We start from the raw sequence: 40,805 nt of genomic DNA, 5'->3' as shown, positions 1-40,805 counted from the left end.
TTGTCACAACGTGAATCTCTCAGATTTTGGCTAGGCTACATTCCGAATTCATGTTTAATAAATAACATAATAGATATACCCCGCATTCTGTATTCCGGTTAGCTTGTATCGTACTTCCGGATTTTTCTGGTCCATTGCCTGCTACAATAGAAATAAGATCATACTGTACTGTACAGTTTGATAAAATATAAAATGGCTCGCACCATCTGTCAAGGTGAAGCTTTTGCGCTCATTGACCCGTCTTGTACGATATGAAATAATTTGAACAAGTAATACAAAGCATGGAGGAGCGATCTGGACCTATGATAAACCTGTCGCCGCGGGAAGCGGCAAAGCGCAAGCAAATTTTGACGGCTGCCCGCAGCCTCTTCCTAACCCGGGGGTACGCTGGAACGAGCATGGATCTCGTCACCTCGGAAGCCGGCATATCCAAGCAGACGCTGTATCGCTATTACTCGACTAAGGAAGCGCTGTTCTCCGACCTGCTGTGCCAAGTGATCCACGAGCTTACGGAGGAGAAGCAGCCGTCACTAGCGAGCATGCCCCTGCCCGAAAACCGGGAACAGCTCTACGATACTATGCTGATGATGGCCCGAGTCATCGCCGTAAAGCTAAGTGACCCGCTTTATCTATCCATTCTTCGCATCGTTTTTGCGGAATCAGTCCGCTTTCCTGAGCTCGGGGAGCTGCTTCTCGAATCCTTTCCTAAAAGCACCGAAGTATTGACGGATCTGCTGAAGAAGTGCAGGGAAACGGGGTTGGTGAAGCTGGAGGACGGCGATGAGGAAATGTCAATGAGAATGTTCATCGGGCCGCTTATTGGCCACGCCTTCTTCAATGGTCTGATCTGTGGAGCCTCCGCGCCGGAGCCTATGCCCGAGGAAGAACTGAAGCAACTGTGCCGGATATACGTAGAATCGGTTACTTAATGGTGCAGAATGCCAATAAAATAATAAAAAAAGGACCTCCCAAGGATCCGCGTGGAAAACACGCCATCATCCTCAGGAGGTTTATTATTTAGAACATCTCTTGCTTTAAAGTACATTTCCACTTTTAAGCTGTAAATTAACTGCTGCGCGCATTTCATCAATGTCAAAGGGTTTCGTAAAATGCATCAGCGCCCCAAGGTCCGTCGCTTCCTTGATCATGTCAAGCTCACCGTAAGCGGTCATCATGATTACCTTGATCTCTGGATTGACCTCCTTGATATGCTTAAGGATTTCCAAACCGTCCATGCCCGGGATTTTCATGTCGAGAAGCACTAAATCCGGCGAGTCGCTGCGGACGATTTCCAAAGCCATCTTACCGTTGGCTGCCTGAAACGTTTTATACCCTTCGCTGCTAAACACTTCCATCAATAAAATGCGGATACCGTTCTGATCATCGACAATTAATACTTTCTTCTCTTCCACCGAAAAGCCCTCCCACAAGTCCACCATGTAATCCTGGTCATAAGTAAATACTTCGCTCCCGATTTGCAAAACCCTTCTCCACTGGAAAAAAGAGCCTTAAAAAATCAGTTGCCCCAAAATTACAGGTGCTTTGAGATTGGAATTTTCGATAAATCCGTTTAGGACAGGTGAGCGATCGAAGCTTTCACGAACTCGCGGAACAACGGCTGCGGACGGTTCGGACGGGAGGTGAATTCCGGATGGAACTGCACCGCCAGGAACCAAGGATGATCCGGAAGCTCGACGATTTCCACCAATCGGCCGTCCGGCGAAGTCCCGGAAATGCGCAGGCCCACGCGCTCCAATGTCTCACGGTATGCATTGTTGAACTCATACCGGTGGCGATGGCGCTCGTAAATCAGTTCATCGTTATAACATTGCATCGCAAGCGATCCCGGTACCAGCTTACAAGGGTATAACCCAAGTCGCATCGTACCGCCCAGATCTTCGATATCCTTCTGCTCCGGCAACAGATCGATTACCGGATACTCCGTGGAAGGGTTGATCTCCGAGCTGTTCGCGCCTTGAAGTCCGGCCAGCGAACGAGCATATTCGATCACCGCAACCTGCATCCCCAAGCAAATGCCGAAGAACGGAATCCGCTTCTCGCGAGCATATTTGATCGTTGTAATTTTGCCTTCAATACCGCGATCGCCGAAGCCGCCTGGAACCAAAATCCCGCCAACGCCTTGCAGCAGCTCATCCACGTTCTCGTCTGTAACTTCCTCTGCGTTCACCCAGCGGATCTTCACATCGGCATTCGCATCAAAGCCGGCGTGGGATAACGATTCTACTACACTGAGGTAAGCGTCATGCAGCGCCACATATTTCCCGACGATGGCGATTTCCACCGTCTTCTCCAGCTTGTTAATGCGATCCACGAGGCCTTCCCATTCACGCATATCCGGAGCCGGCGTCGTCAGCTTCAGATGGTTGACAACGATCTCGTCCAGCCCTTCATCGAGCAGGTTCAGCGGCACTTCGTACAGCGTATTGGCATCCCGGCACTCCACAACCGCGCTTGGATCCACATCGCAGAACTGTGCAATTTTCGCTTTGATATCGTCCGACAGCTCATGCTCGGTACGGCAGACGATCACGTTCGGTTGAATCCCGATGCTGCGCAGTTCTTTGACGCTGTGCTGAGTCGGCTTGGTTTTCACTTCGCCAGCCGCTTTAATATATGGAATGAGCGTGACGTGAATATACATCACATTCTCCCGTCCGATGTCGCTCTTGATTTGACGAATCGCTTCCAGGAACGGCAAGCTCTCAATGTCACCGACGGTTCCCCCGATCTCGGTGATGACCACGTCAGACCCTGCTTCACGCCCAGCGCGGAAGACACGCTCTTTAATTTCGTTGGTAATATGCGGAATGACCTGAACCGTGCCGCCCAGATACTCGCCGCGACGTTCTTTGCCAATAACGGAGGAATAGATTTTCCCAGTCGTCACATTGCTGTTCTTAGAAAGATTGATATCGATAAAACGTTCATAATGGCCCAGATCCAAGTCAGTCTCAGCGCCATCGTCCGTGACGAACACTTCCCCGTGCTGATACGGGCTCATCGTACCCGGATCGACGTTAATATAAGGATCGAATTTCTGGATCGTTACCTTTAATCCCCTGTTCTTCAACAGCCTTCCCAGCGAAGCCGCCGTAATCCCTTTCCCCAGTGAGGATACGACCCCGCCTGTCACGAAAATGTATTTTGCCACAGCCAAAAACCTCCTAAAGTAGTACGTGTTCACAATCCCATCGGATCCCAGAAATTCAGGTAACTTAGATCATTAGCGTAACCTATTATCCGGTAAAACATAGCCAAAAAGGCATAAAAAAATAAAAAGTGACACCCGAAATGGTCGGGGCACTTTTTAATAAAATTCACATGTTATATAGGTTTGAATCATAAGCCCATGCAATAGTTTACCCGTTACCCTAGTTCGTGTCAAGTCAAGTCAGAGCGCATCTTATGAACAAAATAAGGAATGAAAAAGGACGGCCATCGCCGTCCTTCATAAGCCCTTCAGATATCGCGAGGCTCCTGCCTCAAGGCTAATTAATCCTCGTCGCTATCGTCGAAATCCTCATCGGTGTCCAGATCGTCGTCCTCTTCGCTAAGGTCTTCCTCGTCTTCAAGTTCCTCATCTGGAAGCAACTCTTCGTCGTCCACATCTTCCACGTCGTCATCGTCATCATCTGGGAACAACTCGTCTTCGGAATCCTCGTCGAGTACATCGTAATCCTCTTCGTCATCGGATACGTATGTATCATCCTCTTCCACAAAATCGTCATCTTCCAGATCGTCGTCGTCGTTAATGATGCGCGGACGCTTGGAGCTGCCGACCGGATCTTCCGACCGCTCGATCGGATACCAGCGTTTCAGGCCCCACAGGTTGGTGCCAACGCAGGCAAACCGGCCGTCGATGTTGATCTCCGTATAAAGCTGCGCAATCGCCTCGTTAATTTGCTCCTCGTTCATGCCGCGAAGCTTAGCGACCTCATTCATCAAGTCACGGTAGTAATATGGCGTGTTTGCCGCCTTCAAAATCATAAAGGCCAAATCGACCATAGGAATTTCTTGGACTTTCTCCGGGTCGATTTTCAAATTCAGCGGGGTACTCACGTTACGGACACTTCCTCTCACGCAAAAGTTCACTATAAAGCAATGATGAAACCTTATCGTTAGAGCCGGTTTCTTTCACTAACATATCCATATCACACATTAGTAAAACCTATTTGGCATCAAATTGCAAGTTTTAAAAACACACCAAAGCCCCGCCGCCAAAAGGGAAGGAGCGGAGAACCCCCTAGTCCCCCGCTCCTTGACTGTATCCTTCCCCAAAAGAAGGCCCTGCCCTCTCTTGGGTTGGCGAAAGCCGCAAGGCCTTCCCTTCATCCTATGTCCAGATTTGCACTTTGACACGCCGGATTCGCGCGAAATCCAGCAATCCGGGCCCATTTCCATTAAAACAGGGCCGCTTCCCCATTCAATGAAAAAAGGAACGTCATACTATACTGCAACACGCTTCGTAGGAGGGGCTACTCATACATGGACTACTCCGGATTCCTCAGGTTTTTGAACGATCATGTCGACGCCTCCGGAAAAAGCGGTCGAATCATTATCCGCTTTGCACACCCGGCAGAATTTGCCGAATGCGTCCGCCAATTGCTTAAGCACAAGCGCCAGCATCCCGCACTGCGGCACATCCGCACATCCTCGCTGCTGCAGGCGCTGATCTGTCCCCTCGGTTTACGTGGGGAAGTGGCCCGCTCCCGTTTCGGCCTGTGGGTCGAAGACGACAGCCTTGTCAGCGTCCATAGCCCGGCCCCGACAGGCAAGGGGCAAGCTCCATCCATCCCTTGGGGGGTGCGGCGAATCGGCGCCCCGGAAACCTGGTCCGTGTCCACAGGCTACAGGGTCCGTATCGGCGTGATTGATACGGGAGCCGATTTCAACCATCCGGATCTTCGCCATTCCTTGGCTCGCGGGATTAATCTCTTGAATCGACTCAGCTTACCATACGACGATAACGGACACGGCACGCATATCGCCGGAACCATCGCGGCCTCCGGCGGATCTCAAGGGATGATGGGCGTAGCCCCGCGTTCTTTGATATTTCCGGTGAAGGCGTTTGATCATAATGGCTCCGCCTTCGTTTCTGACATCATTTTGGGCATCGACTGGTGCGTACGCAACCGGATGCACATCGTAAATATGAGCTTTGGTATGAAGAGCAACAGCGCCTCTTTGCAAAATATTATTCGCAAAGCCTATAACGCAGGCATCGTGGTGGTCGCGTCCTCGGGGAACGACAAAAAGGGACGCGGCTGCGATTACCCGGCCCGTTACCCGCAAACGATCTCTGTAGGTGCAACCGGCAAGGACGGCAAAATCGCCTCCTTCAGCAACTACGGTCCAAATATCGATATTTACGCCCCCGGTGAAAAAATCAGCTCCGCCTGGCTGGGCGGAGGTTACCGCGAAATGAGCGGCACCTCCATGGCAACTTCCCATGTGAGCGGTGCCGTAGCCTTGCTGCTGGCCATGAAGCCGGACATGAAGCCAAGCGAGGTCAAGCGCCGGCTGCGTCGTACCGCTAAGCCGCTAGCCAGCACAGCGGCCAGAGCCAAAGGCGGAGGCGCTGGCGAGCTGAGTGCGGTGCGCCTGCTGCGCACCAAATTGGGGCGTAGCAGAAGCTAAAGCCCGCCGCCTGCTGCTTCCCTTTGCGGACTGATCTAATCGCAATGTGCCTGCTCCGTGCTTTGCTGGGATACAGCAGTTCAACACGAAGCAGGCACACTGAATCTTGTATAGGTAGTATAGATCTCTTTCCCGGCTCTTTTTGCACGATTATCCCTTTTGGTAAGTCGTCGTCTAAGGTGGATATCCAAATCAAGCCTTCATCTGGTTCATCGGGATACCTCAGTAATCAAGCACAAGCACAACCTCCTCTGATCAAACGGGATACAAGCCTGATCAAAGGCATAAGCGCTCTAATTCAACGGGATAGCCCCAAAATCGAACGCAACAGCGTCTGATTAGCGGGATAATCATGCAAAGAGACACTCAACTAAAGCAACTCGCGTAACAGCTTCCGCGAATTACATTTTTTCTGGCGCGGATACGCCGATCAGACGAAGCACGTTGGCAAGTACCGTGCGCACCCCGCCGAGCAGCACCAGACGTGCCGCCGTTTGTTCCGCGTCTTCTGTAATGACTCGCTCCGCCCGGTAATAGCTGTGGAACAGCGCTGCCAGTTCATAGACATAGCGGACCAATCGGTGCGGTGCGTAGTTCTCAGCAGCTACGTTAATTTCCTCCGGCAGCTCGCCGAGCTTCCGCAACAGATCGTATTCATGCTCAGCGGTCAGCTTGCTGAGATTCACGTTCTCTGCCGCCGGAATCTGGATACCTTGTTCTTCCGCCTGGCGGAAGATGCTGCAAATCCGGGCATGGGCATATTGCACGTAGTACACCGGGTTTTCATTGGAGGTGGAAATTGCCAGATCCATATCGAAATCCAGATGTGAATCCATGCTGCGCATTGTAAAGAAGTAACGGATCGGGTCTACCCCAACCTCATCCATCAAATCCACCATAGTGACCGCTTTACCGGTCCGTTTGGACATTTTCACCTTCTCGCCGTCCTGGAACAGGCTGACCATTTGTGCAATCAATACGGTCAGTTTCTCCGGATCTTTCCCGATCGCCTGCATGGCGGCCTTCACCCGAGGAATATAACCGTGGTGATCAGCGCCCCAAATATTGATGATCCGATCGAAGCCGCGATCATATTTATTGCGATGGTATGCGATGTCCGGCGTCAAATAGGTGTAGGTCCCGTCATTTTTCACCAATACACGGTCCTTGTCATCTCCGTAAGCCGTCGTTTTCAACCAGGTTGCTCCGTCTTGCTCATACGTCTGCCCCTTTTCACGCAGCTCGGACAGCGATGCTTCAACTTGGCCATCCTGATACAGGGACGTTTCGCTAAACCAGACGTCAAAGCGAACCCGGAACCGTTCCAGGTCGCGCTGGATTTTGGACAGCTCTTTCTCCAGTCCGAATTTACGCAGGAACGCGGTCCGTTCTTCTTCTGGCATTCCCAGCAGCTTGTCCCCCTGTTCGGCAACAAGCTCTTTGGCGAATCCCTTGATGTCTTCGCCATGATATCCGTCTTCCGGCATCTCTACGTCTTGTCCAAGCTCTTGGCGATAGCGAGCCTCAATGGATTTGATCAGATTGACGATCTGGTTCCCGGCGTCATTGATATAGTATTCGCGCGTCACGTCGTAACCGGCGAAATCCAGCACGTTGCACAGCGCATCACCTACAGCTGCGCCCCGGGCATGACCGAGGTGCAAGCTGCCTGTCGGGTTAGCGCTGACGAATTCGACTTGCACCTTTTTCCCATTACCTAATGAAGTGCGGCCATAGTTCTCACCTTCACGGTAGACCTGCAGCAGAATCGGATACAAATAACTCTTGCTTAACGTAAAATTGATAAACCCGGGACCGGCAACCTCTGCCTTCTCGATCCCAGCCTTTCCATAGTCCAGTTGCCCGAGAATTTCTTCCGCGATTTGGCGCGGATTCTTCTTGGCGATTCGCGTCAGTTGCATTGCCGCATTGGTCGCAAAATCCCCGTGTGCCTTGTCCTTCGGCACTTCTAAGACGATCGCCGGGATTTCCTCACGCTGCGCAAGACCAGCGGATACGATCGCATCCAGGATCGCTTCCTTCAGCGCCTGGTTCATTTGTTCCAACGGATTGTGTGGCATTTAAACGTCCTCCTGTATATGTAGACTGAGTTCAAAACGTCCTGATAGTTCTTCAAATACGTACAAATCATACTCCCAGATCACCTGACCAACTGCCCCGTCCCATCGGGATTCCAGCTTCACCGTGTCGGTAGAAAGATTAAACCGAGTAAAGGGTGAGCGGTAAAACCCTGGTGTTCGACTGCCGCTGCGGAAGGTTTGCTCGGCTTCTACGCCTCCGTGGCGGATGATTTTCAGCTCGTTCCTAGATAGTTTGATCATCGTTCGCGTCTTCGCACCATCCGGTCCCGGGTCTGGTTCTTCGTAGCGGATATATAAGGTGTCGCTCCGGCGGATGAGATCTCCCCGCAGGTGCTGCACCGTTTCTTCCGTTCCCTGTCGGCTTGTCAGCACAAGGCTTACCGGCTTGGTTTCCGGCATAGGTCAAAACTCCTTCCGACATCGATCCTTACTGTACTACTATAGCCAGTTCGCCCCGGCAATTCAATACATATACGGTACAACGCCCCCCATAGGCAAAAAAAGGAGCCGTTGCTTCAGCGGCTCCTTCCCTCCCTTCATGACCAGATACGGCCTACAAGGGTTGACTTAATGCGAGGTATTTCACTTTGTCATCCTGGAAATACACATGAAACCGGAAATAATCCCCGACTTTATAGCTCCAGCGGCTATCCAGCTTCAGTGCCTTTGTCCCTAATTTCTCCGTAACGTCAGCCGTGCTGATCCCCGTCTTTACGCCAGCTGCGCACTGGTGAACCGGCCGCGTAAAAACGATCATCCGATTCAGCTCCAGCACCCCGTCTCTAAATAAACGGGCTTCCTTCACCTGACCGGTACCGTCATCATAGTATGGCTTGGCCCAAACGATCTCCTCGGGCGGATATTGGGTTAGCCGCTGCTCCCATCCATCGAAGTCCAGGCCATCCACCTGCGCGGCTTCCCCGTCCAACGGAGCTGCAGGAGCCGTATCCAGGTTCACGGAGGATTCCTTCTCTTGCTCCACCCTTGCTTGCTCCTGCAGGGCATCCAACGAAGCCAGCTCCTCCCGCTCGCGGAACAGACCTTGCATCAACAGCAGCACCCGGTCGTCAGCGTAGTAATAATTCCCTTGGTACTCAAAAGCGTTACTGGTTAAATCATAGGTTAGCTCATAGTGCGTGTTTGCCACCTTAAACTGCAGAACAACCGGCTTCCGGGAAGCCGCCGGTACCGAACCCGCAAGCGCACTTTTCATATCCGTATAACGCAGCGATTCCAACAGGACAAATTGCCGCTGCGCTGGAATGCGGGTATTTTTCCCGTTTCCGCCAACCGTGATCGCAAGAACCTCCTCATCCTTGAAAGGAAGATGGTCTAGCAAATACGGCGACTCGACAGCAAGATCGTTATTCGCAACGTCTGAAGCTTCTCCTGTAACCGTCGTCGGAGCTTGTACCGGCGTTTCAATGGAGTCGCCAGAAGGTGGTGCATCCGGACGGCCGTAAAAGATCCAGCCGACTACCATCACTACAACAATCATCGTAAGGCCCGCAAGCATGCTTCGGGCTGGGTTATTTCTTCTGATAAAAATCCCGCCTTGTCCCATGTGAAAGTGGTGATATAAATCATACTATCACACTTTAGACAGGCCATTTATAGTCCGAACGACGTATTTTACTTCACGAGGTCTTCCACGAATTTGGGCAGCACAAATGCGGCCTTATGAAGACGCGGCGTGTAGTACTTGGTGTCCAGTTCAGGGATGTTCGTCTCGTCCACCTGCAGTGGATCATAAACTTTGCTGCCCATTGTGAACGTCCACAACCCGCTTGGATAAGTTGGGATGTTCGCACCGTAAACGCGAACGATGGGGAAGATCTCTTTCACGTCTTTGTTCACCTTTTGAATCAAATCCGCTTTGAACCAAGGGTTATCAGTCTGGGCAACGAAGATGCCATCGTCTTTTAACGCCTCATAAATCCCTTGATAAAATCCGCGCTCAAATAAAGGCGCCGCCGGCCCCACTGGTTCGGTAGAATCGACCATGATGACGTCGTATTGATTTTTGCTTTCAATAATATGCATATAGCCGTCTGCGACCTGCACGTCCACCCGCGGATTGTCCAGCTCCCCGGCAATCTCCGGCAAGTATTTCTTGGAATATTCAATAACCTTGCCGTCGATCTCGACCAGCACTGCCTGCTCCACTTCGGGATGCTTGATCACCTCGCGAATAACCCCGCCGTCCCCGCCGCCTACAACGAGCACCCGCTTCGGATTCGGATGGGTGAACAGCGCTGGATGCGCCACCATTTCGTGATAAACGAACTCATCTTTGATGGTGGTCATCACCATGCCGTCCAAGACGAGCATCCGGCCAAATTCCTCCGTATCTAACATCGCCAAGTCCTGGAACTCCGTTTTTTCCGTAACCAGCGTTTCGCGTATTTTTGCCGTAATCCCAAACACGGGGGTTTGCTTCTCCGTAAACCATAATTCCATGCGATCACCCTTCTTTCCTTATGATCATAATCGTGCAGGTCAGCCCAAAACATCATTTCCTATATTGTACCAAACGAAAAAATAATAACACATCTCCCAAATTAACGGCGCAAACACAGCTTCTGACGTGAATGATCTCTCCCAAACTTTCCCATACTGAACTTTAGACGTTCGCAGCACGGATTTGCTATAGGATCGGAAAGGAGAGTCCTCTCGTGCAGAAACTCGTTCGCAGTGATCGACATTATCATAAACGTAAACCTCGCCGTCCGTGGCTTTTGCTGTTCAAGCTGATGGTCGGCACGGGGCTCCTTGGTCTATGCGCTGTCGGCCTCCTGCTCCTCTACTTGTCCCAAGCCGAACTGCCCCTCGCCGGATCAGATCGGAACTCGCAGCTGATTAACAGCCGGGGAGAGACGATCGCGGTGTTTTCGGATGGCGGGAAGAACCGGGAAAGCGTGGAGCTGCAAGAGATCTCGCCTTGGCTGATCAAGGCGACGCTGGCGACCGAAGACCGGCAGTTTTACAACCATTTTGGCTTTGATTTGAAAGGGATGGCCCGAGCAACCCTGGTGAATATCAAGGAAATGGGCACCGTCCAAGGAGCGAGCACCTTAACCCAGCAGCTGGCGCGGAATTTGTATCTGTCGCATGAACGGACCTGGTCCCGCAAAATTAAGGAGGCGATGTACACCGCCCAGCTGGAGATGAAGTACTCCAAAGATGATATTTTGCGCATGTACCTTAACGAAATTTATTACGGGCATGGCGCGTACGGAATTGAAGCCGCCGCTCAGATGTATTTCGGAAAACCCGCAAAGGAGTTAAGTCTGGCCGAAAGTGCGATGTTAGCCGGGGTTCCGAAAGGCCCCACTTATTATTCGCCGTTTAATCATATGAAGAACGCCAAAGATCGTCAGCGTACCGTGCTGTCGGCGATGGTCGCCACGGGCGAGATCACGCAGCAGGAAGCCGATGAGGCATATGAGGCGATCCTGAATTTCCAATCGCCGAAGCAGCCAAGTCCCACCGATAAAGCTCCTTATTTCCGCGATTATATTCGCAATGTGGTAGTCGGCGAGCTTGGCTTTGACGAGACGCTGCTTGAGCACGGCGGGCTGAACATCTACACGACACTGGATCCGGATGCGCAGAAAGCAGCGGAAGAAGCGGTAGCTGCGGAGCTGGCAAACTCGCCGGATCTGGAAGCTGCTCTCATTTCCATCGATCCGCGTAACGGCTACATCAAAGCGATGGTTGGCGGTGTCAATTACAAGAAGAGTCAGTATAACCATGTCTTCGCCACAACGCGGCAGCCCGGCTCCAGCTTTAAGCCGATCATGTATCTCACCGCGCTGTCTTCAAGAAAATTAACCAGTGCCAGCAAGTTCAGCAGTCAACCAACGCTGTTCCATTACGACGACAACCGCAAAACCTATAGCCCGAAAAACTTCGGTGACAAATACTTGGGCGACATCGATATGCGACAAGCGATAGCGGCTTCGGACAATATCTATGCGGTCAATACGATTCTCACAGTAGGAGCCGAGCAGGTCATCGAAATGGGGCGAAAAATGGGCATTACCAGCCCGTTGCAAGCCGTTCCTTCGCTGGCGCTGGGGACGTCTCCGGTCAGCCCGTTCGAAATGGCTACGGCGTTTGCGGTGATCAGCAACCAGGGCCGCAGCGTGGAACCCGTGGCGGTGCTAAAAATTACCGATGCCAGCGGGCGCGTGTTATACGAGGCCAAACCGGCCAAAAGCGAACAAGTGGTAGAAGCTTCTGCCGCCTACGTACTGACGCATTTGATGGAGAGCGTATTTGAGACCGGAGGGACGGGCAACCGCGTCTCCAACGAAATCAAACGACCAGTCGCCGGGAAAACCGGAACGACTAGTACGGACGCCTGGCTTGTCGGCTTTACGCCGGAGTTGTCGACAGCCGTTTGGGTTGGCTATGACAAGGGCAAGACGCTTGGCACCACGGAGTCGCGAAAAGCCGCCCCGATCTTCGCCAAATACACGGAAAAGGCGTTGGAAAAAGTACCTCCGAAGATTTTTCCCATCCCGGACGGGGTGGTCAGCGTATACATCGATCCGGATACGGGGCTGCTCGCCACGAAGGATTGCCCAGACAAGAAACTGGAGGTGTTCATTGAGGGCACGGAGCCCACAGAGTACTGCACCACGCATGGAGAAGGCGAAGTCGAACCCGTACCGCCTCCAGCCGAGGTGGAGAAGAAGGAGAGCCACTCCTGGTGGGAAGATCTGAAACGCTGGTGGATGGATTAGAGGCTGGCTGTGGCTGGAGTTGGAGTTTGGGGTTGGGAGTTGGACAAGACATGAAAAAGTTCTTACGATAAAGGAAGCAATCGCTAGTAAAAAATGTTCAAGGAGACTTCCTTATCAATGGACCCGATCTTGAAGCAAATCAAACCGGGGGCGCCGTTGCCCCCGGCTTTTTATCGATTGACGGCCCTGGAGGCCGCCCCCCGTCTGCTCGGACAGACGCTGGTCCGACGTACGGAAGAAGGCGACATCCGCTGCCGCATCGTCGAAACGGAAAGCTACGGCGGCATAGAGGACAAAGGCAGCCACGCCTACGGAGGACGCCGTACCGCGCGGACGGACATTATGTTTGGACCCGGCGGAACGGCTTACATCTATCTGATTTATGGCATGTATAACTGCCTGAACGTCGTCACCGGTACGGAAGGCGACCCGCAAGCCGTGCTAATCCGCGCGGTCGAGCCTCTATCCTCGGCAGACGAAGCGGCGATGCGCCGCTATCGTGGGACGGCTGCCCGCAAGCCGGCGGATTTATCAGGCGGCCCCGGCAAGCTGTGCCGTGCACTGGACATCACGAAAGCGCTGAACGGTTTGCCGCTCGAACATCCCGGTGGTCCGCTTTGGATCGAAGGCGGATCGATGTCGGAGGGATCTGGAGCGGATGAAGTGATCGTCCAGGCACCGCGTATCGGCATTGCGTATGCGGAGGAATATGCGGCAAAGCCGTGGCGGTTTTATATTCGCGGCAACCCCTATGTGTCGGTCATTGACAAGCAAGCCAAGGTTTGGTCAGGAGACGCCGGCGTTGCCGATATCTAGGCTGCCATTCGATCCTTTTAGACCATTATCCCGTTGCATCAGGAAGAGACGAAGCGGTTTGGCTGCGGTTTGCGAGCCCAGTTGTTCGCTTCAATAGTTCGCTTCAGTTCGCTTCGATGCAGTCAGCGATGACGACAATATCCGCCTCTCTCTCGATGCAGCCCGCCTCACTTTAGAAGCATGGGATGAAAATCCGTGCTCCTGTCTATTTTTCTAATGACTCCGTTCAAGCATGGGGTCTCCTTACAAGATCACTTTCTAGGGAGACCTTCTTAGCATTCCTTCCCCTACACCCATCTGAATGAAAGGGATAATCCCGCAAAAAGGCACGACAAGCGCCCGAAGGGGCAGCAGAGCCTCTAAATCGTTGCCATACACATTCAAAAGTACCTTTGAATATGCTATAAGATCGCTTATACTTGAACTATATCATTCAAACGTTGATTTGAATAAAGGAGGTCGACGTTCCATGGCCGACACGGTAGAGACCGCAGATGTGTGCGAGCAGTATTGCACCGAACCTGCACGTACGAACAGGCTTCGAGAAAGTCTGGAGGAACGGGACGTGAACGGGATGGTCCAGATCTTTAAGGCTTTGTCCGATCCGAATCGGGTGAAGATTGCTTATTATTTGCAACACCAAGAGCTATGCGTCTGCGATATCGCCGATTTACTCGATGTCTCCGTGGCGACGGCTTCCCATCATCTGCGCCAGCTGAAGGCACTGCATATCGCCAAATCGCGCAAGGAAGGCAAGAACGTCTACTATGCGTTAAGCGACCATCATATTCAGACGCTGGTAGCCATGACGCTGGAGCATCAGAAGGAGCAGATGAACGAATGAACTCAACAGTGGCAAAAAATCAAACGTCCGGCGAGAGCCATCGCATCGAGTATCGTGTGCTGGGATTGTCCTGTGCGAACTGTGCCCGGGAGATTCAGGAGGAAATTCAGCGCCTGGATTACGGGGAGGATGCCTCTCTTCTATATAATAGCGGGCGCCTGCTCCTCCATCCTGCAGTGGATTTGAAGCAGGTGGAGCGGATTTTGAAAAGAGACGGAGCCACCCTAATCTTACCGGGTCCCAGCTCCGCTGACGGTACGGCTGCTAAGGCTGCTTCGAAAGCCGTCTCCCAGAAGTCGGCAGAACTCGGAAACTCCAGTGAACCGCATGAACATGAAAGTCGCCTGGGAATCTGGCTGCTGGTCATTTCCGCCGTGCTCTACGGGGGGACGTTTCTGCTCGACGTACCCAATGCCGTACAGATTGCAAGTTATCTGACAGCCATTGTCCTCAGTGGGTACACTACGTTCCTGCGCGGTTTGCGGAACTTGCTCCGATTGAAATTCAACATGGATACGTTGATGACCGTAGCCTTAACCGGTGCGGTGATGATCGGGGAATGGAAAGAGGCGACGTTGGTCGCGATATTGTTTGGTCTGAACGAGCTATTGGAGGGTTATGGCATGAACCGCGCCCGCCGCTCGCTATCGGCGCTATTGGATGCTGCTCCAAAGGAAGCGATTGTCATTCAAGACGGACGGGAAATGATCGTCCCGATCGCGCGGTTGAAGGCAAACGATATTGTGCTCGTCCGAGCCGGGGAGAAGATCCCTTCAGACGGCACGGTCCTGGAAGGGACGAGCGCCGTCAACGAAGCAGCCATTACCGGCGAATCGATTCCGGTCACGAAACAGCCCGGCATGCCGGTATTCGGCGGCAGCATCAATACGGAAGGCCTGCTTCAAGTCCGGATCGATAAACCGTACGAGGACTCGTCGCTGGCCAAAATCATGCATCTTGTCCAGGAGGCGCAGGATAAGAAAACGCCAACCGAACTGTTCATCGATCAGTTCGCTAAATGGTACACGCCGGCCATCATGATTCTGGCGGCGCTGGTGATGCTGGCTCCGCCGCTGCTGTTCGGGCAGCCGTGGATGAAATGGATCTACGAAGGTCTAGCCATTCTGATCGTTGGCTGCCCGTGCGCCCTTGTGCTGAGCTCGCCAATCGCGCTGGTCAGCGGAATGACCCGCTGCGCGCGGCTCGGCGTGCTCGTCAAGGGCGGCGTGCATCTGGAGCAGCTCGGGAAGCTGGACGCGATCGCGTTCGATAAGACCGGCACCCTGACGAAGGGGCAGCCGGAGGTGCAGCGCGAGATCGCGTATGTGCCGCAGCGGTTTTACACGGTAGCCGCCGCACTGGAGCGCGGCTCCCTGCACCCGCTGGCCGCTGCGGTGGTGCGTTACGTTGCCGCCCGCACCAGCGGCAACAGTGACGAGCACAGCGACGTAGCGTGCTGCTGCGAACCCCCAAGCAGCGGGCATAGCAGCGACGCTCACGTCGCTTGCTCCGATGGCGCCCAGCGCGGTGACAGCTGGGCGCATCCCGCCGGGCTTACGACCTTGCCCGGCGTGGGCGTGAGCGCCGAGGTCGACGGCGTTCGCTGCTATGTCGGCAGCGAAGCGCTGCTCGCGCAGCTCTCCCTCGGCGGCGAGGAGCGGGCGCGCGTCACTGCTGACCTCGCGCGACTGAAAGCGGAGGGCCTCACCGTGGTGCTCGCCGCGGAATCCGCGCGCGTGTTGGGCCTGTTCGGCCTCGCCGATGAACTCCGTCCGGAAGCCCCGGACGTCGTCCGCGCCTTGCACCGCGCCGGAGTCGCCCGCACCGTCATGCTGACGGGCGACCACGCCGCGGCGGCCCAAGCGATCGCTGACCGCAGCGGTGTCAGCGAATGGCATGCCGGCCTGCTGCCGGAGCAGAAGGTCGCGCAGATTCAGGCGCTGGCCGGCCGCGGGAGCGTGGCGATGGTCGGCGACGGGATCAACGACGCTCCGGCCTTGGCTGCCGCCGACCTCGGGATCGCCATGGGCCAAGGCACGGACAGCGCCGTAGAGACCGCCGACATCGTGCTGATGCAGGATCATCTCGGCCATCTCCCCCGCGCCATCCGTATCGCCCGGCGGGCTGGCCGGATCGTCGCCTGGAATATCAGCCTCTCGCTTGCGCTGAAGCTGATCGCCCTGCTGCTGACGATCCCCGGCTGGCTTACGCTGTGGGTAGCCGTCATGTCCGATATGGGCGCGACCATTCTCGTCACGCTGCTCGGACTGACCATTTTACTCGGTAAGGACCCGCAAACGGCGGCGGGTTCGCCGAAAATTCAAGTCAGCCCCCAGCGCTAACTTCCCTTCCAAGCAAAACGCCCCTTCCGGGAGTTCAACCGGATAGGGGCGTTTCTTTTATGCCTCATTTATTCAGTTCACGCGTCCAGGGCCGCCTTCAGCTCTTCCGGCGAGCGGTCCCACCATTCCGCATTAGTCTCGATCAGCAGCTGCTTCAGCCCGGCCTTCTGCTCTTTGCTCAATCCGTCCAAAATCACTCTGCGTTTTAACGCATAATCCATTTTGTTAACATGGTCGGCAAGAATTTTCCAGCCGCGGCGTGCTTCCGTGTCAATCAACATTTCGCAAGCCGTCATTCCGCCGTAAAATTGGCCTTCCGGCCCGCGGTCTACCGCAACCCATACGATCCAAACCTGCCGTCCATTGGGAACGTCCTCCCGATTGGTTGAGAATTTGATGCCTTTCTCCACCTTGCTTTTCGCATGCATGGCACCGACATCAATGTACACCTCATCCCCGTCGATGATGACCGGAGACATGCTGTTCAAATCGATGGAACCTGCACCAAAGCCTTTATGTTTGCTCTTCTCATCGTTGCTGATAATGTTGAGGGCAAAAATCTTTTTACCCGATTTCGGTGTCTGATCCATAATTCCCTCCATATTTCGCATACCTGCCGCCTCGTTCTCATAAGCAAGGCAGCTTCTATCGTTATCCTTACATCTCAATCCTAGTTCAAAAAATGGCTTTTTAACTACCTCTCAATTTTAACTAATAATCTTCCAAATGCAAACATATACATGCTGTAGATGCTTGTCAACGGGAGGTATCCATTGTATGACCCGACGTACTATTGTCTACGGCATTTCTATCCTTGCCTTGTGCCTCACCCTCGGAGCCGCCTGGGTGACCCTGCGGGAAGGTGGGGAATCGCTGGCTTCGTTCGTCCCGGCCAAGGCGGAGCCTAAAGCGGTCCAAAAAACCGGACAAACCCCAACGCCGCCGCAAACTGAAACCATTCAGCAACCGACCGCCGAAGTGCTCAGCAATCGGGTCGCCGAATATCACATCGACGTCACGCTGAACGAGCAAGAGGGGACGTTAACCGGCTCAGAGACGCTGACTTGGACCCATCCCGGCAAGAAGACGATCAACGAGGTGTACTTGCACTTATATCCGAACGCGTTTGCTTCCGAGGATACGACGTTTATGAAAGAATCGGGCGGAAAACTGCGGAACGACGTCATGCCTAAGGACGGCTGGGGATCCATGGAGATCACCGAACTGAAAACGACCGACGGCATCTCCTTACTGCATCGGATCCAGTACGTTCAGCCTGACGATGGCAATACGAAAGATCAAACCTTAGCCAAGGTTCGGCTGCCCGTGCCGGTCCAGGGCGGTGAAAGCCTGACGCTGCGGATGAAATTCACCGTCAAGCTGCCGAAGATTTTTGCCCGTATGGGCATTGCCGACGATTTCGTCATGGCAGGGCAATGGTTTCCTAAGATGAGTGTGTACGAGCCGGTGGGGACTCGGGGGCGGACGTCCGAAGGCTGGAACCTCCATCAGTATCACGGGAACTCGGAATTTTACTCCGACTTCGGGATTTACAGTGTAAGGATCAATGTGCCCGAGACGTACACCGTGGCAGCCACTGGTTTTCAGACCAAAAAGGCAGTCTTGAAGAACGGACGGAAAACCTTGCAATTCTACGCCGACGATGTCCACGATTTCGCTTGGGCGGCTTCGCCGAACTTCATCTACATGGAAGAGCCCTTCTCCTCAGCAGAAGTTCCCGGCGTGCGCATTAAGCTGTATCTCGATCCCGCACATAAGGATCTGAAGGAACGCTACTTCTATGCCGCCAAGGTCGCTCTGGCAAACTACAGTAAGTGGTATGGCCGGTACCCGTATTCCACGCTGTCCGTGGTCGTTCCACCGGCGAACGCAAACGGGGCCGGCGGCATGGAATATCCGACTCTAGTTACCGCGTTTGGGGCCGTCAGCGATTCCCCTGGATACGATGATCTGGAGCGCACGGTCATCCACGAAATCGCCCATCAGTTCTTCTACGGGATGATCGCCAACAATGAACTCGAGGAAGCTTGGTTGGATGAAGCCTTTGCCTCCTATGCAGAGGATAAGCTCATGGAGCAGGAGTTCGGCATCACCCCGAATTTGCCGATCCAATCGGCCATGATTACTTCACCGGCTTCCTTGACCCAGAACGCCTGGAAATACGGTCCCGGGGATGGCTATGCCAAGAATGCGTACTACCGCGGCAAATTAATCCTGCTGGATATCGAGCGGCAGGTCGGCAGCAAGACGATGAGGCGGATTCTGAGCACATACAGCCAGAAATATCGGTTTAAGCACCCAACGACCGCTGATTTCCAACGGGTAGTTGAGCAAGTGACCGGCCGCAGTTGGAAAGCGTATTTTCAACAATACGTCTATGATGGGAAAATGGCGGATTTTGCAGTAGACAACATTCAAATCACTCCAATCAACCAGGAAAGCGGTCAGATATACGAGTCGAAAGTGGTCTTTACCCGCAAAGGGGCAACCCATCCGAAGGTTCCGCTGCTGTTCACCTTCACCGATGGGCACACCGTACGCAAGCAATGGAACGGGGAAGATTCTCGCCTCGAGATCAAGCTGCAATATAAAGCACCGCTGGCATGGGTTCAGATCGACCCGGACTACACCTTAACGGTGGAGAACCTTCACATCAACAACTATCTGAAAGCAGAAGTCCCTGAAACCACATTGTCGCGCTCCAATATGAGCGTCACCAAGCTGCTTGAAGCGATCCTTGGAGGACTTCTGTGGTAACCCTAGGTCCATACTTCTATAAGGAGGGAAAGAAATGAGTTTCGTTCGTTTAGGGTGGACTGCCCTGAAAAGCCAATTTCCCTCGGTCATCATCTTGTTCCTGTACCAGCTGCTGTGGGGATTGTTCTTGTACCGGTTGGTCGATACTGCCGTAACGGCGCTGCTGCAAAGATATCCTGACCCGCCGCCCACGGCGCTATCGAAACTCCTGTTCTTGCTTGAGGGACAGATGAATTTATGGAGCAATCCCGAGGTTCGGTTGTATTGCTGGCTGCTGGCAGGGATGATCGTCCTGCGCATGATCTTGACTCCGTTGATCCAGGCGGGAATCTTCTACGGCTTCACACCGGCGGAAAATCGCAACCCCGGCTTCCCCCTGTTCCGAGGAATGAAGGAATTTGGTAAACCGGTAATTTTGTTCTACGCGATGGAGCTCGTGCTTACCTTGTTGCCCGCCTTCTGGATTGTGCCGAGACTACTGTCGCTTTGGCCGGGGTTGACCGGGATGGAACTTCCGATGGCAACCTGGCTCACTGGGCTTGGGCTGATCCTGGGCTGGTTCATTTACGGTTGGTTTATCCGGCAATGCCTATTGTTTGTCCAGTTCGGCTACTTGTTTAAAGCCGGAGTTTGGAATTCCCTGCTAGCTTGCTTCCGAACCCTGTTGCAGGGCATCTCTATCTCGCTAATTCTCGGGGCTTTTGGCCTGATCCTCTTCCTTCTGTTCGGCACCGCATCTTGGATTTGGACGGGGATGCTGGCCCTCATCCTGCAGCAGGCTTATCCTCTCTTTCGCTGCACATTTAAGGTCTGGAAGATCGCCTCTCAATTTCATCTTTGGCAGTCCAAGGCACAAAAAAGTTAAAATTTTTTAACTCCTCAAAACCCTGTAACATCAAGGCCTTCGCCGTTCGGCGAAGGCCTTTCCTCCTATTTCCCCTCTTAATCTTGTGAATTAGGCATTGCCAAAAGATACCTACCTTTGTTACAATAACAGCAACGCAATTTCAGTAACAGTTTTGTAATTATTTTCGTCATCTTTGGCAGGAGATTCGTGCCGGATGTCAAATTAGAAATGACAGGTGTGAAAAACAAGCCGAATTCCCTTCACCAGGGAAACGGGGGAACCACTTTGGGTGAATTGATCTCGTTTGTGAGGGATCATAGGGAACCTTCAACCGAATCCTTAAGCTAACCTCGTAGGCATTGGAAGGAGCATAACTTCTTGAAGAAGCGTTTGACGGTAGCAGCAGTAAGTTTTGCCATGCTTTTCACCATTGGAACTGGCAGCGTTTTCGCCGATTCCAAACTGGACAATGTCATCGACGGCGCGCTTGGAAGCAGCTACGTTGCAGGCGGAACCACAACCTCCGGATTCGACTGTTCTGGATTTACGATGTACGTCTTCTCGAAGATCGGCATCAAGCTGCCTCATCAATCCGCATCCCAATACAAAATGGGTACGGCGGTTGACAAGAGCGAACTGATCGAAGGCGATTTGGTCTTCTTTAATACTTCCGGCAAAGGCGTTTCTCATGTCGGCATCTACGTCGGTGACGGCAAATTTGCTCATGCCTCCTCCTCCAAAGGTGTAGTCATCAGCAAATTAAGCGAGAAGTATTACGTCGAGCGTTACGTTGGCGCAAAACGCATCATGAGCAACGACAAGTATGAAGATGTAACCGGTGAAATTGCTGATCACGATGATGTTCAATAAGAACTCGCTACGAAGCCCGTGGGGATGTTGATAACAACGTCTCTGCGGGTTTTTTCCTTGGATCCCCTTTCTTTCTCCTACTCTTTTCTTTAGCCCTAGTCTCTTAGGAACCATTACCCACGAATCCCTTCGCGAACACAGGCCAATAGAAGCGTTTTTTTCGACAAACTTGTCATCTCTGGACGGCTTTGGTAAAATGAAGAACGTAAATGGTAACAACTTTGTAATTATTGTTGTAACTATTTCTATGCAAGATCTTGGGTGCCATCTACAATGAAACTGCCGAATTCCCACGCACCCGGGAAGCGGGGGACCCACCAAAGGGTGAATTGATTTCGCTATAAAAGGTAACAGTCTCATCCTTCATGATCCGAAGATGACTTTTTAACTTACCATTTCAATCAAGGTTAGAATCTCCATCCTGAGTTACTTCGTGATCCGAAGATGACTTTTTAACTTACCGCTATAGCAGATCATAGGGAACCTTCAACCGAATCCATAAGCTAACCTCGTAGGCCTTGGAAGGAGTAAGACATCTTGAGAAAGACTTTGACAGCAGCGGTAACGAGTTTAGCCCTCCTATTCACCTTGGGGGCAGGTAGCGCCTTTGCCGACTCCGCAAAAGCCGAGACAACGACGCTATCTAGTATCGTCGATTCCGTGTACGGGACGCCTTATAAATTTGGCGGCACCACGACAGCGGGATTTGATTGCTCTGGATTTACCCGGTACGTCTTCAGCAAGATGGGTATCAAGTTAGCACGTGTGTCTGCCGCTCAGTATAAGCAAGGCACACCGGTACCGAAGAGCGAGCTTCAAGCTGGGGATCTCGTCTTCTTCAAGACGACGGGGACGGGCAAAGTATCCCATGTTGGTGTTTACGTCGGCGACGGTGAATTCGCCCATGCATCCTCATCCAAGGGCATCCAGATCGACAAGCTAAGTAACAGTTATTACCAGAACCGCTACGTTGGCGCGAAGCGTGTTCTCAGTAAGTACGGTTATTCCGTCTACGCTGCGGAATCGTAATCCATTGATCTATCGGTTTCATCCTGTTCATCATCACTAATTCGCCGCTGGGCCGGGTTCTCGTTGGAACCGCCTTGCGGTCTTTTTTTATCTGTACTCTTATCTATATAACGAAACAACTGGGAAAAAGGTTGCCGCAAAGCCAAAAATCCAGGAGAAATCCCACAATTTTAATTTCCCGAAGGGTAGGCAAAAACCTTTACAAGCTGCGTAATTCCGGCTATTGTGAGGATAATGGAACAATTACGACGGACTTTCCTTTAATTAAGGAGGGGCAATATGGACCAAACGATGTCTCCGTTTCGTATCGTGCCGATGGAAGAAGCCCATGGCGCGGAAATTTGCACCTGGCGTTACGATTCTCCTTATGACATATACAGTTGGCTGCCATGGGAGCAAATGAAAGCGCTCGACGTGGAGTTTGGGAACCCGGCGATCCGCGCCGAACAGTATGTCTCCGTATTGGATGAGAAGGAGGAGCTTGCCGGCTTCGCTCAGTACTTCCCGATGGAAGGAGTCACCCGGCTTGGCATCGGTATGAAGCCCGAGCTATGCGGCCACGGGCTGGGCAAGCTGTTTGTGAGGACCATCGTGGAGGAAGCCCGGCGTCGTAAGCCGGATAACCAGATTGACCTGGAAGTGCTGACCTGGAACACCCGGGCGATCCGGGCTTACCAGAAGGCGGGGTTTGTCATTACCGATCTGTATGAGAAGATGACACCTGGCGGGGTGTCCAAACCGTTCTATTGTATGGTTCATAAAGGGCTGCCTGAATAAGGGCACGCTCTTTTTTATGTCTTGTTTTGATTAAGACTATGACTTATGGCACACAATTTAATGGAAACGGATAATTTTTGTTCCTAATTTGGACACAAAGACTATGATCAACCCGTGTGTTCCGTTATAATGGATAGGTAGCATACATAGGAGGGGCGATTGAAATGCAAAAGTGGATCATGAGCGGTTTGTTCGTCATCGCAGGCGCTTTAGCCCTTGTATTGATGTTCACCTTGCCAAGCCGGGAAGAGGCTGCGCAAGAAGCCAAGCCGCAAATGCCTGAAATCACCATGAACGCAGAACAAGCCGAAGCCATCGTCAAAGCAAATTGCATCTCCTGCCACGGTGATACATTGCAAGGCGGCGCGGGCCCAAATCTGCAGAAGATTGGATCGGAATTGACGGCAGACCAACTGTTCTCCATTATCACCAAAGGGAAGGGCGGCATGATGCCTTCTTTTAAGGATCGCTTAAAGGAAGAGGAAATTGCGAACGTCGCCTTATGGCTTGCGGAGAAAAAATAAACACGCGAAAAAAGCACAACCGCCGGGAATGTAAATTCCCGGCGGTTGTTTTGATACCTCTATAAATCCGATCATGAGCTGACTTGGCTAATCCCCTGACCGCATCTTTTCGTAGGCCTCGTTATATTGCTGCGCCTCCTTGATGTCAACGGCTGTAATGCCGCCTTCCTCCCAAGAGGTCAAACGGAGCGTTACCGTTTTATAGTCGATTGTGATAAAGGGATGGTGGTTAAATGCTTCCGAGATCGCAGCTACCTCATCTACAAATGCGATCCCCTTCATAAAGTTGGAAAACGTATATTTACGAAAAATCCATCGTCCTTCCTCTAGTTCCCATCCTTCCAGTTTTTCCAAATGCGCTTCTACTTCTTGCGGTGTAAACGGCATTATTCTTCCTCCCGTTCTCTTCAAGAACTCCTGTATATGTAAGTTTCCTCGTCACGCACCAGGATCTGAAGTTTGATTTGTCCTAGCCTCGTCTCCAACTATTGTATTCTCGAACCCCTGCCTTCATGCTTATCGCCATTGGACGGTACAGCGGCAGCAACAGATGCGGTTATATCAAGGATACGGAGGTTAATTCGGAATCCCCGATCAGGATATTGATGCGATGTCCTTCGGGATCATAGATCACGATCGCACTGCCTACCTCAATCATCGGCTCCGAGCCCAACCCAAAGAATAAATCCTCCGCCAGAGCTTCAAGCACCTCGCCTCGATCCGTATCCGATAACCCTTCCCATTCCGAGGGCTCCATTTCGAAGAAAAGATAGCTATCTTGAATCCGGCCAACCGCGTTCGTCAAATCAGCCAAAATAAATTCATAATCCCTGCCGTGTTTTACGCCCACTGCGATATCCTCCCTTTCGGTCTTCTCCATTCTGACCGTAATCTTATTATACCGGAAAAAACCACTTAAAAAAAAAGGGAAATCTGTCGATAAAATAGTTAATCGTTTCAGACTGGTGTGTCAGCCTCTTCCGCAAGGACGCGGAAGGGCAAGTTGGTATCAATTTCTCTCAAGGACGAGGTGTACAATGGAATTTTCAACAATTATTGGTTTGATTCTCGGATTGATTGCCCTGATTTTAGGTATGTTCCTAAAAGGCGCACCCGTAGAAAGCTTGGTCCAGAACCCTGCGGCCTTCGTCATCATCTTTGTCGGAACGGCGGCAACGCTGTTTATGGGCTTCCCGTTATCGGAGTTGAAGAAGTTTCCGACCTTGATCAAAATGACGATCGTCAAACCGAAAATGATCAGCAAAGCGGAGTTGATCACCCTGTTTACGGAATGGGCGACCATTACCCGCCGCGAAGGCTTGCTGGCGCTGGAAGCGAAGGTTGAAGAGATCAACGATGACTTCCTGCGCGGTGGGATGCGGATGATCATCGACGGCAACGATCAAGAATTCGTGCAGGATGTCCTGACTGAGGATATTGCGGCCACCGAGGAGCGCCACAAAGCAGGTGCTCTGATGTTCTCTCAGGCGGGGATGTACGCTCCGACACTCGGGGTGCTTGGTGCGGTTGTCGGTCTGATCGCCGCACTGTCCGACATGAGCGATATGGAGATTCTGGCTCATGCCATTTCAGGTGCATTTATTGCGACGGTATTCGGTATTTTCACCGGTTATGTGCTGTGGCACCCGATCGCCAATAAACTGAAACGTCTCTCGAAGAAAGAGATGGAGATCCGGTTGATGATGGTGGAAGGCCTGCTGTCCATTCAATCGGGTGTGTCTACGATTGCAATTCAACAGAAACTTGCCGTGTTCTTAACCCCTGCGGAACGTGCGGAAATCTTTGAAAAGGGGGCCGGTGATGGTGAGCAAAAAGAATAAGAAACACCAAGATCACGAGGAACATGCCGACGAGAGCTGGCTGCTCCCCTATTCTGACCTGATGACGCTGATGCTGGCGCTGTTTATCGTCCTCTATGGAATGAGCACGGTGGACGCTCTGAAATTCCAAGAGATGAGCGAAGCCTTTAAGAGCGTTCTGACCGGGGGCACCAGTGTCCTCGATCAGAACGCTATGATCAGCAACAACCGGACTTCGCTCAGCGAAATGGAGACGCCAAAGACGAACGAGAACGGTCTGATGACCAAGAAGAACGAGCTGAAGCGTCAAGAACAGCAGAATCTGGAATCTCTAAAGAAGCAACTGGACACCTATATCAAGGAAAACGGATTAACGGATGACCTGGAAACGAAATTGAATCAATCCCAGCTGATGATCACGATTAGCGACAAAGCGCTATTCGCTTCAGGGGAAGCCGTAGTAAAGCCAGAAGCTCGGCAGTTAGCGAAGGCGATCTCCAACATGCTGCAGCAATTCCCGGATTATGAGGTGATCGTATCCGGCCATACCGACAACGTGCCGATCTCAACCTATGAATTCCCGTCGAACTGGGATTTAAGCTCGGTACGGGCGCTCAACTTCATGAAGATTCTCCTGTTGAACACGAACTTGGATCCGAAGAAGTTCAGCGCCATCGGATACGGGGAATATCACCCCGTTGCCAGCAACGATACGGCTGTGGGCCGCGCACAGAACCGCCGGGTCGAAGTATCAATCATCCGCAAGTACACAGATAGCACCGAGCAGCTTGGTGTAACAGCTGCCCACGAATAAAGAAGCAAAGGACAGGCGCCTTAAGTGTAAGGCAACCTGTCCTTTATTTTTTGTCCATGTTACGTTAGGAAAGCTGGTAATTCAGGGCCAAGCCCAACTCCCGCTTCTCTTGTTCAGTTAAGTCGCGCCAGGTGCCTACCTTCTGCTGGCCGAGATGGATGTTCATAATCCGGATACGCTGCAATCTGCGTACTTCGTAGCCAAGAGCGCTGCACATCCGGCGAATTTGCCGATTCTTCCCCTCGGTCAGAATAATTCGGAACACCCGATCCGAAACCCGCGTCACCTTGCACGGCAACGTCATCTCCCCGAGAATTTTAACGCCTTCGCTCATCGCTTTCACAAAGCTAGGGGTAATCGGCCGATCCACGGTCACGACATATTCCTTCTCGTGCTTGCCTTCCGCCCGCAAAATTTTATTGACGATATCGCCATCGCTGGTAAGCAGGATCAATCCCTCGGAATCTTTATCCAAGCGCCCAATCGGAAAAATTCGCTCCGAATGCCCAACGAAATCCACAATATTGCCTTTCACATGCGTTTCCGTTGTGCAGGTGATCCCCACCGGCTTATTTAAAGCGATGTACACGTGTTTAGAGCGTTTGGCCGCAATCGCCCTCCCGTTGACCCGTACATCGTCTCCAGGCTCCGCCTGGCTGCCTAGAACCGCCTTGACGCCGTTAATGGTCACTTGGCCCGACTCGACCAGCTTGTCCGCCTCTCGTCGGGAGCAAAATCCCGTTTCACTAATGAATTTATTGATTCTCATGGTGCTGTCTTTGGTCCCTCCGCATAGCCTAGCAGTTCGCTTTAATTCGCGAGATCCGCTTGCCCTTTGTTATGTTCTTCTTCCTCCTGTACAAGCGGGAGGGTAATAGTTACAGCCGTTCCTTTGCCAAGCTCGCTTTCGATCTTCAGCGTCCCGCGGTGTCCCTCAATGATCCGCTGGCTGATCATGAGACCGAGACCGGTTCCTTTCTCCTTGTTCGTGTAAAAAGGCTCGCCCAACTTCTGAAGCCGATCTTTAGCAATCCCTTCGCCTTCGTCGATGACGCGGAGCACAGCAAAGCCACTGTCGTCCTCTTCCACTTGAAGCAGGATCTTACCTCCTTTGGGCATGGCCTCCATGGCATTTTTCAACAAGTTGATGAATACCTGCTTCAATTGGTTCTCTTCACAGTGTACCAGAACCGGGCTTGGCGAGAAATGCACTTCAAATTCAATATTATGTAAATGGGCTTCGCTATCCAACAAAGAGACGACGTCCCCCATCGTGAAGCGGACGTCCTTGATCTGAAACTGCACTGCCTGAGGCTTGGCTAAAATCAGAAATTCGCTGACGATCAGATTAATTCGGTCCAGCTCCGCCAGCATCACATCGGTATGCATCACGTTCACTGCCCGGGTGCGCTGCTGCATTTGAAGAAATCCGCGAAGCGTCGTCAACGGATTACGGATTTCATGTGCAACCCCGGCGGCGAGCTGCCCTACCGTGGTGAGCTTCTCAGACCGACGCAACAGGTCTTCCATTTTATTGTGCTCTGTCATGTCGCGGGAAATGCTGATCAATGCGGTAATTTTGCCCGCTTGGTCGAAGATCGGTGATACGCTGATACTCACCTCAACTTGGCTGCCGTCCTTGCGCAATCGAACCGTCTCCGCCAATACCGATTCAGCGGTTTCAATCACTTCAGCCTCCGGACGCCAAATGGTCCGCCCATCTAACTCGAATTCCGGAAGATACTCGAGATACTTCCCGACAATTTCTTCGCTGCTCCAGCCGTACAGCCTTTCGAAGGCGGCATTGACTTGCAACACCCGCCCTTTGACATCCGTAATATGGATCGCATCTGCCGTCTGGCTTATGATCGATTCCAAATACTCCTTCATGGACCGGTTCTCTTCGCTTTTTTGCCTCAGCTCGGTCGTATACCGGCCCAAGTTGTCCGCCATGATGTTAATTTTGTGGGCAAGGAGTCCAAGCTCGTCAAAGCTGCTGACTTTTAAACGAGTATCCAGCCGGCCTGAAGCCAACACATTCACTTGGTCTAAAATATGGCGAATCGGTCGGATCAGCCCGCCAGCCATCCAATAGCTCCCCGCCACCATTAATGCCAACAGACTAACGGAAACGATAAGCTGACCAATCATTTGCTTGTTGATCGCATCGGCAATCGGGGAATAACTAGACACAACACGAATGACGTAAGGATTCTCCCTGTTATTCGAAATGGGAACATAGCACTCCAGCACACGTTCGCCGTTAATCCGAGTATCCACTACCAGGCTGCGATTTTGCGAAATGGCCTCTGCGACCGATTGTCTCAAGCCTTCATCATTTTTATAGTTATAGGTACCGAACAGCCGATGGTTCTCATCAAAATGATTCGGGTCAATTCCTGTAATCTCCAACAGACTGTGGTTCGTGCTCATCGATTTTTGCGCAATACGATCCGGGCTGGTCATGATCAGGATCGCATCCGTCATGTCGCTGCTCATTTTTCCGCCCAACGTGAGCTTGACATAATTGTACAACGAACGACTTTGTTCGACAGCAATAGCAATTTGATTCGCGGTCAGCATCATGTTCGCTTCGCTGTCCCTGCGCAGATTATCCCGTACCGTAAAATAACTTAAAACAATATTCAGAGAGAGGATAATCAGCGCAAAACAAGATATAATCAAAGCGAGCTTGGTTTTTATAGTCAAGTGTTTATCCCACCTCTGGAACTAATTTATGGATATTTATGGGATTCACAAATTCTACATACATCATACCTTTTACGACATGTTTTGCAAAGACGTTGAATTTCCCAGATCATATCCTTACAATATGTAGAAATGCCTACAAAGCTAGTTCTTGAGCCTTATCTATGTGATGTGAGCTTTCTTAGTTATCCACAAATTATCAACATACTCACAGTGTTCTGGATAATATGTGTATAAAAGTGGGGATATTCTCGGAGTTATGCACAATGTTATTCACAACATGTTAACAACGAATGCCTGTTCGTTGGACAAAACAGAGGGTTATGCCCATTAAGGAGTTGATTTGATCTATGCCTTCTTCATCCCCTTTAATACCCGAACCTCCAGCCTCCACTTATCCCCATGAATATTGGATGGCCGAAGCAATTCAGGAAGCTCGTAAAGCAGAAGCTATTGGCGAAGTCCCCATCGGTGCGGTGATCGTCCGAGGCGATGAAATCGTTGGGCGCGGCCACAACCTGCGGGAAAGCTCCCTCGATGGCACCGCCCATGCGGAGATGATCGCCATCCGCGAAGCGAGCGAGCGGCTGGGTGCCTGGCGGCTTCTCCACTGTCGACTCTATGTCACGCTGGAGCCTTGTCCCATGTGCGCCGGAGCGATCGTACAGTGTCGTGTCCCCCATGTGATCTACGGAGCACCGGACCCAAAGGCAGGATGTGCTGGCACGCTGATGAACCTGCTGCAGGAGCCGCGGTTTAACCACCGGACCGATATTACCTCCGGCATCCTTCAAGAGGAATGCGCCTCGCTGTTAACCGAGTTTTTCCGCCGACTTCGCAAGAAATAACTTCTCATAAAACATTAAAACCTCCAAGCCCTTAAGAAACATGGGATTGGAGGTTTTTTTCGAGTGAAATAGAAAGCTGCTGAATAAGGCCTAATTCTTAATAGCCATACTGGCCCATTTCCTCTTGCAGTTCTTCTAATGTCAACGTGTCAGTCGGAATACCAATTTCAAAGGCCGGCTTCTCATTGATTTGGGTAAAGTGGCTGGTCATTTGCACCGCGGCCTTCACGTTCGTCTGCGTATCCGGATCGTTGACCGCAACGTCCGCCTGAACGTTATAGTACGCTGGGTAATTGTTCTCGTCGATGGCGGTATCCACAGTGAACTTGTTGATTTGCAGATGATTCTTCATCTCATCCAGCGCCTCGCCCAATTCATCCTGGTTGCCTTCCTGCAGCTCCTGCTTCGCCTGCTCGATTTCCTCCGGCGTCAGCTGCAGCATCGAACGGTATTCTTCTTTCGCCAGGATATCCAGCATCTTCGGCAATGCCTGGTTTACCAAAATGGTCACCGCTTCTTTTACATTGTCATTCGTAATGGCAAACTGCACAACTTGCTTCGCCTTGAAGCCCGCCGGCAACGATGCCTCCTTAGGATCGATGTTGCTGAAGTAAGCCCCCGACTCATATTCGGCAAATAATGCCCCCATCAATTCCATACTCAGCTTCTGACTCTTCTCCGGGTTGAATAGATCCGGATTAAATTCCTCGCCCGCTTGCTCTGCCAGCTCTTTCAAGTCCAGTACCAGGAATTTCCCTGTCACTGACTCCGGCAATGGCAAGAACGGAATGCTTGGGATTTTCACATACAGCTTCTCGGCTGTCATCACCAACGGGATAGTAATGGTGGTTGTCATATCCCCTGTCAGTTTGACTTCCAGCGTTGCTTCCGTTTGCATCGGTTCCTTCTGGTAAATTTGCTTGATGTTGATCTCTGCGTTCTTGAGCATGGAAAACACCGCGCCTACTTCCGCAGACTCTGCCTCTTCTGTCCCTTCTACGGAGAAATCCAAGATCTTAATTTGATTCTCCACCACGTAGGAATCCATCTCCAGCGCCTTCATCGCTGCGCTGCTCAAGGCTTCCTTCGGTTCTTTCTTACTGCTGCATCCGGACAATACCAGTACTACAGACAGCATCACCAGCATCATCGACGTGAACCATTTCCTAGACATTACAGTCTCCTCTCTCCTGCCCTAACCTCATTCTAAAGCATTCCTTTTTCTGAACACTTCTCACATATCATAAACCATACGCCAATAGGACGGAATTCATTTCTCCAAATTAATGGATCGCCTTTTTCTTGAAACGTCCGCCTTTGACGTCATGAATGTTTCCGACTGCCAAAAATGCATTTTCATCGTAATGATTAACGATTTCCTTCAGCTTGGCTTCTTCCAAGCGGGTAATTACACAGAAGATGACTTTCTTCGGATCCCCGGAAAAACCGCCTTCTCCAGTTAAGTACGTAACGCCGCGGCCCAAACGGCTTAGAATAGCATCTCCGATCTCATCGATTTGATCGCTGATGATCCATACCGATTTCGACTCGTTTAAGCCATCTACCACGATATCAATCGATTTGTAGGCAATATAATAAGCTAACAGCGAAAATAAGGCGCGCTCCCAGCCAAACACAAAGCCTGCGCTAAGCAAAATAAAGAAGTTAAAAAACATAATGATCTCGCCAACCGAAAACGGAGTTCTGCGCGAAATCAGAATGGCTACAATTTCGGTACCATCCAAGGAGCCTCCAAAGCGGATGACTAAACCGGTACCTAACCCTAACAAAATACCGCCAAACACGAAAGCCAGCAAGGTATCCGTTACAAACGGTTCAGCATGGTGCAGCAGTGTTGTACCGGCCGACATAACAGTAATGCCCAAAAGGGTGGATATTGCAAAGGTCTTGCCGATTTGTTTATAACCGACAATTAGAAACGGGAGGTTGAAAAGGAAGAGGAATACCCCAAGTGGGAGTCCCGATAAATAAGAGGTCATTACGGAAATACCGGTTATCCCGCCGTCCGTAATTTTATTTGGTACCAAGAACAGCTCCAGTGCAACAGAGACGATCACCGCTCCAATGACAATAAACATCGATCTGAATAAAGTACTTTTCAGCGTCCGCTGTTTATGTTGGCGTACTTGGGTTGCATTCGGTGGAATCAGATGGTTTGGATTAACTGCGTTCAAATGGCATCACGATCCTTTCAAGTTGGTTTGCTCAATTCTTCCCTCTCACCAGGCTTTCTCTAGTATTCATGCTCCCCTTTAAAGGACATACCCTTACCTTTATTATGACATTTTCTTGTCTTGTTGTCTTGTTCTAATTCATAAGTCCCTTCAATACAAAAGCCCCAGCAGAAGCTGGGGCTGCGGAACAGCGAATGTTTTCAATGGATTAGGCTTACCCTTCCGGATTGTAATGACCATCTTGTTTACGCATTTTCACCTTTTTGGACCCGGATAACGGTTCTGGGCCTCTTTTCCCCTTATCACGCCGATGATCCTGGTCTTGGATATTATCGGATCCAGAGGTTTGATAGGTCTGCGGTTTCGTCATAACAGATAAAGCCTCCCTTGATTTAATCAACAAGGTTAATTTGCGAAGAAACGGCTGGCCTTATACACGAAAAAAGAGAGCATCTCTGCTCTCTAAATGTGCAATATGTATGGCGGAGAGGGTGGGATTCGAACCCACGTGGGCTTGCACCCTAACGGTTTTCAAGACCGCCCCGTTATGACCGCTTCGGTACCTCTCCAAGGAAAAATCCGATTCGCGTAACAAATCAGATTCTACCATATCGTCCGCAAGCGTGCAAGTTAATTCCGCTTGGTAATCTTCTGTAAATTGCCCATATACGGACGCAGAACTTCTGGAATAACTACACTGCCGTCCTCTTGTTGGTAATTCTCAAGAATGGCCGCGACGGTCCGACCGACAGCCAGCCCTGAACCATTCAGCGTATGCACGAACTCCGGCTTCGCCTTCGGCTCCGGACGGAAGCGAATGTTGGCCCGGCGAGCTTGGAAGTCCTCCACGTTCGAGCAAGAGGAGATTTCGCGATAGACGCCGCTTTCCGGGAGCCATACCTCTAGGTCATAGGTTTTGGCCGCCGTAAAGCCCATATCCCCCGTACACAAGGCAAGTACACGGTAAGGCAGGCCCAACAGCTGCAGCACGCGTTCCGCGTTCTCCGTCATTTTCTCCAGTTCCTCATAGGAAGTGTCCGGATGCACAATCTTGATCATTTCCACCTTATTGAACTGGTGCTGACGAATCAAACCACGGGTATCGCGGCCCGCTGCACCGGCTTCCGAACGGAAGCAGGAGCTATATGCCACATAATAACGCGGCAAATCTTCCGCATTTAAAATTTCGTCACGATGATAGTTGGTCACCGGAACCTCAGCGGTTGGGATCAGATAGTAGTCGTTGCTGCCGGTGAGCTTGAACAAATCCTCTTCGAACTTCGGTAGTTGTCCTGTACCGTACAAGCTGTCTTGGTTCACGATGTATGGTGGAAGCATTTCCTCATAGCCGTGCTCGTTGCTGTGCAGATCCATCATAAAGTTGATGAGCGCACGCTCAAGACGGGCTCCCAGCCCTTTGTAAAACGTAAACCGCGAGCCGGTTACCTTAGCGGCAGCCTCGAAGTCAAGGATGCCGAGGTCAGCGGCAATATCCCAATGCGCCTTCGGTGTAAAATCAAATTTACGCGGTTCGCTCCAACGGCGGACTTCAACGTTATCTTCTTCAGAAGCCCCCACCGGTACACTTTCGTGCGGAATGTTTGGAATCGAGAGCATCAGCTGGTCAATTTGGGCTTCCAGTGTCCGTACCTCTTCGTCCAGTTCCTTGATGCGATCCCCGACCTCGCGCATCTCCACGATCAGCTCGTCGGCGTCCTCTTTATTTTTCTTACGCTTGGCCACTTCTGCTGACACCGTGTTCCGACGGTTCTTAAGCGCTTCGCTCTCTTGAAGCAGCTCCCGGCGTTTCTCATCCAGCGGGGCAAAACCGGAGATCAGCTCCAACGATTTTCCCCGATTTTTCAGCGCTTCCTCAACACGCGCATAGTCATTACGTAAGATTTTCACATCTAACATGAGTAGTCCCTCCTAGAATGATCCCGCACAGACCTGCCGACCTTCATCTGGGGAGACCCGCGGACGGAAAGGCTGTATAACGGAATTTCAAAACGCCGGTAAAACAGACAAAACCTCAACCCGCAAAGGAGTCAAGGCCTGCTTACGGCTGCTTGGCTTGCTTGATCATCTCCACAAAATACGTATGTAGCGAGAAGTCGTCGGTCAGTTCCGGGTGAAACGACGATACGAGCAAGTGCCCTTGTCGTGCGGTCACGATCTCGTCCTTGTAGGTCGACAACACCTCGACTCCGTCTCCAACTGCCGTAATCAGCGGAGCACGAATAAATACGGCCCGCAACGGTGCCTCAAGTCCCTTCACGTCAAGGTCGGTCTCGAAGCTTTCACGCTGACGTCCAAACGCATTACGCGATACTTTAATATCCATCAGAGCGAGATGAGGCTCCTCGCCGCCCTCGATCTCCTTCGCCATGACGATCAATCCTGCACAGGTCCCAAAGATCGGTTTCCCTTGTCCAGAAAAATCGCGAATAGCTTCAATAAAGCCGTATTTCCGCATGAGCTTGCCGATCGTCGTGCTCTCGCCGCCAGGGATAATCAATCCATCCAAGTCAGCAAGCTGCTCGACATGCTTTACGGTTACGCCTTCAACTCCGGTCTTCTCCAGGCTGCGGATATGCTCCGCAACTGCGCCTTGCAGCGCCAACACCCCTACTCTCATGACAAACCTTCTTTCTCTAGAGGGCTTCGAACATTCAGGCAAAACCCCAGTTTACTAAGATGTACCCCGACCATCCCAAGGGACAGCCGGGGTGAAAGACTTGCCTTTGATTCCAGCGGTTATTCCGCGATCTGGATTACCAGCCGCGATCCGACATCCGCTCGGCAGCGGCCAATTTGGAAATTTCAATGCCTTTCATCGGTGTACCCAAGTTCTTGGATACTTCAGCAATCAGTTTGTAATCCGTGTAGTGCGTCGTCGCTTCAACGATCGCCCGGGCAAATTTCTCTGGATTATCCGATTTGAAAATACCTGATCCCACGAACACCCCGTCTGCACCCAAATGCATCATCAGTGCAGCATCCGCCGGCGTCGCTACCCCGCCTGCCGCGAAGTTAACGACTGGCAATTTACCCTTCTCATGAACTTCGAGCAGCAGATCGTAAGAAACGCCGAGGTTCTTCGCTTCTGCGTACAGTTCATCCTTCGACATGTTTTGTACTTTACGGATTTGGCTGTTGATCAGACGCATATGGCGGACCGCTTCAACGATGTTCCCCGTTCCTGGTTCGCCTTTCGTCCGAATCATCGATGCACCTTCGCTGATCCGGCGCAACGCTTCACCCAGATCCTTCGCGCCGCACACGAACGGCACCGTGAAATCCCGTTTATCGATATGGAACACTTCATCCGCCGGGGTCAGTACTTCACTCTCGTCCAAATAGTCTACCCCAAGCGATTCCAGAACTTTCGCTTCCACGTAATGACCAATACGTGCTTTGGCCATAACCGGGATGGAGACAACCTTCATGACTTCCTCAATAATCGTTGGATCCGCCATGCGGGCAACGCCGCCAGCCGCCCGGATATCGGAAGGCACACGCTCCAGCGCCATAACGGCGGTAGCCCCGGCCGCTTCGGCAATTTTGGCTTGTTCCGCATTCATGACGTCCATAATGACGCCACCTTTTTGCATCTCAGCCATACCTCTTTTAACACGCGATGTTCCTGTTTCCATGTCCAATCCTCCCGATAATAATCTAACTAAATATTTTACAAGATACGACTTAAATACACAACCCGTTTACTCGGATTTGAATGGACCTTAGAAAAGATTTTTGATCCCGTTAAACAGATCGCTGAAGAAATCGCCAATTGCACGCATCACCAAGGTAAACCAGCCGGCTTTCTCCGCATCCTCGGCTGTGATCAGATTGACCGTCTTCTCCAGCGTTTGGTCCATACCCGGCGCTTTAAATGTATAAGTTACCGTCCCAACCTTCGTTCCTTGCTTCAGCGGCGCTGTCAGAGTGCCTTCATCAGCCAGTGTCACTTTAGCTTGAACCGCGTTGGTATCTGCACCTTTCGGCACAACGAAGCTAACCGCTTGATCGGTTACCACCGGAACTTCCGTATGTTTCGCTTTCTTCACCGTAACGGTTTCGGTTCCAGTCACTGTCGTCTTCGGCGGTACAATTTGCTTCGTTTCAAAGTTGTTGAACCCGTAGTCTAAGACTTTCCGCGTTTCCACAAAGCGAGCTTTGTCCGAGGCGGTCCCCATAACGACGCTGATGAGACGCATGCCGTTACGCACCGCGGTACCTGTGAAGCAGTTTCCGGCATTGGAGGTGTGTCCCGTCTTCAAACCGTCCAGACCCTCGTAAGCAAATTGTTTAAAATTCGTGACGTTCTTATTCGCTTCCAGCATCCAGTTCAAGTTCACCATCGGCGCGGCATCGCGTTCACGGAACTTCTTGCTTTGAATTGTGGTAAAGCGAGCAAAGTCCGGATGATCCGTAACAATATATTTGGCCAAAATCGCAGCATCCAGCGCGGACATTACGGTCTCTTTCCCATCGGTTGGCCGGAATTCCGCTGGCATATCTGCAATATCCAAACCAGTTGAGTTGGCAAAGTGAGCGGTCTTCATCCCCATTCGCTTCGCTTCATCGTTCATCATTTTCACGAAAGCCTGTTCGGAGCCGGCTACGTATTCCGCCAGAGCCACCGTCGCATCATTGGCGGAGGCAATCGCCATCGCCGTATAGAGTTCTTCTACAGTATGTTGATCCCCTTCGGCCAGAAAAATCCGTGAACCGATTGTTTGGGCTGCATTTTTCTGTACTGTCACTACGTCATCCCAGCTAAACTTTCCTTGTTTCACAAGTTCCGCTACGATATATTCGGTCATCATCTTGGTCATGCTGGCCGGAGGCAGCGGTTGTTCCCCATTAACGTTCAATAAGATTTGGCCAGAGACAGGCTCGAGCAAGATCGCAGCGCTGACTTCCAAATCTAAAGACTCCACGGAAGGAATTGAGGTAGCCGTTGTTTGCACTGTCGTCGTTTCGGTTGATGTTGTTCCGGCATTAGTAGATTCCGTCTGTTCCCCTTCTGCCAGCGCCATCGCCGGCGCAAGAGAGAATACTAGCGCATTCACCAGCAGCACAGAAGCAACGCTTTTGCGCAAGACATGCCGTTTAGTTGTCGATTTGCGTTGTGGTTGTTTGAGTTTCAATGCCCTTAAAGCTCCCCTCATATTCTTTCATTTTGCTTTATCTATTCTATCACAGGGGTATCTGTAAAAAAAGACAAGCAGGGCGGAAAACGCCCTGCCAGTGATGGAATAAAATGGTCAGCCCATTTCTATCAAAATTTATAAGTTTATTGAATCGAGTAGTTAGGCGCTTCTTTGGTGATTTGCACGTCATGCGGATGGCTTTCGCGCAGGCCGGCGCCCGTAATGCGGACAAATTGCGTATCGTTGCGCAACTCGTCGAGCGTCTTCGTGCCGCAATATCCCATCCCGGAACGCAGACCACCAATAAGTTGGTGGATCGTATCCGAGAGCGGTCCCTTATACGCTACGCGACCTTCAATCCCTTCCGGCACGAGCTTCTTGTCATCGTCCTGGAAGTAGCGGTCCTTACTACCTTGCTTCATGGCCCCCATCGAGCCCATGCCTCTGTATACCTTATACCGACGCCCTTGATAGATTTCCGAGTCCCCAGGGCTTTCTTCCGTTCCGGCAAACAAGCTGCCCAACATGACCGCATGCGCACCAGCCGCGATTGCTTTGGTGATTTCGCCAGAATATTTGATACCGCCGTCCGCGATGATCGGAATCCCGTATTCACGGGCAACTGTCGCACAATCATAAACCGCTGTAATTTGCGGTACACCGATCCCGGCAACGACGCGGGTGGTACAGATCGAACCCGGTCCAATCCCTACTTTCACGACGGAAGCTCCCGCTTCAATCAAAGCTCTCGTTCCTTCACCTGTCGCTACGTTACCTGCGATAATCGTCAAATCCGGATACCGTCTGCGAAGCTCGGCCACTGCATCAATAATGTTAATGTGGTGTCCATGCGCCGAATCCACCGTAATGACGTCAACGCCGGCTTTCACCAAAGCCTCCGTCCGTTCAAACGTATCCTTGGAGATCCCCACCGCCGCGCCTACAAGCAAGCGCCCTTGGGCATCCTTGGCGGCGTTCGGGAATTGGATTGCTTTTTCAATATCTTTGATTGTGATAAGGCCTTTCAGGATATTATTCTCGTCAACGAGCGGAAGCTTCTCGATTTTATGCTTCTGCAAAATAATTTCAGCTTCTTGCAACGAGGTTCCTACCGGAGCGGTAATCAGGTTGTCTCTCGTCATGACGTCGCTGATTTTGATATTGTAATCATGAACAAAACGCAGGTCGCGGTTGGTCAAAATCCCCACCAGCTTCTGCTCCTCATTTACAATCGGTACGCCGGAAATACGGAACTTGGCCATAACCTGCTCTGCGTCGGATACGAGATGATCTGGAGTCAGCGAGAAAGGATTGGTGATTACGCCGCTCTCGGAGCGTTTCACCCGATCGACCTCTTCAGCTTGTTGTTCGACCGGCATATTTTTGTGGATGATCCCAATGCCGCCTTCCCGTGCGATGGCAATCGCCAACGCCGCTTCTGTGACTGTGTCCATGCCCGCACTGATCAATGGGATGTTCAGCTTCACCTTGTCGCTAAGCCGAGTGGACACATCCACCTCTTTAGGCAATACCTCCGATTTACGGGGAATCAGAAGCACATCGTCAAACGTTAAGCCTTCCTTGTCAAATTTACTTTCCCACACCGTGATGAATCCTCCTTCGAATTTGTTGATTTGTTGGGCTTCATTCCTGAAATCCGGGTATAAGAAAAACGTCTATCGACGTACATTCAAAGTAGACAGACCGCGTTTAGCGGATGTTTTTCTTGCGATATCAGGATGCCAATCCCCCGCAGTTTATACTTTCTGATATCTTAAAAAAAACGACTACCGCTGTCATTCCTATGAAGACACAACCCTATATATCAAGACCGTATAGCCGCTTACGAAAATATATTGTTCCCATCTTAGCAAAGCCCCTCTAGGCTGTCAAGGACAAGCTTAAGCAAAAAAACAGGCGGCTTCCCAGCGGATACGAGTGTCTTTATTACGCGTACATTGACTAAGAATTTGCAGGGATCCTGATGCTAATCCTGCCCCAATCCCCTTCGTTTGATTCTGCAAAAAGAAAGAGGACGGAGAGGGCTGTGCGCCTTCTGCCGTCCTTGGATTTTCCTTGGTATGCACTTCAATCAGCTAACGCGCTTATTGTGCGTAATCACCTGATCGATGATCCCGTACTCGCGCGCTTCGTCTGCACTCATGAAATAATCGCGGTCCATGTCTTTTTCAATCCGCTCCAAGGGTTGACCAGTGCAATCCGCAGCAATGGTATTCAGCACAGACCGGGTTCGCAATATCCGATTGGCACTGATCGCAATGTCGCTGGCCTGCCCTTGGGCACCACCATGCGGTTGGTGAATCATAATTTCGCTGTTCGGGAGTGCGAAGCGTTTGCCTTTGGCCCCGGCCATTAACAGAATCGCAGCAAAAGAGGCTGCCATCCCGGAGCAGATCGTCTGCACATCAGGTTTTACATACTGCATCGTATCGTAGATCGCGAAGCCCGCTGATGTCGAACCGCCTGGACTGTTGATGTAGAAGTAAATATCTTTCTCTGGATCTTCCGCTGCCAGAAACAGCATTTGCGCCATTATACTATTCGCTACCTGATCATCAATCGCCGAACCAAGGAACACAATCCGATCCTTCAGCAAACGTGAATAAATGTCATATGACCGCTCTCCCCGAGCAGTTTGCTCAATGACGTAAGGAATAACTGAACTCATGGCTTACCCTCCTTCAAAATCAGGCGGCAAGACCGTAAGACATCAACATCAGATGGTTGTGCACCGGAACGGCCGCAGGAGTGTCTACCGCCTTGCTCCGTAAAGAGCTGCGACGGTACGATTGAAGCGTGACTACCGGAACCACATCCTGAGGCCGCGCGTCGTTATACAGCATCGCCAGCGCAGCGGCGTCTTCTCGGCGAATCGCATCCATGTAGGCAAGAACCAGTACATCGTCGCTTAACGATCCTGGTAAGAAGTCCTCCTCCATGGACTGAACCTTATCCTGCCGGGGCGCTGTAACTGCTCGGTTGGAACCCTCCACTGCATTCCGCAGTCGGACCCGCGCTCTGTGCAAAGCGGCTTTGACGGCCCCTTCCGTCGACCCAATCAACTGCGCTGCTTCGCCAGCTGTATATTTTAAAATATCAATCATCAACAGCGTGGTACGCTGAAGAGGCGAAAGCTCGATGACCAACGTCTCCATCGCAGCCCACACTGCAGCGGGATCAGTTGGAACCGGCGCTTGCAGTTGTTCGTCCAGGGGGAGCGATTCGGCCGGAAGCTTCCTTTTTCGGTTGCGGTCAATCCAAGCATGTTGGGCTGCACGGTAGAGATAGGTTCGTGTGAGTTGTACGTTTTCCCCTTTCCCTTGCGTCGCCGACCATATCTTGAGCCACGTATCCTGCGCCAAATCGTCCCCTTCCCACACGGAACCGGTGATAGAACGGCAGTAGTTACGCAGTTCGCTACCATACAATTGGACCCATGTATGAAAGTTGCCCTCTCCAGAACGGGACGGTGCAGACACAGGTCTCCGCGAATCTCGCTCTCTAGCTGCTATTGGCACCGGAACCCACCTCCCTCTGTAATGTAAGATCGCACTCTCTTCGAAGAGCCATCTTGTGTTATGTCCTACAAACCAGCCTTCGACCAACCCGGAATAAGCTGAATGCTTACTCAACGGTATAAACGTATTTTTCGGAAGGAACGATACGCGGTAGGATCAGAATTTTTATATATCATAGCATTTTCGGATCCAACGCGTGTGCCCTTTGATACGATTCCTGCAAAAATACAGTTATTTTGAGCTGGAATCGCTGTTTTGGGTAAAATAACTGCAAAAGTGCAGGCTTTTTGAGCTGAAATGCCCGGTTTGCACCATTTCGCAAAAAAACAACTGTACTTTTGCAGTTTTCTACTACGAGCAAGCACAAAGCTAACACAAAAAGA

38 protein-coding genes, 1 tRNA gene and 2 riboswitches are annotated in these 40,805 nt (G+C 51.5%); of the genes, 15 read left to right on the top strand and 24 right to left on the bottom strand.

The annotated features are described in order from the left end of the window. Positions 1–302: 302 nt before the first annotated feature. The gene (locus RW092_RS23490) at positions 303–929 is read left to right on the top strand and encodes a TetR/AcrR family transcriptional regulator (protein WP_316011430.1); all 627 of its coding nucleotides are present in this window, start codon (positions 303–305) and stop codon (positions 927–929) included. A 105-nt stretch (positions 930–1,034) separates the two neighbouring features. Here the strand turns inward: RW092_RS23490 and RW092_RS23485 are convergent, their stop codons facing one another. The 3 genes from RW092_RS23485 to rpoE form a co-directional block, all read right to left on the bottom strand. Continuing rightward, positions 1,035–1,439, bottom strand: a complete 405-nt coding sequence (locus tag RW092_RS23485; protein WP_036626312.1) for a response regulator — start codon at positions 1,437–1,439, stop codon at positions 1,035–1,037. A gap of 131 nt (positions 1,440–1,570) precedes the next feature. Then, entirely contained in the window at positions 1,571–3,172 is a 1,602-nt protein-coding gene (gene pyrG / locus RW092_RS23480; RefSeq protein WP_316011429.1) for a CTP synthase, read from the bottom strand. Between the two features lie 341 nt (positions 3,173–3,513). Next, on the bottom strand, positions 3,514–4,080 hold the full coding sequence (gene rpoE, locus RW092_RS23475; RefSeq protein ID WP_127576201.1) for a DNA-directed RNA polymerase subunit delta: 567 nt from the start codon (positions 4,078–4,080) through the stop codon (positions 3,514–3,516). A 426-nt stretch (positions 4,081–4,506) separates the two neighbouring features. Here rpoE and RW092_RS23470 point away from each other — a divergent pair, with 426 nt between their 5' ends. Continuing rightward, the gene (locus tag RW092_RS23470; protein WP_016314618.1) at positions 4,507–5,658 is read left to right on the top strand and encodes a S8 family peptidase; all 1,152 of its coding nucleotides are present in this window, start codon (positions 4,507–4,509) and stop codon (positions 5,656–5,658) included. Between the two features lie 401 nt (positions 5,659–6,059). On the opposite strand, the gene argS is transcribed toward RW092_RS23470, so the two are convergent. The 4 genes from argS to speE all read right to left on the bottom strand — a co-directional run bounded on the left by argS (position 6,060) and on the right by speE (position 10,220). Further along, positions 6,060–7,739: an arginine--tRNA ligase gene (gene argS / locus RW092_RS23465; protein ID WP_028539097.1), complete on the bottom strand. Its 1,680-nt coding sequence runs from the start codon at positions 7,737–7,739 to the stop codon at positions 6,060–6,062. Continuing rightward, on the bottom strand, positions 7,740–8,159 hold the full coding sequence (locus RW092_RS23460) for a YwiB family protein (RefSeq protein ID WP_028539096.1): 420 nt from the start codon (positions 8,157–8,159) through the stop codon (positions 7,740–7,742). A gap of 154 nt (positions 8,160–8,313) precedes the next feature. Further along, complete coding sequence (locus RW092_RS23455) at positions 8,314–9,258, bottom strand: hypothetical protein (protein ID WP_255315360.1); 945 nt, start codon at positions 9,256–9,258, stop codon at positions 8,314–8,316. Positions 9,259–9,392: 134 nt separating this feature from the next. Next, positions 9,393–10,220, bottom strand: a complete 828-nt coding sequence (gene speE, locus RW092_RS23450) for a polyamine aminopropyltransferase (protein ID WP_028539094.1) — start codon at positions 10,218–10,220, stop codon at positions 9,393–9,395. A 215-nt stretch (positions 10,221–10,435) separates the two neighbouring features. Here speE and RW092_RS23445 point away from each other — a divergent pair, with 215 nt between their 5' ends. The 4 genes from RW092_RS23445 to RW092_RS23430 all read left to right on the top strand — a co-directional run bounded on the left by RW092_RS23445 (position 10,436) and on the right by RW092_RS23430 (position 16,513). Beyond that, positions 10,436–12,511, top strand: coding sequence for a transglycosylase domain-containing protein (locus RW092_RS23445; RefSeq protein ID WP_316011428.1), 2,076 nt, complete (start codon positions 10,436–10,438; stop codon positions 12,509–12,511). A 117-nt stretch (positions 12,512–12,628) separates the two neighbouring features. Continuing rightward, positions 12,629–13,327: a DNA-3-methyladenine glycosylase gene (locus RW092_RS23440; RefSeq protein ID WP_316011427.1), complete on the top strand. Its 699-nt coding sequence runs from the start codon at positions 12,629–12,631 to the stop codon at positions 13,325–13,327. A gap of 469 nt (positions 13,328–13,796) precedes the next feature. Next, a complete protein-coding gene (locus RW092_RS23435; protein WP_016314625.1) occupies positions 13,797–14,171 on the top strand; it encodes an ArsR/SmtB family transcription factor in 375 nt (124 codons plus the stop codon). After that, a complete protein-coding gene (locus tag RW092_RS23430) occupies positions 14,168–16,513 on the top strand; it encodes a heavy metal translocating P-type ATPase (protein WP_316011431.1) in 2,346 nt (781 codons plus the stop codon). Before RW092_RS23435 ends, RW092_RS23430 begins: the two co-directional genes overlap by 4 nt. Positions 16,514–16,590: 77 nt before the next feature. On the opposite strand, the gene RW092_RS23425 is transcribed toward RW092_RS23430, so the two are convergent. Next, complete coding sequence (locus tag RW092_RS23425; protein ID WP_028539089.1) at positions 16,591–17,103, bottom strand: YwhD family protein; 513 nt, start codon at positions 17,101–17,103, stop codon at positions 16,591–16,593. A 187-nt stretch (positions 17,104–17,290) separates the two neighbouring features. Between RW092_RS23425 and RW092_RS23420 the strand changes: the two genes are divergently transcribed. From RW092_RS23420 to RW092_RS23395, 6 genes are all read left to right on the top strand, one after another. After that, positions 17,291–19,291: a M1 family metallopeptidase gene (locus tag RW092_RS23420; protein ID WP_016314628.1), complete on the top strand. Its 2,001-nt coding sequence runs from the start codon at positions 17,291–17,293 to the stop codon at positions 19,289–19,291. A 34-nt stretch (positions 19,292–19,325) separates the two neighbouring features. Continuing rightward, positions 19,326–20,156: a hypothetical protein gene (locus RW092_RS23415; RefSeq protein WP_028539088.1), complete on the top strand. Its 831-nt coding sequence runs from the start codon at positions 19,326–19,328 to the stop codon at positions 20,154–20,156. 219 nt (positions 20,157–20,375) lie between these two features. Continuing rightward, a riboswitch (cyclic di-AMP (ydaO/yuaA leader) is annotated at positions 20,376–20,512 on the top strand. Positions 20,513–20,516: 4 nt separating this feature from the next. Next, a complete protein-coding gene (locus tag RW092_RS23410) occupies positions 20,517–21,008 on the top strand; it encodes a C40 family peptidase (protein WP_016314630.1) in 492 nt (163 codons plus the stop codon). A 270-nt stretch (positions 21,009–21,278) separates the two neighbouring features. After that, positions 21,279–21,541: riboswitch (cyclic di-AMP (ydaO/yuaA leader) on the top strand. Positions 21,542–21,545: 4 nt separating this feature from the next. Further along, positions 21,546–22,037, top strand: a complete 492-nt coding sequence (locus tag RW092_RS23405) for a C40 family peptidase (RefSeq protein WP_316011426.1) — start codon at positions 21,546–21,548, stop codon at positions 22,035–22,037. Positions 22,038–22,316: 279 nt separating this feature from the next. After that, a complete protein-coding gene (locus RW092_RS23400) occupies positions 22,317–22,814 on the top strand; it encodes a GNAT family N-acetyltransferase (RefSeq protein ID WP_016314633.1) in 498 nt (165 codons plus the stop codon). Positions 22,815–22,978: 164 nt separating this feature from the next. Beyond that, positions 22,979–23,338: a c-type cytochrome gene (locus tag RW092_RS23395; protein ID WP_016314634.1), complete on the top strand. Its 360-nt coding sequence runs from the start codon at positions 22,979–22,981 to the stop codon at positions 23,336–23,338. Positions 23,339–23,425: 87 nt separating this feature from the next. On the opposite strand, the gene RW092_RS23390 is transcribed toward RW092_RS23395, so the two are convergent. Together RW092_RS23390 and RW092_RS23385 are read right to left on the bottom strand one after the other, a co-directional pair. Next, on the bottom strand, positions 23,426–23,725 hold the full coding sequence (locus RW092_RS23390; protein WP_016314635.1) for a 4a-hydroxytetrahydrobiopterin dehydratase: 300 nt from the start codon (positions 23,723–23,725) through the stop codon (positions 23,426–23,428). 169 nt (positions 23,726–23,894) lie between these two features. Then, positions 23,895–24,188, bottom strand: coding sequence for a hypothetical protein (locus tag RW092_RS23385; RefSeq protein ID WP_028539084.1), 294 nt, complete (start codon positions 24,186–24,188; stop codon positions 23,895–23,897). Positions 24,189–24,375: 187 nt separating this feature from the next. Between RW092_RS23385 and motA the strand changes: the two genes are divergently transcribed. Then, positions 24,376–25,179 carry a flagellar motor stator protein MotA gene (gene motA, locus RW092_RS23380; protein WP_016314637.1) on the top strand — a complete coding sequence of 268 codons (804 nt, stop codon included), beginning with the start codon at positions 24,376–24,378 and terminating at the stop codon, positions 25,177–25,179. Further along, positions 25,163–25,972 (top strand): flagellar motor protein MotB, encoded by an 810-nt coding sequence (gene motB / locus RW092_RS23375; protein ID WP_036626317.1) that lies wholly within the window; start codon positions 25,163–25,165, stop codon positions 25,970–25,972. The genes motA and motB overlap by 17 nt, the downstream gene beginning before the upstream one ends. Positions 25,973–26,036: 64 nt before the next feature. On the opposite strand, the gene rluF is transcribed toward motB, so the two are convergent. Both rluF and RW092_RS23365 read right to left on the bottom strand, forming a co-directional pair. After that, the gene (gene rluF / locus RW092_RS23370; protein ID WP_316011425.1) at positions 26,037–26,741 is read right to left on the bottom strand and encodes a 23S rRNA pseudouridine(2604) synthase RluF; all 705 of its coding nucleotides are present in this window, start codon (positions 26,739–26,741) and stop codon (positions 26,037–26,039) included. 41 nt (positions 26,742–26,782) lie between these two features. Beyond that, positions 26,783–28,681 carry an ATP-binding protein gene (locus RW092_RS23365; protein ID WP_316011424.1) on the bottom strand — a complete coding sequence of 633 codons (1,899 nt, stop codon included), beginning with the start codon at positions 28,679–28,681 and terminating at the stop codon, positions 26,783–26,785. A gap of 350 nt (positions 28,682–29,031) precedes the next feature. On the opposite strand from RW092_RS23365, the gene tadA reads away from it, so the two are divergent. Beyond that, positions 29,032–29,529, top strand: coding sequence for a tRNA adenosine(34) deaminase TadA (gene tadA / locus RW092_RS23360; RefSeq protein WP_016314641.1), 498 nt, complete (start codon positions 29,032–29,034; stop codon positions 29,527–29,529). Positions 29,530–29,626: 97 nt separating this feature from the next. On the opposite strand, the gene RW092_RS23355 is transcribed toward tadA, so the two are convergent. From RW092_RS23355 to RW092_RS23300, 12 genes are all read right to left on the bottom strand, one after another. Further along, positions 29,627–30,703, bottom strand: coding sequence for a hypothetical protein (locus tag RW092_RS23355; protein WP_016314642.1), 1,077 nt, complete (start codon positions 30,701–30,703; stop codon positions 29,627–29,629). Between the two features lie 109 nt (positions 30,704–30,812). Beyond that, positions 30,813–31,628, bottom strand: coding sequence for a YitT family protein (locus tag RW092_RS23350; RefSeq protein ID WP_232228338.1), 816 nt, complete (start codon positions 31,626–31,628; stop codon positions 30,813–30,815). A gap of 310 nt (positions 31,629–31,938) precedes the next feature. Beyond that, positions 31,939–32,094: a hypothetical protein gene (locus RW092_RS23345; RefSeq protein ID WP_016314644.1), complete on the bottom strand. Its 156-nt coding sequence runs from the start codon at positions 32,092–32,094 to the stop codon at positions 31,939–31,941. Between the two features lie 110 nt (positions 32,095–32,204). Then, positions 32,205–32,293 (bottom strand) — tRNA-Ser (locus tag RW092_RS23340). Positions 32,294–32,354: 61 nt separating this feature from the next. Next, complete coding sequence (serS, locus tag RW092_RS23335; protein WP_316011423.1) at positions 32,355–33,641, bottom strand: serine--tRNA ligase; 1,287 nt, start codon at positions 33,639–33,641, stop codon at positions 32,355–32,357. A gap of 142 nt (positions 33,642–33,783) precedes the next feature. Then, on the bottom strand, positions 33,784–34,362 hold the full coding sequence (pdxT, locus tag RW092_RS23330) for a pyridoxal 5'-phosphate synthase glutaminase subunit PdxT (protein ID WP_016314646.1): 579 nt from the start codon (positions 34,360–34,362) through the stop codon (positions 33,784–33,786). 136 nt (positions 34,363–34,498) lie between these two features. Further along, positions 34,499–35,380, bottom strand: a complete 882-nt coding sequence (pdxS, locus tag RW092_RS23325) for a pyridoxal 5'-phosphate synthase lyase subunit PdxS (RefSeq protein ID WP_009226788.1) — start codon at positions 35,378–35,380, stop codon at positions 34,499–34,501. An 87-nt stretch (positions 35,381–35,467) separates the two neighbouring features. Continuing rightward, entirely contained in the window at positions 35,468–36,901 is a 1,434-nt protein-coding gene (locus RW092_RS23320; protein WP_036626288.1) for a D-alanyl-D-alanine carboxypeptidase family protein, read from the bottom strand. A 125-nt stretch (positions 36,902–37,026) separates the two neighbouring features. Continuing rightward, positions 37,027–38,487 (bottom strand): IMP dehydrogenase, encoded by a 1,461-nt coding sequence (guaB, locus tag RW092_RS23315; RefSeq protein WP_016314648.1) that lies wholly within the window; start codon positions 38,485–38,487, stop codon positions 37,027–37,029. Positions 38,488–38,975: 488 nt separating this feature from the next. Then, positions 38,976–39,572: an ATP-dependent Clp endopeptidase proteolytic subunit ClpP gene (gene clpP / locus RW092_RS23310; RefSeq protein WP_028539076.1), complete on the bottom strand. Its 597-nt coding sequence runs from the start codon at positions 39,570–39,572 to the stop codon at positions 38,976–38,978. A gap of 19 nt (positions 39,573–39,591) precedes the next feature. Then, positions 39,592–40,422 (bottom strand): RNA polymerase sigma factor, encoded by an 831-nt coding sequence (locus RW092_RS23305; protein WP_316011422.1) that lies wholly within the window; start codon positions 40,420–40,422, stop codon positions 39,592–39,594. A 110-nt stretch (positions 40,423–40,532) separates the two neighbouring features. Further along, positions 40,533–40,805 (bottom strand): hypothetical protein (locus RW092_RS23300; RefSeq protein ID WP_316011421.1); only part of this gene is annotated, 273 nt, incomplete at its 5' end.

Origin of the sequence: Paenibacillus sp. 3LSP (assembly GCF_032465655.1) — a bacterium.
In the GTDB taxonomy this organism is placed as follows: Bacteria; Bacillota; Bacilli; order Paenibacillales; family Paenibacillaceae; genus Fontibacillus; species Fontibacillus barengoltzii.
The sequence above is the reverse complement of the archived record's forward strand: the minus strand, read 5'-3'. Positions and strand labels throughout refer to the sequence as shown.

Excerpts from the sequence above, each read along its gene's own strand:
- RW092_RS23395 (WP_016314634.1), top strand. The coding sequence starts at position 22,979 with ATGCAAAAGTGGATCATGAGCGGTTTGTTCGTCATCGCAGGCGCTTTA.
- RW092_RS23420 (WP_016314628.1), top strand. The coding sequence starts at position 17,291 with ATGACCCGACGTACTATTGTCTACGGCATTTCTATCCTTGCCTTGTGC.
- RW092_RS23435 (WP_016314625.1), top strand. The coding sequence starts at position 13,797 with ATGGCCGACACGGTAGAGACCGCAGATGTGTGCGAGCAGTATTGCACC.
- RW092_RS23430 (WP_316011431.1), top strand. The coding sequence starts at position 14,168 with ATGAACTCAACAGTGGCAAAAAATCAAACGTCCGGCGAGAGCCATCGC.
- motA (WP_016314637.1), top strand. The coding sequence starts at position 24,376 with ATGGAATTTTCAACAATTATTGGTTTGATTCTCGGATTGATTGCCCTG.
- RW092_RS23460 (WP_028539096.1), bottom strand. The coding sequence starts at position 8,159 with ATGCCGGAAACCAAGCCGGTAAGCCTTGTGCTGACAAGCCGACAGGGA.
- RW092_RS23390 (WP_016314635.1), bottom strand. The coding sequence starts at position 23,725 with ATGCCGTTTACACCGCAAGAAGTAGAAGCGCATTTGGAAAAACTGGAA.
- clpP (WP_028539076.1), bottom strand. The coding sequence starts at position 39,572 with ATGAGTTCAGTTATTCCTTACGTCATTGAGCAAACTGCTCGGGGAGAG.
- RW092_RS23485 (WP_036626312.1), bottom strand. The coding sequence starts at position 1,439 with ATGGTGGACTTGTGGGAGGGCTTTTCGGTGGAAGAGAAGAAAGTATTA.
- RW092_RS23440 (WP_316011427.1), top strand. The coding sequence starts at position 12,629 with ATGGACCCGATCTTGAAGCAAATCAAACCGGGGGCGCCGTTGCCCCCG.
- RW092_RS23355 (WP_016314642.1), bottom strand. The coding sequence starts at position 30,703 with ATGTCTAGGAAATGGTTCACGTCGATGATGCTGGTGATGCTGTCTGTA.
- serS (WP_316011423.1), bottom strand. The coding sequence starts at position 33,641 with ATGTTAGATGTGAAAATCTTACGTAATGACTATGCGCGTGTTGAGGAA.
- rluF (WP_316011425.1), bottom strand. The coding sequence starts at position 26,741 with ATGAGAATCAATAAATTCATTAGTGAAACGGGATTTTGCTCCCGACGA.
- RW092_RS23350 (WP_232228338.1), bottom strand. The coding sequence starts at position 31,628 with ATGTTTATTGTCATTGGAGCGGTGATCGTCTCTGTTGCACTGGAGCTG.
- RW092_RS23470 (WP_016314618.1), top strand. The coding sequence starts at position 4,507 with ATGGACTACTCCGGATTCCTCAGGTTTTTGAACGATCATGTCGACGCC.
- RW092_RS23455 (WP_255315360.1), bottom strand. The coding sequence starts at position 9,258 with ATGATTGTTGTAGTGATGGTAGTCGGCTGGATCTTTTACGGCCGTCCG.
- RW092_RS23490 (WP_316011430.1), top strand. The coding sequence starts at position 303 with ATGATAAACCTGTCGCCGCGGGAAGCGGCAAAGCGCAAGCAAATTTTG.
- speE (WP_028539094.1), bottom strand. The coding sequence starts at position 10,220 with ATGGAATTATGGTTTACGGAGAAGCAAACCCCCGTGTTTGGGATTACG.
- RW092_RS23400 (WP_016314633.1), top strand. The coding sequence starts at position 22,317 with ATGGACCAAACGATGTCTCCGTTTCGTATCGTGCCGATGGAAGAAGCC.
- pdxS (WP_009226788.1), bottom strand. The coding sequence starts at position 35,380 with ATGGAAACAGGAACATCGCGTGTTAAAAGAGGTATGGCTGAGATGCAA.
- RW092_RS23425 (WP_028539089.1), bottom strand. The coding sequence starts at position 17,103 with ATGGATCAGACACCGAAATCGGGTAAAAAGATTTTTGCCCTCAACATT.
- RW092_RS23415 (WP_028539088.1), top strand. The coding sequence starts at position 19,326 with ATGAGTTTCGTTCGTTTAGGGTGGACTGCCCTGAAAAGCCAATTTCCC.
- RW092_RS23345 (WP_016314644.1), bottom strand. The coding sequence starts at position 32,094 with ATGACGAAACCGCAGACCTATCAAACCTCTGGATCCGATAATATCCAA.
- RW092_RS23320 (WP_036626288.1), bottom strand. The coding sequence starts at position 36,901 with ATGAGGGGAGCTTTAAGGGCATTGAAACTCAAACAACCACAACGCAAA.
- tadA (WP_016314641.1), top strand. The coding sequence starts at position 29,032 with ATGCCTTCTTCATCCCCTTTAATACCCGAACCTCCAGCCTCCACTTAT.
- pdxT (WP_016314646.1), bottom strand. The coding sequence starts at position 34,362 with ATGAGAGTAGGGGTGTTGGCGCTGCAAGGCGCAGTTGCGGAGCATATC.
- argS (WP_028539097.1), bottom strand. The coding sequence starts at position 7,739 with ATGCCACACAATCCGTTGGAACAAATGAACCAGGCGCTGAAGGAAGCG.